This window comes from Roseibium sp. (assembly GCF_039982295.1).
Classification (GTDB): domain Bacteria; phylum Pseudomonadota; class Alphaproteobacteria; order Rhizobiales; family Stappiaceae; genus Roseibium.
Map to the genome: position 1 here is coordinate 56,783 of NZ_JBDWYP010000064.1, position 56,831 is coordinate 113,613.

A 56,831-nucleotide genomic window follows, 5' to 3' on the forward strand; every position below is an offset into this window, starting at 1 on the left:
AGCGGCCGCAGCCGCAGCCGGCGCCCGGGTCACCCTGGTTTCAGGTCCCGTCTCGATTCCCGATCCCGTGGGTGTCGCCGTTGTCCACGTTGAAACAGCTGAACAGATGCTTTCCGCCGTCACCAAGTCCCTGCCGGCAGATGTGGCCATCATGGCGGCTGCCGTTGCGGACTGGCGGGCCTCAAACGAGGGTACGCAGAAGATCAAGAAGGACGGCTCCGGTGAGCCCCCTGCGATGAACCTGGTCGAAAATCCGGATATCCTGGCAACCATCGGCCATCACGAGCGCCTTCGGCCGGGGTTACTCGTCGGCTTTGCTGCAGAAACCCAGAACCTCCTGGACAACGCCCGCGGAAAACTGGAACGCAAACGCGCCGACTGGATCGTGGCCAACGACGTCAGCCCGGAAACGGGCGTCATGGGCGGCGACGCGAATACGGTGCGGATCGTCAGTGCGGAAGGTATCGAGGACTGGCCGAGCCTGGAAAAGGCGGAAGTTGCCCGCCGTCTCATCGCCCGGATCGCAGATTATCTGAAGTTACAGGGCGCTTAAGCGGCTTCTCCCTACGGAAAGCGATAGTAAGTCATGCTGATCGTGCCGTGGGAGTAGCTGCGATGCAGCAGCTCCGGCGCTGCTTTTCGGCCCGAGGCACCCATGGCGAAGAAGAGCGGCAGGAGATGCTCTTCCGTTGGATGCGCGCGGCGAAACTCCGGCCCGGCGTTGAGATCAGAAAACCACTCGATTTTTCCGCGGTTCAGTCCCTCATCCAGCCACTGGTCAAAGCGAATGGCCCACGGAGCCGGATCCGTACCCTCAGGAAACAGCTCACGCAGATTGTGCGTCGTGCTGCCAGAGCCGATGATCAGGATTCCCTGCTCTGACAAGGGAGCAAGGCTTCGGCCGAGGGCGTGAACGCTCTCGGGTGTGCTGTCATAGGGCAGCGATAACTCAACGACAGGAACCGATGGATCCGGGTAGGCAAGGGTGAGCGGCACCCAGGCACCATGGTCGAGACCCCATGACCCGTCTTCTTCTGCCGGGATTTTGGCGGTCTGAAGAAGCTGAGCAACCTGGCTCACCAGATCTGCGCTGGCTTGCGCCGGATACTGAACGTCGAACAACGCCTGCGGGAATGCACCAAAGTCGTGAATGGTCTTCAAGACTCCAGGAGCGGAGATCTTCTGCCCCTCTGTCTCCCAGTGTGGTGACAGGATGACGATACCCTTTACTTCCGGCATGGTTCCAGCGAGTGAGCGGAGAAACCGGTTGGCCGGGATGTCGGTGATCGCCAGCATCGGCGAGCCATGCGCCAGAAACAGCGGCGCAATCGCGGCGGCGTGAGCGGTGTCCGGGAATGTCATGACCTTCTCCATGTGAAACCCAGCCGTCTTTGAACCGCATAGCGGTAGGACGGCCTTTCCAAAACCAAGATGGGTTTCAATCGCCGACCTGAGAAGCCGGGAATTCGTTACATGGTCGTTCACTCACAGCGAACAATGCACGCGTCAAAATCGCGATTGGTCAATAAATCGTGTAACCCTACCGGGGCGAGATCACGCCCCGGCAAGATCTTCGTTGCAACTGATCGTCAGAAGCCGACGTTGATCAGCTGGACGCGCCGGTTGATCTCGGCGTTCGGCTTGGAAGGGTCACGAAGCTGCTCTTCGCCCAGACCAACGGCTTCAAGCATGCCTGCGGGAACACGGAACGTCGTGACAAGCGCGTCGCGAATGGCGTCTGCACGGCGCTGGGAAAGCTTCAGATTGTATTCCCGGTCGCCCTTGGCATCCGTATGGCCGACGACGAAGAAGGTCTGACCCATCAGATACGGTGTGTGCAGCGCATCGGCGATGATACCCACCGTCTCGTAGGACTCGGGGCGAATACGATCCGAGTCGAAATCGAATGTGATCTCCAGGTTGAACTGTCGCAGTTGTGCCAGTTTGGCAGCCAGCGGCAACACTTCGGTCGAGTTATCGCCAGGGTATTTCTTGATCTGTTCGAGCGCCTGCTTGCGCAGATCGTCGGCGCTGATGTCCACCTTCGCCTGAGCACCCTGAAGAGAGTTGATGATCTCGTTGCGCGAAAGAGCGGTCTGAGCATTAACGGCGGAAAGGCCCAGTCCGAAGACAACGGCAAAGGTCGCCAATCCCGTGGGCAGAAGAGTATTGAATTTCATGATTTTACCTCAAAAACTGCTGGGATCGGGTCAGCGATAGCCGGCCAGGTCGATGGCGGTGTTGCACTTGTTGCTAACGCTCGGCTGTGCCTTCAGCAAACAGCGAAGGAGGTTGCCGTTGCCCGGCTTGACCAGTTTGCAATACTGCTGAGCATCCCGGTCGCAGAGCTTGGGCGCTACTGCCTGAGCGGCAAAGCGGGCCTCCAGAAGGGCCGTAACCGTAATGCTGTCCGCCGCGCACTGAGCCGAAATCTTGGATTCATTCTCGCTCAGACATTGACCGATCTCGTTGTTTCCAAGGTTGGCGGTCTTGCAATAAGTGTTGATGTCCTTGCCGCAACTGGCACCCAGGATCTTGATCGCATCCGCGAAGCCAACTGTTTGTGCAGCAGCGGGCAAAACCGGCGCCATAAGAAAACATGACATTATGAGCACTAGAAATTTATTCACGCGAAAGTCTCCCATTTTGATCTTTAAACTAGAGTCATGCGCACTTTTTCATCCCGCAGCATCTATCGCAAGGGAAGCTTCCAAAAATCGGGGAGGGTGTTTCGTGACAGTTGACAAATGCCTGACCAAATCCCTTGAGTAGCCGACCATTTTCACGTTCCGCAGGAGCCTTCATGACCGTCCGCCTCGAACTCAAGCGCCTGCCCCATGGTGTCGATTTGCCCCTCCCTGCCTACCAGAGCGACCTGGCGGCTGGTCTCGACCTTCTGGCAGCCGTTGATGGGCCTCTGATGCTCTCACCCGGCAAGCGCGCGCTCGTGCCGACCGGCCTTGCCATGGCGCTCCCTGCAGGCTTCGAAGGCCAGGTTCGCCCCCGTTCCGGACTGGCCGCGAAAAATGGCGTCACGGTCCTTAATACCCCGGGTACGATTGATGCGGACTATCGCGGCGAGGTGAAAGTCATCCTCATCAATCTCGGCGATGAGCCCTTCACGATCGAACGCGGCGCGCGGATCGCGCAGCTTGTTGTAGCTCCCGTCCTGCAAGCGGACCTGATCGAAGTCGAAACCCTGTCTGAGACACAGCGCGGCACCGGAGGCTTCGGCTCGACGGGCACCGGTTCATGAGCCTGCGCCGACGGCTGTTTTCACGATCAGCTGTCTGATTGGAATTTCTTCCCTCGCAATTCACTGCGAGTGCACCTAATTTTCATCCGTTAAAGGCGATCTTTCGACGCTAAATCTGGGGGACCACCATGAGCGACAAAAAACCGGGACGCGGCCGAATCTACTCTTCCATCACCGAAACCATTGGCGATACGCCAATCGTGCGGCTGGACCGTTTGGCGCACGCCCATGGTGTGAAAGCCAACCTTCTGGGCAAGCTCGAGTTTTTCAACCCGGTTGCAAGCGTCAAAGACCGTATTGGCGTTGCCATGATTGAAGCCATGGAACAGGCTGGAAAGATCACACCGGGCAAATCTGTGCTTGTCGAACCGACGTCGGGCAACACCGGCATCGCGCTCGCGTTCGTGGCTGCGGCAAAAGGATACCGGCTTGTCCTCGTGATGCCGGAGACCATGTCGGTCGAGCGGCGCAAGATGTTCAAGATCCTTGGCGCCGAACTGGAATTGACCGATGGCGCAAAGGGCATGAAAGGCGCAATCGCGCGCGCGCAAGAACTCGTCGACGAGATTCCTGATGCAGTGATGCCGCAACAGTTCGAAAATCCGGCAAACCCGGAGATCCACCGCACCACCACCGCAGAAGAGATCTGGAATGACACTGACGGCGCTGTCGATGTCTTCGTCTCCGGCATCGGCACCGGCGGAACGATCACCGGCGTGTCCCAGGTTCTGAAAGACCGCAAACCTGGCCTTCACGTGGTTGCCGTCGAGCCTATGGACAGCCCAATCCTGTCTGGCGGAAACCCGGGACCGCACAAGATCCAGGGTATTGGCGCCGGTTTTGTTCCGGGCATTTTGGACACATCCGTCTTCGATGAAGTTGCAACAGTCTCCAACGACGAGGCTTTCGCGATGGCCCGGGAAGTTGCCAAGACCGAAGGCGTTCCGGTCGGCATTTCGTCAGGTGCTGCGCTGAGCGCTGCCATCAAGGTCGGCCAGCGCGACGACATGGCTGGCAAGACCATCGTGGTGATCATCCCGTCTTTCGCGGAACGCTATCTGTCGACCGCCCTTTTCGACGGGCTTTGAGAGCCCACACTCTCCTAGACAAGAGCAACACATGAAAACGGCAGGAGACGGGTCCAGACCCGCTCCTGCCGTTCTGTTTCATCGACAAGTGGCTAGTCGAGAACGCCTTCGGTCGAGAATTCGCAAACCTCAGCCATTTTCAGGTATGCTGCCGAGAATCCGTTCAGGGAGGCGATGATCAAACTGCCCCCGGCAACGGAAACGGCCAGCTCGCCATTGCGGCGCATGGCCTGAAGAGCCAGGATATTATCCTCTTGCGCCACCCGCCCATTGGCGAAGGCAAAGCCGTCTTCATCAAAGCCGGCCTCTACCTTGCCCATGACGCTGTCGCCGTCGTCGAATGAGAAGAAAACCGGCTCACCATTTTTCATAAGTGTTGCATGGCCACGAAAAGCCCGTTCCAGAACAGAGACCTCCGGATAGCTGTAGGGAGGCCCCGCATCTCCGCTGAAAAACGTCGCAGAAATGGTCGGGAGGCCGTCACCCCCGGTGAAAATCATACACCGCTTGTGGTCGTCCTCATCCGATTCAACTTTTTCAATCGAAACGTTCCAGTCCTTATAGCTCCAGAAATCCTGTGCAGCGGCAGTCTGAACGAGACCCAGGCTCGCCAGCACACAAGACAGGCCAATTGCCAAAAAACGCATATATCATCCTTACCTTAAATGAGTACGGCATTTCTCTTGCCGGAAACTGATTACGATTCCTTGCGAAAATCGCATTGAAATCAACCTATTGCGAAGAAGATGCGCTGTCACCGATGATGCAGAATCCGACCCAGCGTGTTCATCAGGATCTGGGCGGCGAGTGTGCTGGTGGATCCCGTCGGGTCATAATCCGGTGCGACCTCGACAAGATCCAGACCCACAATGGAGCCTCGCTGCGCCAGTCCGTCGATGAATTCGAGGATCTCGTAGTAGAGAAAGCCACCGTGGCTCGGCGTTCCTGTTCCCGGGGCAATCGACGGGTCGAATGCATCGATGTCTATGGTCAGATAATAACGCGCGCCTTCGGGAATGCGGGTCAGCATTTGCTCCACACCAAGCTTGCGAAAGTGACGGACTGACTGGATGTCGGATCCCATGGCTCTCGCATCCTCGTAGCCGTCCCGGGCTGTCGAGGAAACGTTTCGGATGCCAATCTGACTAAGGCCTGTAACATAAGGCTTTTCGGCAGCCCTGCGCATTGGATTTCCGTGGCCATAGCGCACACCGTGGCGCTCGTCGACGAAATCCAGATGGGCATCGATCTGAACCACATGGATCGAACCTTCGGCATCAAAGGCGTTGATGCAGGGAATGTTGATCGAATGATCACCGCCCAGCACCACAGGCAGAGCACCGGCGGCCAGGATCTTGCGAACGCCGGCCTCGATGTTGGCGTGACTCTGGATGGTATCCGTGTGGATGATGTCCGCGTCGCCAAGGTCAACGATGCGGGTCGTTTCAGCCGGCAGATAGGTTATGTCGTCTTCGAAGTCATAAGCGCCTGCATGGCCGAAGGAAAACAGCGTGGAGGCTTCACGGATTCCGCGCGGGCCCATGCGCGCTCCTGATCGCCATTGAGTGCCCATGTCGAATGGGGCTCCAAGAACGGCAACGTCGGCGTCTATGGCGTCCCAATCCGCCTGATAAGGGTACTTTCCAAAAGTACAAATACCGACAAAGGGCAGGTTCAAACGCCCGGTTTCATAACCATGAGATGTCAAATCGGGATCTCCGCGACAATTGCCATAAGTCCTTTACTGTAGAGGACAGGCCTATCTGCGGCCAACAAAAAACCCCGCCCGAATGACGGGCGAGGTTGATGTTGCGGCTCCGGGAATCCGGTATCAGCGCACGTCGAGAAAACCTATGATCTTGCGAACATCCTTGAGGACCGGCTCGGCAATGGCCGAAGCTTTTTCGGCGCCGACCTTCAAGATCGCATCGATTTCCGAGGTATCGGCCATCAGGCGGCGCATTTCGTCCGTCATCGGCGAGAGTTTTTCGACCGCCAGATCCGACAAGGCCGGTTTGAAGGCCGAGAACTGTTGGCCGCCAAATTCTCCAAGGACTTCCTGCTTGGACTGACCTGAAAGCGCGGCGTAGATACCAACCAGATTGTCTGCCTCCGGACGATCCTTCAGACCATCGACTTCACTTGGCAGAGCTTCCGGGTCGGTCTTGGCTTTCTTGATCTTTCGGGAGATGGCCTCGGCGTCATCGGTCAGGTTGATCCGCGAGAGATCCGAAGGATCAGACTTGGACATTTTCTTGGTGCCGTCGCGCAGGCTCATGATGCGGGTTGCCGGACCTGCAATCATCGGTTCGGTCACCGGAAAGAACAGATCCTCCGGCAGTTCCGGCGAAGGCGTCGGGTTCGGCACGCCAACGTCCAGCTCCTTGATCCGGGCGGCAAAATCATTGTTGAATTTTTGCGCGATGTCGCGGGTCAGCTCCAGATGCTGTTTCTGGTCGTCACCGACGGGAACATGCGTTGCCTTGTAGGCAAGAATGTCGGCAGCCATCAGGCTCGGATAGGCCAGAAGACCCAGAGAGGCATTTTCCTTGTTCTTCCCGGCCTTGTCCTTGAACTGGGTCATCCGGTTCATCCAGCCGATACGGGCGACGCAATTGAAGATCCAGGCCAGTTCCGCATGCTCGCGCACCTGGGACTGGTTGAAGATGATCGACTTCTTGGGATCGATGCCGGCGGCAATATAGGCCGCGGTCACTTCACGGGTTGCCGATGTCAGCTTGCCTGGATCGGGGAAGCCAGCCGTGATTGCGTGAAGATCGACAACACAGAAGATCGATTCCATCTGATCCTGGATCGGAACCCAGCGGGATACCGCTCCAAGATAATTGCCAAGATGAAGATTGCCGGTCGGTTGAACGCCGGAAAAGACGCGGGGCTTGAACGCCGTCATTTTCTGTCCTTTTTCGCAAGATGCCGGTTGGAAGGGCTCCTGGGGTGATCGATGGCACGGTCTTAAGCCACCAGGCAAAGCTCTTGCAAGCGCCGAGCGCGCCAATGGTGAATTCGGCGGGTCAGGTGTTGCGCCGCTTCAACGACCGCACATGTGCGACAAGGTCGCTACCCCCGGACAGCTGGGCAAAGACCGCGAAAACAATCGCACCTGTCGCGACAAGAGCAGCAAGACCTGCAACGCGGACCAGGAGGTTTGAACCGGAGATCCAGGGCGCCAGTCCGATAGCAGCAAAATGGATCACAACTCCCATCAAACAGCTGGCAAGCAGGATCAGCGCGAGCTTTCTCAAAACAGTCAGGTCGGGCGTGAAATGGCCGCGCCGCCACAGCACGATCACCAGAAGTCCCGTGTTCACCCATCCGGCGACCGTCGTGGCCAGGGCTATGCCCACATGTTGCAAGAACGGAAAGAACGCGAGCGAAAGGGCGACGTTGACCGCCATCCCGATCCCGGCAAACCACATAGGCGTCTTTGTATCCTCGCGCGCGAAATAGCCCGGAGAAAAAACCTTGTTCAAGACAAACGCCGGAAGCCCGAAGGCAAAGGCCGCGAGCGCAGCCGCCGTTCCTTCGGTCGCAAGCGCATCGAACCGACCACGCTCAAAGAGCACTGAGACAATCTCATGGGGAACAACCGCCAGCGCCACCGCAGAGGGCAGGGTCAGCACCAACGAGAACTCGAGGGCATTGTTGAGGCTATGCTGATACTGATCTTCATGACCGGCACGCAGCTGACGGGTAAGGCTCGGCAGCAGGACAACGCCGATGGCGATGCCAATCACACCGAGCGGCAATTGATACAGACGGTCGGCGTAGTAGAGCAGGGCATTCGCGCCGTCCTGCAGCGACGCGATGACCTGCCCGACCGCGACATTGATCTGCGTGACACCACCGGCGATGACGCCCGGCACACCCAATGCCAGAAGGCGTTTGACCGATTTTGTGTAACGCGGGCGATATATGGGAATGCGGAAACCCAGGCGCTTCAGGTCCCAAAGAACAACCGCCAGCTGGAAGATGCCCGCGACGGTCACACCGACCGTGAGAATGACACCAAGCGTATAGGGGTCCTCAACACCGGAAAGGATCACCCCGCCAAGCACCAGACTCATGACCACATTGAGCATGACCGGTGCAAAAGCAGCGGCGGCGAACCGTTGGTAGGTGTTCAGGATGCCACCAATAAAGGCCAGCATGGACATGAAGACAAGGTAAGGAAAGGCGATCCGGGACATGAGGACCGTCAGGTCGTACTTCAGCGCGTCATCAACGAACCCTGGGGCCAGGGCCCAGACGACCGCCGGCATGAAAATCTGCGCCAGTGCCGTCAGCACGAGCAGACAGAACAAGAGGCCAGCTCCGATTTCACCGGCAAATTTGCGCGCGGCGTCATCGCCCTCTTCTTCGACGGCACGTCCGAAAAGAGGGATGAAGGCAGAGTTGAAGGCCCCTTCGGCAAACAGACGCCGAAACAGATTGGGAAGCCTGAATGCAACCACAAAGGCATCCGCTACGGGGCCCGTGCCCACCGCGGCAGCCAGCAGGGTATCGCGCACGAACCCAAGCAACCTGCTTGCCATAGTCGCACCGCCAACCGTAGCGAAGTTCTTCAAAAGGCTCATGTTTCAAATCTCATGGCCTCGGGAACAACCCGCGGCGGTCAAATCTTAGATCAGGATGCCCGCCGAGCAATCGGGGCGGATGCACTCATGTCGATTTCTCCACCGACCGCTGCGGCCAAACGCTCGCGAATAATCGCCTGACGGCCGATGTTGGCAATTTTTTGTCCGGTCAGATCGGTCACATAAAACACATCGACCACGCGCTCACCGAAGGTCGAAATATGGGCTGACCCAATATTGAGGTTCAAGGTCGCGATCGACCTGGTCAGGTCATACAAAAGACCGGATCGGTCCAGGCCAGAGATTTCCAGAACCGTATACTCGTCGGACCAAGAGTTGTTGACCAGAACGTCCGCCTCGATTTTGAATGCCTTCATGCGACCCTTGACCGACGCCTTCTTAATGGTCGTCTCCGGCAGAGGCGCCTCGCCGCGCAAGGTCTTGCCGATCAGCTTGGCAATTCTCTCACCGCGTCTGCTCTCATCCGCGTCGTCCGGCAGCTCGTGGCTGATGAAAATCGTATCAAGTGCAAACCCATCGGTCGTCGTATCAATCTGGGCATCCACAATGTTCGCACCGGTCGCAAAACACGCGCCCGCGATCACTGACAGCAGACGCGGGTGGTCAGGTGCCAGAACGGTGATTTCCGTCACTCCCTCGAAGGAATGCGGCGTGACGTCAAAGGCAAGCTTGTCGTCATTCTGATCGACCTTGCGGATCAATTCCGCATGAGCCAGAGCGCGTTGCGGGTCAATACGCAGCCAATAGGCCTTGTAGTGACGGTTCACGTAAGCGTTCCGCTCCTCCTCGCTCCAATGTCCCAGCTCGGAAACGAGTGTCTCCTTCGCCTGGTCCACAGCCTGGCGATGGGACACTTTCGTATGACCGCCGGTCAGATGTGGCTCGCACTCGTAAAAGAGGGTCCTCAGAAGCTGCCCCTTCCAACCGTTGAACACACCGGGACCGACCGCGCGAATGTCAGCAACGGTCAGGATCAAGAGAAGCTTCAGGCGCTCCAGCGACTGCACGACATTTGCAAAGTCCGTAATGGTCTTGCGGTCGGACAGATCCCGGGACTGGGCAATGGTGCTCATGTCCAGATGATGCTCGATCAGCCAGGCAACCGTGTCTGTCTCCGCGCTGGTAAGGCCAAAACGCGGGCAGAGCTTTCGGGCGACGCGGGCACCGGCAATGGAATGATCCTCCGGCCGACCCTTCGCAATGTCATGGAGGAACATGGCCACATAAAGCAGCTTCCTGCTTTGCAGCGTGCTGATCAGATCAGATGACAGTGGATGGTCTTCCCCTGAATCGCCCCGCTCAATCTGCGCCAGAACGCCGATAGAGCGGATCAGATGCTCATCAACCGTGTAGTGGTGATACATGTTGAACTGCATCATCGCCACGACCTTGCCGAAGTCGGGAACAAACCGGCCCAACACGCCAGCCTCGTTCATCTTCCGGAGGGTCTTTTCCGGATTGTTGCGGGACGTCAGGATCGAAACGAAAAGACGATTTGCTTCCGGATCATTGCGCAGGCTGCGATCAACCAGCTTCAGCGACCGACGGATCAGCTTGGTCAGTTCCGGGTTCAGATTGAAGTCGTTCTTGTCGGCGACCTGAAAGACGCGAATGAGGTTGATCGGATCGTCGGAAAAGACGGTGTCCGACTTTGCATTCAGCCGATTGTTTTCGACCTCGAAGCCTGCAAATCCGGCCACGGGCTTTGCCGCAACAGCAGGCCGACCGACGCGAAACCGGCGCATGAGACCTGTAATTCCCTGGCCGCGTGGTTCCTTGACGTGCTGGCTCTCAAGCGCAGCGCATAGAATGCGTGTCAGATCACCGACATCCTTTGCCACCAGAAAGTAGTGCTTCATGAAGCGTTCCACGTCCTTCTGGCCGGGATGCTGTGTATAGCCCAGCCGGATGGCGATCTCGCGCTGCACCTCAAAAGACAGGCGTTCTTCTGGGCGTCCGGTCAGAAAATGCAGGTGGCAACGCACCGCCCAGAGAAAGTCCTCTGACTTGACGAAGCGCTTGTACTCGGAACGAGATAGCACTCCCTTCTTCACCAGCTCGGACTGGCGGCGCACCTGGTAGTGGTATTTGGCGATCCAGAACAAGGTGTTGAGGTCACGCAGACCACCCTTGCCTTCCTTGATGTTCGGTTCGACCAGATAACGGGATGTGCCCTGCCGCCGGTGGCGCTCATCGCGTTCTTCCAGCTTAGCCGCAATGAATTCAGAGCTGGTGCCGGCAACGACCTCGTCATTGAACCGATTGATCAGCTCTTCGTAGAGCGCCTCATCACCCCAAATAAACCGCGCTTCCAGAACCGCCGTTCGGATGGTCATATCCTGTTTGGAAAGGCGGATGCATTCCTCGATGTTTCGGGTCGCATGACCGACCTTCAATCCGAGGTCCCAAAGCATGTAGAGGATATATTCGACGACCTGTTCGCCCCACGGGGTCTGCTTGTAGGGCAGTACAAACAGGAGGTCGACATCAGAACCTGGTGCAAGCGTGCCGCGACCATAGCCACCGACTGCCACAACCGACATGCGTTCGGCGGCAGACGCGTTGGTCACACGGTACACATGGTGAAGCGCGAAGTCATAGATCACGCGGATCAGCTCGTCCTGCAGGAAGGACAGCCGCTGAGCACACAAAAGGCCGCCACCATCTTCATTGAGGCGTTCTTCCGCAACGGCGCGGCCGGCTTTCATGACGCTCTTCAGCTCGCCAAGCACCTTTGACCGGATCTTCAGGTCCGAGCCGTCGCCATCCGTATCCCTCGTCAGGTCGGACAGGCGTTGCCGCAAGGAATTCGCATCGATCAGGCCAGCAAGGTCTTCAGCGGTGTTCTTCATCAATCAGGCCGTTTTCCAAAATGTAGATGTGCCGGTCGGTTGGACTCACAAAGCATCGGCGACAGAAGCAATATACGCAGCAAAGGCTTTACAATCGGAGAATGCCTTTAAACGTCGTCCTTTGCCGCGACAACCCTCAACTGGTGGAGGAGATGAGCGAGAGATTCCGACGACAGGCCACCAATGTTCCCGGCCAGACGATTCGCCAGCTCGGTCGCCTTTGGATCCATACCCGAGGTTTCTATTGTCACCTTCGGGTCGGACAATTCGGCAAGTCGCTGAATTTCCTCGGCTTCATCCCAAATAACATTGAAAAACGTGATGATCCTTTGCACAAGGAACCAGGTCGGCTTGCCGCGCTTTCCATGCTCAAGCGCCGAAAGATAGGCGCTCGACACGGAAAGCTCCGCTGCCATCTCCTTCAAGGAAATTCCGCGCTTTTGGCGCAATTCGCGGATCTTTGCTCCAAGAGGGGTCACTGTCTCACCTCCGTCTCCGGATACGCACGTAAAGCGCACCTGACCCACCATGGGTCACATGCGCCTCTTCATAGCCGATTACGAGGGACCTCATGTCCGGCATCGCCAGCCATTGTGGCACAACCCGGCGCAGAACGCCGCGCTCATCCATAAAGCCGCCGCTTTCGCCACGCCCGCCCTTGCCCGTGATCACCAGCACGACCTTGTAGCCCGAAGCCTGAGCTTCATACAAAAATCCACGCAGGCGGTCATGGGCCTGATGCTGGGTGAGGCCATGCAGATCAATGCGGCCATCGATAGATTTCACGCCTCGAACCAGTTTCTTGCGGTAGCGATGTTCGAGCTGATGAAGCGGAAGTGGTGCGGCCGGCTTGGGCGCTTTAGGTGGCGTCCGGATAGCCGTTTCAGTGCTCGGCTTGGGCTTTTCCGCCTGTTTCTTGCCGTCAAGCATCTCTGAAAAGTCTTCAGGCTCGACCGGTTGTGAGGCCTGGGGGTGCATGGGTGTCAGCGTTTTCGTAACCTTGGCCCAAAGCTCCCTGTCCTCGGCGGTTAGCTGCCCCTTTTTGCGCTTTTTCGTCGGTTTCATCTATCGCTGCGCTCTGATTTGGCAGACTTGGGCAGCAGCACCATCATGCGCCCTGCATGCCGGATGTCGCCGGCAATTCGACCCGCAGCCAGTCCGGAACCAACAAAAAGGTCACCCCGCGCCGCGCCCTTGATCGATGAACCAGTATCATCGGCAATCACCAGTCTGCGAAAATCAGCCTTTAGTCCCTCGACATCCGACAGGCCCTTGACGTCTGACAAGCTCGTTTCAAGAAAGATCGGCAGACCAAGCGATAGATGCGAGAGATCCACGGCCAAGCTGCGCCCGGCGACGAGAGGCAACCCGGCTGCGCCAATCGGACCATCTCTTGGATCTTCGATCTCGACTTCACGGAAGAAAATATAGGAACGGTTCTGGCCTAGAAGCTCGTCACGGCCATCGGGGTTTTCCGCGAACCACTTGCGCAGGCCAGTCATAGTAAGCTGCTCAGGGGTTCCTTCGCCGCGATTCACAAGGACACGCGCCACCGATGTGTAGGGGTGACCGGTCTTTCCGGCATAGCCGACGCGCATCGCTGTGCCATCGGTCAGCCGCAGTCGTGCGGAACCTTGAACATGGACGAAGAACGCCTCTACCGGATCTGAAAGATAGACAAGATCCAGACTTTCGTCCGCCAATGCGCCCGCCATGATCGCCGGGCGGTCGGGCAATGGAACGATCCCCTCGGCGCTTTGCCGACCATGGCTGAGCTCTTCCGGCCAATTCCTCGGGCGATTGCTGCGCGTGATCTGGACCAGACCCTCAGGTGCTTTCAAGAGCGGTGCGGGGAAGGCGTCGCTTTGTGTCCGGGATGCAGCCAGTTCCGGCTCATAGTAACCGGTCACAAAGCCTTTTGCGTCAATCACATGAGGGATGAACTCGGCTTCAAAGAACGCCCTTGCCGCGGCATGGCCCGCGCCTTCGGCCGCCAGAGCGCTCTTGCAAATTTCCCCTGCCCGCTCAGCAGACAGGTGAATCGGGCCCTTGGCAAAAAGCGTTCCCGAGGATCGGCAAAAGCGAAGAAACGCCGACAGGGCATCGGCGTGACTGTCGTCCGCCCAGCCCGGCAGAGCATCAAAGTTGGTCTCTACAAATCCGTCTGGAGTCTTGCCGACCGGAGCGGCTTCGGTTTCTTCCGTCACCATCAAGAGCGCCCCGACACCAAGACAAAAGCCAAGAAGTCCCGCGCGGACGCGCCGTCCGGAACCCTGCCGCATTACTCTGCGGATTCGGTAGCAACAAGTTTCCAGTTCGGGTCGCGCGAAGAGGTGTCGCGCGCAAACGTCCAGATGTCGATGACCTCGGTAACCTTGCTTGGGTCGCCGTCAACAATCTCACCGGACTTGTCGCGAGTGGCAGAAATCAACTGGCTCTGAACCTTCACGGTTACCTGCGCCTGGGTGCCCTTGAGAGCTGCTTCCACGATTTCGGCCTTGTCGATGCCGACGAAGGTCGATTCGATGGTTTCGCCGCGCTTCTCGCGGTCATCGATGGCAGAAACAAAACCCTCGTAGACGTCCTTGGAAAGAAGCGATTTCAGGGCTTTGCGGTCGCCATCGGCAAAAGCCATGACGATCATCTCGTAGGCTGCCTTGGCACCTTCAACAAACGGCCCCGGCTCGAAGCTACGGTCGGCAGAGAGAATCTGACGAAGCGCTTCATTGAGAGCGGAGCCAGCCGGCGCGACCTTTTCGATCACGACGTCATCGTTCTGGCCCTGGTCCAGACGCTCGGACTGTGGTGCGTTTTGACCTGGCAGCGGAATTACGTTGTCGTCGCTGTCTGCATCTCCAGCCGGTCCGGCATCCTGATCCTGCCTGTCGGACTTGGAATAGGGATCGAACGGCGGACGTTCGTTGCCGGTACGCTTGCCCAGCACCGACCGCAAGCGGAAGATGATGAACACAGCCAGCGCCAGGAAGATGATGTTGTAAACGTCGAAAATTTCGTTCATTTCGTGCTACCGGCTATCCTGTCGTAGCACTTCGGACGGCATCAGGCTCGAAAGCCGTGCCAACCCTGAAGTGCAGGCGTTATGTCCTATGTAGGTGCCCTTGAACCAGCATCCAGAGCCAAGGGCAAGACAGTAATTTGACAAAGGTTCATTTGCGAGGCGCAAACCCCTCGCAATCCCTAGCCTAGATGACTACCTTTAGCCAGAGTAACACAGAGACGACGGAAACTTCGTGGCCCTTTATATTCTTGCAATCATCATTCTGCTGCCGCTGATCGAAATCGCGGTGTTCATCCAGGTGGGCAGCGCCATTGGCGTTCTGCCAACAGTGATCCTGACTGTCCTGACGGCCGTGGCAGGCACGATCATGCTGCGGCAGCAGGGCTTGTCTCTGATCATGCGAATGCAGAGCGAGATGGATGCAGGCCGGGTGCCCGGGCGAGACATGATGCATGGCGCATTGATCGTTCTGGCCAGCCTCTTCCTTTTGATCCCCGGCTTCGTCACCGACGCGATCGGCCTTTTGCTGTTTGTTCCTCCGGTGCGCGATGCTGTCGCCCGTTTCATCATTGCCCGGGCCAATGTCACGATTGTCGAAGGTGGAGCCATGCGCCGGGGTGAAGAAGGCGTCGTGGATCTGGACGAAGGCGACTGGAGCCGAACGGAAGACGAGAAGTCGCAGACGGGTGCTCCCCGTATCAGCCCGTGGTCTGGTGACGACAAGCCCGGATCCTGAGAGTTTCCGCAAAGGCTCCTCACACCATTGTGACGTGGAACGCCGGTTTTGGCGCCCACTTAACCACTCCTCTTAACCCCTCTTCAGCGCGCGCCCTGTAAGATTTGCGAAGATTTGAACCAAGGGCGAGGCGGCGCGGATGTCTTCGACGCGCATTGACTGGGTCGATACGGCCAAGGGTATCTGCATCATTTTTGTGGTGATGATGCATTCCGTGCTGGGCGTCGAGGCCGCAGCAGGCGAAACCGGATGGATGCATGCCATCGTCGCCTTTGCCGCGCCTTTCCGCATGCCGGACTTCTTTCTGATTTCCGGACTGTTCCTGTCGAATGTCATCAAACGCGACTGGCGTCTCTATCTCGACCGGAAAGTCGTTCATTTCGCCTATTTCTATGTGCTCTGGATGACAATCCAATTCGCCGTCAAAGCGCCTGTCTTTTCCGCGGACCTCGGCTGGCTTGGCGCGGTTCAATACTACTTCGCCAGCTTCATTCAGCCGTTCGGCACGCTGTGGTTCATCTATATGCTGCCGGTCTTCTTCGTGGTTTGTAAGCTGGCGCACGACAAGGGTCTGCCGTGGCAGCTGATTTTAGGCATCGCCGCATTTCTGCAGACTGCGCCAATCCACACAGGCTGGCTTCTCGTCGATGAATTTGCCTCGCGCTTCGTCTATTTTTATGCGGGCTACATCTTCGCACCGAAGATTTTCCAGCTTGCCGATTGGGCCAGGGCGCGCATGCCGCTCAGTCTGACAGCGCTTGCCATCTGGGCTCTGATCAACGGTGGCCTGGTCGCTGCCGGCTGGTCCGGTCTCCCCATCATCTCACTGGCGCTTGGAGCAGCGGGCGCAGGTGCCATCGTTCTGACCAGTACATTGATCACCGAATCAGGTCGGTTCAGTTCTCTCTCCCATTTTGGCGCAAATTCCATCGTTATCTATCTGGCGTTCTTCTTCCCGATGGGTGTTATGCGCGTCGTGCTCCTAAAGCTTGGCTTTCTGGATATCGGCACCATGTCGCTCATTGTCACGGCAGTTTCCGTGATCAGTCCGATGATCCTGCTCTGGATGATCCAAAAGACCAATTTCGGCTGGTTCCTGTTCCGACGGCCGACGTGGGCTTATTTGCCGGGAACCTTGGCTCCAAAGACACGACTGCAACCGGCGGAATAAGCTCAATCGGCTGCGGACAGGTTGGATTAGGTCTTTTCTCACGGTCGCCTTGCAGGCATGATCCACGCCATGTCGACAGAGAACTCCCTTCCCGCGCTCACCGCTGATGACCACCTGATCCTGGTCGATGGCTCTACCTTCATTTTCCGCGCCTATCACGCGTTGCCGCCACTGACGCGCAAGCCGGACGGGCTGCCTGTGGGTGCCGTGTCGGGCTTCTGCAACATGCTGTGGAAGCTCCTGCAGGAAGGTCTCACGCCGGAGAAGGGCGATGAGCCGACACATTTCGCGGTGATTTTCGACCATTCCTCAAAGACATTCCGCTCGGACATCTATCCTGAGTACAAGGCGCAGCGGCCCGAACCGCCCGAGGACCTCATCCCTCAGTTCGGCCTCATCCGTCAGGCAACACGCGCTTTTTCGGTCCATTCCGTCGAGCAGGAAGGCTATGAGGCCGACGATCTGATCGCGACCTACGCCGTGCAGGCCGCAGAAATGGGCGCACGGGTGACGATCGTTTCCGGCGACAAGGATCTCATGCAGCTGATCGGCCCGAAGGTGGGCATGATCGACACCATGAAGAACAAGATCTTCGGCGAAGAAGAAGTCTTCGAGAAGTTCGGCGTTGGTCCGGACAAGGTGATCGAGGTCCAGTCGCTGGCAGGCGACAGCGTCGACAATGTCCCCGGCGTGCCGGGCATTGGCCTGAAGACCGCCGCACTGTTGATCAATGAATATGGTGACCTGGAAACACTTTTGTCCCGCGCCAGCGAGATCAAGCAGAACAAGCGGCGCGAAAACCTTATCGAATTCGCCGATCAGGCACGTGTTTCCAAACAGCTCGTCACCCTCAAACAGGATGTGCCGGTCGACGTGCCGGTGACGCATCTTTCGGTGACCGACCTGGACGGCCCCAAGGCAGTCGGCTTTCTAAAGACCATGGGCTTCACAACGCTGACCAAGCGCGTTGCCGAGACCACTGGCGCGGAAGTTGCCAACATCGAGCCGGCCGACTTCCAGGTGCCGGGCTGGGATGTGCCTGATCATAAGGGTCGCCTTGTCGAACATGCCGCGCCTGCTGCCAAACCCGCCTCTGCCGCCGGCGGGGGTGCCGTCGATCTGCCGAAAGGCATGATGGTTCCGCAGACCGTGGCCGAAGCACGGGCGGAAGCTGCGCGCGCAACTGTGATTGACGCCAGCGCCTATGAGACCGTCACAACGCTCGACAGGCTGAAGGAATGGATCGCGGAAGCCTATGAAACTGGCCATGTCGCCTTTGATACGGAAACGACATCCCTGGACGCAATGCAGGCAGACCTTGTCGGGCTGTCTCTCTGCTCCATTGCGGGCAAGGCCTGTTACGTGCCGCTGGGCCATGTCGACGGCGAAGGCGACCTTCTGGGCGGTGGCGGTCTCGTGGCCGGTCAGATCCCTATGGATGACGCGCTTGCTGCGTTGAAGCCCATGCTGGAAGACCCCAGCGTTCTGAAGATTGCGCAGAACCTCAAGTACGACTGGCTGGTGATGATCCGCCACGGCATCGACATCGGCCCTGCCGACGACACGATGCTGCTGTCCTACGCGCTGGATGCGGGAAAAGGCGGCAACGGCATGGACGAGCTGTCAGAACGCTGGCTCGGCCACAAGCCCATCCCGTTCAAGGAAATCTGCGGGTCCGGAAAGTCGATGATCACCTTCGACAAGGTGGTAATCGACAAGGCCACCGCCTATGCCGCAGAAGACGCCGATGTCACCCTGCGCCTTTGGCAGGTGCTGAAGCCAAGACTTGCCTCCGAGCACATGGCCACGGTCTATGAAACACTTGAACGGCCCATGGTGCCGGTTCTGGGCCGGATGGAAAAACGCGGCATCTCCGTCGACCGGCAGATGCTCTCTCGCCTGTCTGGCGACTTTGCCCAGGGCATGGCCGCTCTGGAAGACGAAATCCGGGATCTTGCGGGTGAGAGCTTCAACATTGGCTCTCCCAAGCAGCTGGGCGATATTCTGTTTGGCAAGATGGGGCTTCCGGGCGGCAAGAAGACCAAGACCGGTGCCTGGTCGACGTCTGCTTCCGTGCTCGAAGACCTGGCAGCCGAAGGCCACGAACTGCCATCACGCATCGTGTCCTGGCGGCAGCTGTCCAAACTGAAGTCCACCTATTCCGACGCGCTTCCGGGCTTCATCAATCCGGAGACAAACCGGGTTCACACCTCCTATTCCCTGGCCGCGACCACCACGGGGCGTCTCTCCTCTTCCGAGCCGAACCTTCAGAACATTCCGATTCGCACCGAAGAAGGCCGCAAGATCCGCAAGGCCTTCGTCGCCGAAAAGGGCCACAAGCTGATTTCGGCCGACTACAGCCAGATCGAACTGCGAGTGCTGGCCCATATGGCCGACATCCCGCAGCTGAAAAAAGCCTTCGAGGATGGTCTCGACATTCACGCCATGACCGCCAGCGAGATGTTCGGTGCGCCGATTGAAGGCATGGATCCGATGGTGCGCCGTCAGGCTAAGGCCATCAACTTCGGTATCATCTACGGTATTTCCGCGTTCGGCCTGGCCAATCAGCTTGGCATCGGCCGCGGCGAAGCCAGCGACTACATCAAGACCTACTTCGAGCGTTTCCCGGGCATCAAGGATTATATGGAGACGGTCAAGAAGGACGTCCATGCCAACGGCTATGTGACGACCATCTTCGGACGCAAAGCGCATTATCCCGAGGTCAACACGAAGAACCCGAACATGCGTTCTTTCTATGAGCGGGCCGCGATCAACGCGCCGATCCAGGGATCTGCCGCCGATATCTTGCGCCGCGCGATGGTTCGCATGGAAGACCGGCTGTCCAGATCAAAGCTCGACGCGCAAATGCTCCTGCAGGTGCATGACGAACTGATCTTCGAGGTTCCGGAAGATCAAGTGGACGCCACGATCCCGCTGGTCCGCGAAGTCATGGAAAAGGCCTGCGAGCCCGTGCTCCAGCTCTCGGTCCCGCTCCAGGTGGACGCCCGCGCCGCCGACAATTGGGACGAGGCGCATTAGGGGTTGAAATGCCTCTGGGCCTTACCGGATGATCGGATGTGGCGGTATGCCCTGCGAGCGCAACCATCATGGAGGCGCTGAAATCACTCAATTCGCGGATACGGCCTGGCGTTCATTCGTCTTGCCTTCAAGATCTGCGATCAGCGCCTTCATCTCTGCAATCTCCTTGACCTGGGCCTCAACAATCCGCTCAGCAAGGTCGCGGACGCGCGGATCGGAAAGTTCCGCGCGACGGCTGGTGAGGATCGCGATCGAGTGGTGTGGGATCATTGCCTTCATCCAGGCAGTGTCCTGAATGGTTTCCTGCGACCGGACCAAATAAAGCGCGCCGGAGAAAATCACCACAGCAGCAGCAAAGATCGCAATGTTGGCGGTGCGATTCCGGTACATGTGCAGCATGAAGGCGAGCATCACCACCATCATCGCTGCACCCATATACAGCGCCATGTAAACCCTCGTCTCACTGAAGAAGACGTGATCGAGCGCGTAGGTGTTCAGATACATCAGGGCGAGCATGACCGCTGTCGAAGTGGCGATCATTGCGAAAAAACGAGTATAGGAGCCGTGCATAGCTCATCTCCGGGAACATCGGGTTGGGGTCAGGCACTTCTGACAGCAACGCCGACACTCCGGATGTGTTCCCATATTTGCCTTGGCACGCCCTGTAAAACAGGAAGGGGTTTGCTTGGCTAACTCAGCCCGGCCGCCTTTCTAAGGGCCGCATTGATGCGGTCCTGCCAGCCGGGGCCGTCTTCCTGAAAATATGCCAGGACATCATTGTCGAGACGGACGGACACGGTCTCTTTGCCGACCGGAATGGCCGACGTCTGGGCCTTGGGCGCTTCGTCGACCGGCTTTGTCGTGGCTTTCTTAAACAGTGCCTCCGCCTTGTCGACGGCACTTGTGGAACGGCGGGGCGGATGGGCCATGATGTACTTCCAGTTTGAATGGATTTGTGCCCCAGCATAGCCAAAATAAAGCGATGCGGGGGTTTTCTTTCTCACCCATCAGTATTTTGCATCGCGCTCGCAAGATCGACGTATCTCGCTTTTTGTTCTTTTTTCGTTCTTGTTATTTTTGTAAAAGTGTCCTAGCGTCAAATGCAATCTTTGGTGGAGGCGCGTTATGGTAAGCCGTGTGACGACTGTTGCCTTTCAGGGCATCGATGCCCTGCCCGTCGACGTTCAGGTTCAGGTTGGGCCCGGCATGGTTGCCTTCACGATCGTTGGGCTGCCCGACAAGGCGGTCGGCGAAAGCCGGGAACGGGTGCGAGCCGCCCTCCATGCTTCGGGTCTGGCCCTTCCTGCGAAACGCGTGACCGTCAACCTTGCACCTGCCGATCTTCCCAAGGAGGGGTCCCACTATGACCTGCCGATTGCGCTCGGGGTTATGGCCGCCATTGGCGCAATTCCCGCAGACATGCTTGGCGCCTATGCGGTTCTGGGCGAATTGGGCCTGGATGGCCGTCTTGCACCGGTCGCGGGCGTTCTGCCAGCTGCCATGGGCGCCAATACCATCGGCAAGGGGCTGATTTGTCCAGCGGCCTGCGGCGCAGAAGCCGCTTGGGCAGATGCAGACATGGACATCCTGGCGCCTGTATCCCTGATCCAGCTCGCCAACCATTTCAAGGGCACACAGGTACTGTCACGACCCTCGCCAAAACTTCAGGGTACCCCAAACAACCTGCCCGATCTTGGCGAGGTCAGAGGCCAGGAGACCGCCAAGCGGGCACTGGAAATTGCCGCGGCTGGCGGCCACAATCTGCTCATGAGTGGCCCTCCGGGGGCCGGTAAATCCATGCTCGCCAGTCGCCTTCCCTCGATCTTGCCACCGCTCAGACCGCGTGAACTTCTTGAAGTCTCAATGATTTCGTCACTCGCCGGCGAGCTCGCAGACGGTCGACTGACCGATCGCAGGCCATTTCGCGCGCCACATCATTCTGCCTCCATGGCCGCATTGGTCGGCGGCGGCATCAAGGCTAAACCCGGCGAGGTGTCCCTAGCCCACAACGGCGTTCTTTTTCTAGACGAATTGCCCGAATTCAATCCCCAGGTGCTCGACAGCCTGCGCCAGCCGCTGGAAAGCGGCGAGGCCGTGATCGCCCGGGCCAATCATCGGGTGTCCTACCCCGCACGTATTCAGCTCATCGCCGCGATGAACCCCTGCCGATGCGGGTACGCAGGGGAACCCGGCCACCAATGCCGGCGCGGCGCCCGCTGCGCAAGCGAGTATCAGGCTCGTGTGTCGGGGCCGCTTCTCGACCGGATCGATCTCAGGATTGATGTGCCAGCCGTGACTGCCGCAGACTTGATCACACCAACGGCGTCCGAGACCTCCGCAGCTGTCGGCGCACGCGTGGCGGAGGCAAGGCGGATCCAGCGTGAACGCTTTCTGAGCCTTGGCGTTTCTGCCTCGACCAACGCGGAAGCCCCTGCATCCGTGATCGAAACGATTGCAGCACCAGATCCGGGCGGTCTGCAATTCCTGCATGATGCAGCAAAGAGCCTTGCCCTCAGCGCCCGTGGATACCACCGAGTCCTGAAGCTGGCTCGCACCCTTGCGGACCTTGATGGGCTCGACACGGTTGGGCGAATTCATCTGGCGGAAGCCTTGAGCTACCGTGGTCAGGATCTCGCAAGACAGGCAGCTTGAACAAGGAGAAAGGCCGAACCTGGAAAGAAACGGTTTCTCAAAGGTTGTCCGCGACACTGCTGGTTCTTAGTGACCAAGTAGAGAGTATCGGTCCTTGGCAAGCCAGAACACCAAACGCGCCAGCAGACGGCAGGATTTGATTGACCGCGCCGATTTGGCGCCCGAATCCGCTACAGGCGAGTTGAACCGCAATGATCCCAGGTCGGCTGAAAACCTGGAAGCCCGTCGAGGGCCGCGTGAACTGAGGGAAAAAGTCTGGCCCAGCGCCCGTCGCATCCAGGTCGGAGCGTCCACACTTTCTGATCACAGCGAGGAAGCGGATTCAGCAAAATCGGCGATTTCAGCCGTTAACACCCCTTCAAAGCGGCTTCTCATGCTCTCGGCAGTGGGTGCTGCCGGCGGAACGCTCGGTGCTTTCATGCTTGTCGGCTCGCCCTCGACGCGGTTGATCGCGGTTGCCTTGGCTTTTTTTGCCGGCGCCATGGCAGTCTGGCGGCTGCTGGCCGATGACCAACACCGCGCCGCAGAGGGACTTGCCGCGAAAGACACGCGAATCAAGATGCTTCAGGCCCGTTGTGAAGAGCTCGAAGACCGCACTTGGGAACTGGGGGAAAGCGACGAACGGCAGGCGAGCATTCTGTCGACCCTTGGCGACATCGTCATTCGGCGCGATACGGACAGCACGGTCGTCTACGCAAACACAGCCGCACTTGAAGCTTTCGGCAATAGGCAAGGTCCTATCATTGGCCTGCCACTGACCCTGCCAAGGGTAAAACAGGCAGGAATGGCAGGTGGCCATCCCCGTGAAGATTCCGAAGGCGGCTTCGGCGACGTCATGCTGGAAACCAATCACGGAACCCGTTGGTTTTCGCGAATTGACGTGAGCGTGCGCGACACCTCTACAGAACAGCCCCTCATCCAGACGGTTTTACGCGATGTTACCGACCGCCGCATGATCGAGGATGAATTGCTGGCCGCAAGGCATTCGGCAGAGAATTCGAACGAAGCCAAATCCCGTTTTCTGGCGACGGTGAGCCATGAGATCCGCACTCCGCTAAATGGCATTCTTGGCATGGCTGCGCTCCTGCGCGACACCCGTGTTACCAAGGAACAGACCGCCTATATCAGCGCCTTGGAGACCTCTGGTGAAACGCTTCTGCTGCTGATCGATGAGGTGCTCGATTTCTCGAAGGTGGAAGCAGGGAAACTTGAAATTCAAACGGGCCCGACCGCGCTCGCCGGCCTTGCAGAAAATGTCGTCGAATTGCTTGCCCCCAAGGCACATGCAAAAGGGCTCGAAATCGGCACCCGCATTGACCCAGCCCTGCCTGATCTGGTCACGCTGGACGCAACGCGCGTACGGCAAATCCTGTTCAACCTCGCTGGAAACGGAGTGAAGTTCACGGATGAAGGCGGTGTGTCCGTCGAGATCGACGGCCGCCACAATCCGGCCGGAGGCTCTTTTCTGGATATCTGCGTCCGCGACACCGGCATAGGCTTCAACAAGGATCAGGCTGATCGATTGTTTCAGGAGTTCGAGCAAGTCGATCATGGTCCTGCCCGCAAATTTGGCGGAACGGGTCTTGGACTTGCGATCGCCCAGCGGCTTGCCGGGCTGATGAACGGTCGAATCTACGCTGAACCTGACCCGCACAAGGGTGCCCGGTTCATAGTCTCCCTGCCGGTTCCCGAAACCCTGCGCAGCCCAGGACAGGTATCAACGTCGGGCAAATCCGTGGTGCTCGTCAGCACCGGACAGATCGAGGCGCATTTGCTCGCCGCCCGCCTTGGTGCGGAAGGGGCGCAGGTGAATCTGGTCGCGCCTGGAAGTTCAGACATGCAGGACCGGCTGGCGGACGCGGATCTGATCCTGATCGACAATTCTTCCGTCCCTGATGCGGGAGGATGGCTGGCAACCGCGCGCCTGGCCGGTTGTTCAGCACCTGCGGTGGTCCTCGTGGCCCCGCCTGAGCGCGATCGGCTGACACGTCTGCGCGAAGCTGGATATGCGGCCTACCTGATCCGGCCTGTGCGGATGGAAACCCTGTCCCAGGTCACCTCCGGCCTTCTTCAGGACGCCGATGCCGGCCATTGCTGGGATATCGAGGCCACTGCAACACCTGCGGGAAGCCTGAAACAATCATCCCTTGCTCCCGCCCGGCCCTTGCGGCTCCTCGTGGCGGAAGACAACGACATCAATCGCCTCCTCAGCGAAGCGCTTCTCAGGAAACTTGGCCACGAACCTGTGATGGTCATTGATGGCGAAAAAGCCGTGGAAGCGGCGGCTCGAACACAGTTTGATGCCATCCTGATGGACCTTCACATGCCTGGCCTCGACGGAATTGGCGCGATCAAGCAGATCCGCGCCCAGGAAATTGCCGCCGGTAGGCCCGCCGTGCCGGTTCTGATGGTGACCGCTGATGTCATGCAGGACGCACGGGACAAGGCCGCAGCGGCCGGCGCAGCTGGTTATCTGACGAAGCCGCTTTCTGCTGAAGCAATCAGCTCTGCGCTGACCTCACTGCCGCGCGCGGACGTCTAAGCAATCGCGTTTGCTTTCTTCTCAGGCGGCGCTTTTAGTTGAACTCCACGGTTCACGCGCCTGCTCCTGTTTCGGCAGGTGTCATTTATCTGTTGGAAAAATGTGGTCTACGACACGGTCAAAGCCTGCTACTTTGGTTCGCGAGATCCTGTCGTAGCAAAGGCAAAAGGCCTGTTGAAACAATTCGCTCTGCGTGAGATGTTAACGCGCTGCCGCGGCAGATAAAAAAGGACCGCACGTCCATGATGGGGTCGGGCATGTTTTCGCCGAGGAAACTCGTTCAAAAATTTTCACCGAACAGCCGGCCTTTGCCGCTTGCGCCACGCTGGATACCGGCAAGTGCGAGAAGCGTTGCGTCCAGCTTTCAGAGTGCGAACGCGAGCCTTGGCCGGATCGGCGCCCTTGAAGTGCGTCTGGCACGCAGCGCGAAGGAAGTGAAGAAAGCCCAGCGACTGCGCTATCAGGTTTTTTATGAAGAAATGTCGGCCATTGCCGATGCGCAGACCCAGGCAATGCGCCGGGATGCTGATCCCTTCGACGCCTTCTGCGACCATTTGCTGGTCATCGATCACGACTCACTGAAACGCAACAAGCTGGGTCGGCTGAAGCCCGAGATTGTAGGCACTTATCGCCTGCTCCGTCAGGATGTGGCGGATCGACATGGCGGTTTCTATACGTCTGGCGAATTCAACATCCAGGCGCTCGTCGACGCAAATCCTGACAAGCGTTTCCTTGAACTCGGCCGCTCCTGCGTGCTCAAACCTTACAGGAACAAGAAGACCGTCGAACTGCTCTGGCATGGCATCTGGTCCTACGTCCTGCAGCACAAGATAGACGTCATGCTCGGCTGCGCGTCAATCGAGGGCACCAATCCGGACATGATGGCCGATCAGCTCGCGTTTCTACATCACAACGCCCGCGCGCCCGAAGCATGGCGCGTGCGTGCCGTCGACGACCGTTATGTGGAAATGAACCGGCTTCAGGCGGATGCCCTGAACCCGAAACAGGCGCTTCGTGCACTCCCGCCGCTGGTGAAGGGGTACCTTCGCCTTGGCGCCTATATCGGGGATGGCGCTGTCGTGGATCATCAGTTCGGCACAACAGATGTGCTGATCATCATGCCGGTCTCTGATCTCAATGCCCGGTATGTGAATTACTACGGCGCCGACGCCAGCCGTTACTCGAGCTGACACCGGCAGCCAATTCATCAATTGGCTATTTATCCATCGCCTGGCTGTGGTCCGTCATAGCCCTCGACAATGATCAGGTCGCCATCTGACACGGGGTCGCGAAAGCTTTTCGCCCGCTCATACTCCGGCGACTTGTAACAGGCCATCGCCGTCGCATAGTCCGGAAATTCGATTACGACATTCCGCGTGCGCGAGCCGCCTTCCATGGTCTCGAACTGTCCTGCCCGCACAAGGAATTTCGCGCCATATTTGGCGAAAGGTTCCGCATTTGCGGCGACATACTGTTTGTAAGCCTCGAGATCTTTCACATCGATCCGGCCAACCCAATAGGCTTTAGGCACCTTTTGCTCCATTCGCTCTGCTTTCGAGGCGGAAAAAGCTCCGCTCTTGCAACAGATAAAGCAGAACTGGGCGCCATTCTCCAGCGCGCGCGACCGGCTCTTCTGAACCGGCTCGTGACCGGGAGCCTTAACACCCCCTTAAATCGCCGCATTTTAAAGTCATCCGGGGATTTTAAGGCAACTCGCCTGGGTTTGGACGGGACATCTTAAGGTATGGCACGCAAGGCAGCGCGCAAACAGCGGATCGAACCGCGGTTTGAAGACGGGTATGACCCGTCGGCGCTCGATTTGCGACCATCACAACGTGATCGCCCGTCCACACCGACCGTCAAAAAAGCCCGGAAGAAGCCGACAAAACCGGCGACCAAAGCGCCGGCGAGACGCAAGCCCGCCGCCAAGAACGCTGGCGGTGGATCGGGGCGTGGAACAGGTGGCGGAAAGTCGCGAAATCCCACGCGAAAGCGCAGCCGCAAGACAGCTGCAAGCAAAAGGTCCGGCTCCTGGATCACACGGTTCATGCGCCGCGGCCTCTACTGGGGCTGCGTTCTGGGCATCTGGGGCCTTGTTTTCGCCGTTGGCATCCTTGGCTACTATGCTGCCTATTTGCCGCCAACGTCCGAATGGCAGGTGCCGCAACGGCCGCCAAACGTAAAGATCGTTTCCGCAAGCGGTTCACTTCTCGCCAACCGCGGGGATACCGGCGGGGAAGCAGTGCGACTTGAGCAGCTTCCCTCCTATCTGCCCAATGCGGTGATTGCCATTGAAGACCGGCGGTTCCGTTCTCATCTGGGCGTCGACCCCATCGGGTTGGTGCGGGCCGTTTACATCAATCTGACCGCCGGAACCTTGAGGCAGGGTGGATCGACGCTGACACAGCAGTTGGCCAAGAACCTGTTTCTCGAACCAGACCGCACCATGAAGCGCAAGATGCAGGAATTGGTCCTGTCCTTGTGGCTGGAGGCAAAGTTCTCGAAGGACGAGATCCTGGAGATGTACCTCAACCGTGTGTATCTGGGTGCAGGCGCCTATGGCGTGGATGCTGCCGCGCGGCGCTATTTCGGCAAATCCGCGCGTCTCGTCACTGTGGCCGAAGCCGCGACACTCGCGGCACTCTTGAAGGCTCCGTCCCGTTATTCTCCTGCCAACAACCCTGATCTTGCTGAAGAACGCGCCCAATTGGTGCTCGCGGCCATGCATGAGGAAGGTTACATTACAGCCGACGAGGCCAAAAACGCTCTTGCAACACCGGCCAAAGTGGTCCGCCGACACACCACCGCCAGCGAAAACTACGTCGCCGACTGGGTCATGGATGTTCTGCCGCATTATGTCGGCTCCTTTGATACCGATATCATCGTCGACACCACCATTGATGTTTCCATGCAGCGGGCCGCCGAAGATGCGCTGCGGGACGCTCTTGCCGAAAACAGCGCGAAACTCGGCGTTAGCCAGGGCGCGATCGTCACACTGGACACCGCGGGTGCGGTCAAGGCACTGGTCGGCGGTGCGGACTACTCGAAGAGCCAGTTCAACCGGGCCGTCTACGCCAAGCGGCAACCCGGGTCCTCTTTCAAGCCCTTCGTCTATCTTGCCGCTCTGGAAAAGGGCATGACGCCGGAGACCGTTCGGCAGGATGCGCCGATTACCATCCGGGGGTGGTCGCCGCAGAACTATTCAAAAAAGCACTACGGCAACGTGACACTGACGCGGGCGCTCAGCCTGTCGCTCAACACAGTTGCCGCACGGCTTGCCTATGAAGTCGGACCGAAAGCCATCATCCAGACGGCCCGGAACATGGGCATTTCCTCGGACATGAAATCCAACCTGTCCATCGCCCTTGGCACGTCCGAGGTGACGCCGCTGGAAATTGCATCTGCCTATGTTCCCTTCTCCAATGGCGGCTACGGGGTCCTTCCCCATGTCGTACGCCGGATCAAGACGATGGACGGCAAGGTGCTTTACTCACGCCAGGGAGATGGCCGCGGGCGGGTGATCTCTCGCGAGCATGTTGGTGCAATGAACCGCATGATGAGCGAAACGCTGCTGACGGGAACAGGCAAGAAGGCCCTTCTGGAAGGCAACCGGCCAGCAGGCGGCAAGACGGGAACAAGTCAGGATTTCCGCGACGCCTGGTTTATCGGTTACACCGGAAATCTAACCACAGCGGTCTGGTTCGGCAACGACAACAATTCGCCGACCAAAAAGGCCACCGGCGGCTCTCTGCCGGCAACGGCCTGGAAAAAGACCATGGAAGGCGCTCATGAAGGGCTTCCGGTTGCTGATCTGCCCGGTGTTGCCAACTACCGTGTTCCGGTTGCAACGCCGTCGATCAAGGCGCCCAGACCGCCGTCAAACGTCGGTGCGGAAGGCGAGGTCATCAGACCACCTGCCGGAGAAAGCCGCGGCGGGCCACTCAATCTCTTGAAAAACCTGTTCGGTGGCGGTGACTAGGGCAGAAGGCTAGCCATAGCCGTGGAGCCTTGCTCCATTCTCCTTCAACCATTTGCGAGCCTCAGGCGTCTGCGGAGCCAATTCTTCGCAAAGCCGCCAGAAGCGGGCGGAATGGTTCATTTCCCTGAGATGAGCAACTTCGTGTGCCGCCACATAATCAAGAATTTCAGGCGGGGCGAGGATAAGCCGCCAGGAGAAGGACAATTTGCCATTTGAGGCGCAAGAACCCCAGCGGCTTTTGGTATCACGCACTGTCAAACCGGCTATGTCCTCGCCAATGCGCCCGGCATGATGATGCGTCACGCGCACAAGATCGGCTTTGGCTTCAACCTTGAGCCAGGTGGTCAGCTTGCGCGGAATGTGGTCTTCAGCGCCCGGCACAAGCAATTCGGGCATATCTGTTGTCCGGATTTGCACCAAGCCACGGAGTTTTCCGGTCGCCGCGATGCGATGGTCGCAGCCACGCAGAGGAACCAGGTCTCCAGGACGAAGGGCAACGTGCTCCGGCCGTTTTTCAAGCCGTTCCAGAAGCCAATCAACATGCTGGCGCGCAAAACGCTCCGCACGCGCAAGATTGCCTCCGCCTGGAACCGTCAGCACCGGGCCTGAGTAATCTGCGGGAAGACGCAAGAGATAACGGCGCGCGCGCGGGTCGGCTCTCAAGCGGATGCGCAGAGGCGCGCCATCTGCGTCGATTTCGATATGGTCGGGAAGCACCGTCTTGCGGCGCGAGCGCATTAGCATTGGGGTCGCGGGCCAGTTCGAATCAGGTCACGAGAGCTTACGCGGTGCCTACAAACGACGAAAGCGGCACTTTGGCAGCGCCGCTCTCCGTCACAACATCCCCTGTCTGCGCCAGACTTGATCACGCGGGATGAGCGCTATCAAGCAAGATCCGGTGCGCCACGTCCCTTTGCGGACATGAAGCGATCGAATTCTTCCTGATCCTTCGCCCGGCGAAGTTCGGTCAGAAAGTTGTCAAACTCGTCGCGCATCTGGTCGAGCTTGGCACGCTCTTCCTCGAGACGCTTCAGTTCTTTCTGGCGATATTCGTCGAAAGCGACGTTGCCGGTTCGGGCATAGGCGGTTCCGCTGGCCATCTGGTCTACTGCTCCTTTGAGGGGACTTGCGCGCCATTGGTCACGAGCATCGCGTGCCATCCCACTGAAGCGGTCACCCCAGAGGATATAGGCCAGCATTGCCAGACCGAGCGGCCAAAACGCCACGAAACCAAGGACCATCAAACCGATAGATACCGGTGTCCAGCCCGGCTTAATCGAACAACTTGTCGTCGTCATTGTTTCACCCATGATTGACATCCACGGCAAATTACGTGGGGTCGACAAGCAGCCAGTTCAAGAAAAAGAGAGACAGAGTAACCTTCACGAGAGCAGGTTCGAGACCTAAAAGAGAAAGGGAACCAAGGCGGTTAGCCCGGTTCCCACTATTCGATCAATTATCTTTTTGCGCCCTGAAAAGGTTGCCTAACTGACAACTTCAGACAGCTTGCGGGCCTGGTCGATCCAGTTGTCACGGGCGATGCGGCCACGGAAATCAAGCTTGTTATCCAGTGCCTCGATCTGCCGATCAGTCAGGCTCGAAATCTGCCAGAAGTGGAAGATCCCGGCTTCGTTCAAAGCCTGCTCAAGCTTCGGACCAACGCCATCGATAGCCTTCAGGTCGTCAGCTACCCCTCGCGGGCTCGCCAGCAGGATTTCGGCAAGTGGATCTGCCTTCACCGCCACCTTCTTCACCGAGGCTTTCCGGACCGGTTTTTCGGCGGCGGGCGCTTTCGCGGCGGTGGTTTTTTTCGCAGTCGGCTTTGCAGGTGCCGCAGCTTTGGTCGACGGCTTGGCGGTTGCGGGCTTTGCCGTCGCCGCAGCCTTCGGGGCAGCGCCCTTACGGTCCGGGCGGTTCGACAGAATGAAATCCATGACCCGCGGTGCGATCTCGGCCCGCCAGCGAGAGCCGTTAAAGACGCCATAATGACCGACATTCGGTTGCTCGTAGTGTGCCTTCATCTCCTCGGGGAGATTGCTGCAAAGCGCATGCGCCGCCCTTGTCTGCCCGCGACCGGTGATGTCGTCCTTCTCACCCTCAACGGTCAGAAGCGCCGTTCGGCGGATCTTTGAGCAATCAACCAGCGTATCGCCGTGCATCATCGTTCCCATCGGCAGGGAATGCTCAATGAAAACGTTTTCGACAGTCTGAAGGTAAAACTCTGCTGTCAGGTCCATGACGGCCAGATATTCATCATAGAAATCGCGGTGCTTTTCAGCGCTATCGCCATCACCTTCGACCAGATGCTGGAAAAAGTCCCGGTGAGCCGTCATATGGCGGTCCAGGTTCATGGACATGAAGCCCGTAAGCTGGAGGAAGCCCGGGTAGACATCGCGCATGAAGCCAGGGTGCGGGAAGGGCACCTTCATGACCACGTTGCGCTTGAACCAGTCGATGCCCTTGTCCATCGCAAGATCATTGACCGCGGTTGGCGCTACGCGCGTGTCGATCGGTCCACCCATCAAGGTCATGGAGGACGGAACATAGGGGTCGTCGCGCCCTTCCATGACAGCAACAGCAGCCAGAACCGGGACGGACGGCTGGCAGACGCCCAAAACATGCGTGTCCGGGCCAAGGAAGTGCAACATCGAAATGATGTAGTCGATGTAGTCGTCCAGATCGAACTTGCCGTCCTGGAGAGGCACCATGCGCGCATCGATCCAGTCGGTGATGTAGACGTCCGCCCGCGGCAGCAAGGCCTCGACGGTTCCGCGCAGAAGAGTGGCGTAATGGCCTGACATCGGAGCGACCACAAGGATCTTCGGATCGTCCTTCTTGCGCTCTGTTGCCCGTTCGAAATGCAACAGATCACAGAAAGGGCGCGACCAGACGACGTTCTCGTGTACCGGAACCTTCACGCCACCGACCGTCGTCTCGCCAAGCCCGAATTCCGGCTTGCCGTAACGGCGGGTCATGCGCTCCATCACTTCACAGCCAGCCGCGATCGACTTGCCATATTCGGTGTGGGTCATCGGATTGAGCGGATTCTGGAAGTACAGGCGTGTCATGTCAGCGGCAGCCCGCACGGGGCCCATGACGGCATGATTGAGCTCGTAGAGATGGTAGAACGGCACGCGCGCGTCTCCTTGCAAAATCTCCCCCGGCTTGGGAGCCGGTCGGCATCTTCGACGCCTTATTGCATTGCAACAGAATAGGCCGAACAGGGGATCCGTAGCAATACTGCTATTTTCCGAGGATTCTGAGACGTCTAAACGCTATTTCGATGAAGGCTCAGCGCCCTCGAGAGGTATCGAAGGTGCTGAGATTCAAGGGAATATGAATTTGAAGGTCGGCAGATCAGGCTGCGAGGTCGGCGACCACGGCATCCAGAACGGAAAAACCGTCACGCGTCGCGCGCAGGCGATTGCTTCCCAATTCCTCCACCATGCCATGCTCCAGAAGAGCGGCCAGACGGCGGGGATCAATCTTGCGGTGCGCGAGAGCTTCATATCGGGCAAGGTCGATGCCGTCGACAAGCCGCAAGCCCATCAGCAGGTACTCATCGCCCTGCTCTTCCTCGGTCAGGCCGACGTTCTCGACCATGCCGTGACCATGAGTTTCGACATTCTCGAGCCATGTTTCCGGGTGACGCTCGATGGCAGTCGCCAGCTTGTTTACGCCGACAGACAAGCGCCCATGGGCGCCAGGACCGACGCCGACATAGTCGCCATAGCGCCAATAAACCTGATTGTGGCGGCACTCCGCTCCAGCGCGGGCATGATTTGAGACTTCATAGGCTGGCAACCCATTGGCCTCCGTCACACTCTGTGTCAGCTCATAGAGTTCTGCGCCCAGTTCCGGATCGGGAATCTTCAGCTTTCCGGCATTGTAGAGCGTGAAAAACGGGGTGCCTTCCTCGATCGTCAACTGGTAGAGCGACAAATGATCGGCGGCGAGCGCAATTGCACGCTCAAGCTCGGCCTTCCAGGCCTCCGGGGTCTGGTCGGGCCTCGCATAAATCAGATCGAAGGACAGGCGCGGAAAAGTTTCACGGGCGGTTTCGATGGCTCTGATCGCCGTATCCACATCATGAAGACGCCCTAAAAGCTTGAGATCGCGATCATGAAGGGACTGGACCCCAAGGGAGACACGGTTCACGCCGGCAGACCGATACCCCCGGAAACGCTCGGCCTCGACGCTTGACGGATTGGCCTCCATCGATATCTCGGCAGCGGCATCCATGGTCCAGAGACCGGAAATGCAATCCAGGATCCGCTCAACGGTCTTTGGCGCCATGAGCGACGGTGTTCCGCCGCCCAAAAAGATCGACTGGACCGTCTGGCCTTTCGTGAGTTCGGCAAAATGTGTCAGTTCGCGCTCGAAGGCAGCGGCGAAACGGTCCTGGTCCACCGGCTGATGACGAACGTGGGAATTGAAATCGCAGTAAGGGCATTTGGCTGCGCAGAACGGCCAATGCACATAGATCCCGAAGCCACCATCAGGCGCCTTCACCGCAACGTCGGCCATCAATCCTCCAGGCAGGCATTTGAGAAGAGCTGAAAGGCCCTGGCACGATGGGACAATGCCGGCTCGGTCTTTGACCAGCCGTGCTTTTCGTCCGACGTCATCTCGCCAAATGTGCGCTCATGTCCATCCGGCTGAAAGACTGGATCGTAGCCGAAGCCTTTTTCGCCGCGCGGTGGCCAGACAATCTGGCCCTCCACTTCGCCGCGGAAGAACTCCTTGTGACCGTCGGGCCATGCCAGGCACAGAACGGCAACAAAGGATCCGCGCCGCTGATCGGGGTTCACTGCCCCTTTCTGCTGCATCTTCTCTTCGACATTACGCATCGCCATTGCAAAGTCCTTGTCCGGACCTGCCCAGCGCGCGGAATAAATCCCGGGATCGCCGTCCAGAATCTCGACACAGAAGCCGCTATCGTCCGCAAGCGAAGGCAAACCGGATGCTTCTGCCGAGGCAACTGCCTTCAATTCCGCATTCGCTTCGAATGTAGTACCGGTTTCCTCCGGCTCCGGAAGATCCAGGTCACCTGCAGAAACGACATCAAAGCCGTAAGGCGCGAGCAATTCGTTGATCTCGCGGATCTTGCCCTTGTTGTGGCTGGCGACGACCAGTCGGCCTGGTTCAAGCTTGCGGTGGCTCATGACGGTATCCTTAGAGAATCGACATCTTCTGGAGATCGACGAGACGTCCGATGCCTGTCTTGGCGAGGCCAAGCAACTGACCGAACTCCTCTTCGGAGAAAGGTGCTCCTTCCGCGGTTCCCTGAATCTCGACAATGCCGCCAGACCCGGTCATTACGAAATTGGCATCCGTCTCGGCCGTGCTGTCTTCAGCATAGTCCAGATCAAGAACCGGTGTGCCGCTATAGATCCCGCAGGAAATTGCGGCGATGTGGTCCTTCAGGACCTCCTGCTTCTTGACCATATCGCGGGCACGCATCCACTCAACGCAGTCGCGCAGGGCGACCCAAGCGCCAGTGATTGCAGCTGTCCGGGTTCCGCCATCGGCCTGGATCACATCGCAATCCACCGAGATCTGGTATTCGCCCAGCGCTTCCAGATCCACCACGGCGCGCAGGGAACGACCAATCAGGCGCTGAATTTCCTGAGTACGACCGGATTGCTTGCCGGCACTCGCCTCGCGGCGCATGCGGTCTCCAGTTGCGCGAGGCAACATGCCGTACTCGGCAGTGACCCAGCCGCGTTGCTGACCGCGAAGCCAGGGCGGGACGCGTTCTTCGAGACTGGCCGTACACAAGACATGTGTGTCACCGAATTTGACGAGACAGGAGCCTTCCGCGTGCTTTGACACCCCACGTTCAAGGGTCACGGGACGAAGTTCGTCGACGGCGCGTTTGGACGGACGCATGAATGGCTCCCAAGTCACTGCTAAAAAGCCGTCCATCATGACGGCAATTGTCCCGATTATCCGGGCTTCTCCCGCGCCTTGTAGACCTTGATCGCGGACAACGCAAAGGCCTGCTTGCAACGGAAGCCGATTTTGCGCCTATATCTAGGGTAATATTCTTGAGGTCCGATTGGGTCATTGATTAACAAGGAGCGGCCAGCGTGAGTCTGAGCGATCTCGACAAGCGTTCTCGTGAAATTTTCCGGTCTATCGTGGAATCCTATCTCGACACCGGTGAGCCCGTCGGTTCACGCAATGTATCGCGTGCCTTGGGCATGTCGCTGTCCCCGGCGTCCATTCGAAATGTGATGTCGGACCTTGAACACATGGGGCTCCTGCATTCACCCCACACCAGTGCGGGCCGGCTTCCGACAGAGATCGGGCTACGGTTTTTCATCGACGCACTGCTTGAAGTTGGTGATCTCAGCGCAGACGAGCGGCAACAGATAGAGGTGCAGGTGCGCGCTTCGCAGCGCTCCAATTCCGCCGAACAGGTGTTGACCGAGGCCAGCCAGATGCTCTCCGGCCTGTCGAGTGGCGCCGGCGTCGTGTTGACCCACAAGTCTGACATGCGGCTCAAACACATCGAATTCGTGCGCATCGAGCCTCTGAAAGCACTTGCGATCCTGGTCGGCGAGGACGGAGAAGTCGAAAACCGCGTCGTGGACCTTCCCGCCGGATTGCCGCCCTCGGCCCTGATCGAGGCGGGAAACTATCTCAACGCCCATTTGCAGGGCCGGACGATCGCAGAAGTCCAAAAGGAGCTGGAGCGGGTCAAAGATGTCGATCAAGCCGAACTCAACCAGTTGAGCCAAAAGGTGGTCGATGCAGGCCTCGCGGTGTGGAGCGGTGCTTCCGAGCAAGAGCCGGGAACACTGATTGTGCGTGGCCGGTCCAATCTACTCACCGACCTTGAGGCCGTTGGCGATCTTGAGCGCATCCGCCTGCTGTTCGATGACCTGGAAAACAAGCGCGATCTGATCCAGCTTCTGGGCCTTGCGGAAAAGGGCGACGGCGTCAGGATTTTCATTGGATCGGAGAACAACCTGTTTTCCCTGTCGGGGTCATCGATCGTCGTTTCGCCCTACCGCGATCGGGAACAGCGCATTGTCGGCGTCCTCGGCGTGATCGGCCCAACGCGTCTCAACTATGCGCGCGTCATCCCGATGGTCGATTACACAGCCAAGCTCGTCAGCCGCCTTTTGGGCTAGCGGCTGGCAACTCAATATGATGGCTCGACGCCAAACATCCCAGGCAACCGGAAAACTCCATGCTTACACCTGCAGAACTTGAACGTTACGCCCGCCATATCGTCATGCAGGAGATCGGCGGACCGGGGCAGCAAAAACTCAAGAACGCCCGGGTCTTGGTGATCGGGGCAGGGGGGCTTGGCGCGCCATTGCTGCAGTATCTGGCTGCAGCGGGCGTCGGGACACTGGGCATCGTCGATGACGACACCGTCAGCCTGTCCAATCTGCAACGGCAGGTCATTCATGACACGGACCAGCTCGGCGAGCCCAAGGTCGCCAGTGCTGCCGAGGCGATTATCCGGCTCAATCCCAACGTGAAAGTCGAGCCTCACCCGACCCGGATTGCCGGTCACAACGCCATGCAATTGATCTCGAACTACGATCTGGTGGCCGACGGCACAGATAACTTCGGCACCCGCTATCTGGTTTCGGACGCGTGTTTCTTTGCCAGGAAACCGCTGGTGACCGCAGCCGTCGGACAGTTTGATGGCTCTCTCACCACCCTGCGCCCTTTCGAGGAAAATGCCGACGGTGTGCCCCATCCGACCTATCGCTGCCTGTTTCCCGACCGTCCCCGCGATGGACTCCTGCCGACATGCGCAGAAGCGGGCATTCTTGGTGCGCTGACGGGAATTGTCGGGGCGATGCAGGCGATGGAAGTGATCAAGGAGATCACCGGCACAGGCGAGGGTCTCGTCGGCCGCCTGATGCTGTTTGACGCCCGCTCGTTTCGAATGGAAACGATCCGCTACAAGCGGTCAAAGAAAAATCCGCTTCATGGCGACGCCCCGAAGACATGGGCGGAAATGCTGGAAGAAACCTGACCGCCACGGCACGATCCCTGAAATGCAAAAGGCCGCGGCGGATGCCACGGCCTTTTTCAATTCAATCCGAAAGCCGGATCAGTTTGGCTTCGGCTGCTGATCGCCCATGTTCTGGCGATAAAGCTGGGCGAAATCGATCGGATCGAGCAGGAGTGGTGGAAACCCGCCATTGCGCGTTGCTTCGGCCAAAATGTTGCGTGCGAACGGAAAGATCATGCGCGGGCATTCGATCATCACGAAAGGATGCATGTGTTCATCCGGCACACCCGTGATGCGGAAGAGACCGGCATAGACCAGCTCGACGTTGAACATCACCATGTCCGGACGCTCGGCCTTCGCGTTCAGGGTCAGCACGACCTCGAACTGACCTTCACCAACCGGCTGTGCGCTGACATTGACATTGATGTCCAGCTTTGGCTGCTCGCCCTGCTGCAGAGAGCGCGGCGCATTCGGGTTTTCGAATGACAGGTCCTTGATGTACTGACCAAGGATGTTCATTCCCGGCGCGGCCGGGGCGTTTTCAGCCTGCGGCTGTGCGCCGGCGTCGTTGGTATCGCTCATCTTGTCTTTGTTCCGTTTCGCGGCGCTTTTCAGGACGGGCCTCCAAAACGAGGTAGACCGTCGGTTGGCGACCCGCTTCCGCCGCACAACCCGTTTTGCTGGTGGCTACCACTTAGGGCCGCGTCACACAAGAGCAACGGCCTTGCAAGCGGCCAGAAACCGCTTCAAAAAGAGGGCATGCTCGATCATCCGGAAACCCAATTCTCGCTGACTCACCGCCGTCTCAGACTTGACACGCTGGTGCGTCTTCGTTGGCTGGCAGTCGGCGGCCAGACGGCCGCACTGCTTGTGGTGCATATCGGTCTTGGCTATCCGCTGCCGATCGGGCTCGCCTTTTCGCTGGTTGCCTTCTCCGCCTGGCTGAATGTCTTTCTGAAGATCTATTCGCCGGCCTCTCTGCGGATTTCCGAAAGGGCGGCAACGCTGCAGCTTTCCTATGACATCCTGCAGATGAGCGGGTTGCTGTTTCTCACAGGCGGCCTCGGCAACCCTTTTGCGTTCCTGCTCATGGCACCGGTCATGGTGTCCGCCACTGCGCTATCGGCTCACAACACCCTTATTCTGGGCATTTTGGCAACGTTCTGCGCCAGCGTTCTTGCCGTGTTTCACCTGCCGCTGCCCTGGCCAGGCGGAAGTGGCTTCAATCTGCCGGCCGTTTATTCGATCGGTGTCTGGATCGCGTTGGTCTCGACGCTCGGCTTCATGGCGGTTTATGCCTTCCGCGTTGCAGAAGAAGCGCGACAACTGGCCGATGCTCTTGCCGCGACAGAGCTTGTCCTTGCGAAGGAACAGCATCTCAACGCCCTCGACGGATTGGCAACTGCGGCCGCACATGAACTGGGAACGCCGCTTGCCACAATCTTTCTGGCGGCCAAAGAGCTTTCGGACGAATTCGAGCCGGAGGACCCCCGCGCGGAAGACATTGCACTGATCCGGTCCCAGTCGGAAAGATGCCGGGATATCCTTCGAAAGCTGACCAGCCTCTCCAGCGATGAGGATGCGACCTATCAGACCATGAAGGTTTCTCAGCTGATTGAGGATGTCATCGATCCTCACCGGGGTTTCGGTATCAAGATTGCCGTCTCTGCCACTGGCCAGGGTCCGGAACCGGTTGGCAGCCGAAATGCAGCCATTCGCTATGGACTTGGAAATCTTCTCGAAAACGCCATCGACTTCGCTGAGACGACGGTCGACGTTTCAGCACTTTGGGACACCAAGACGGTCAGTATTTCCATCAGGGACGACGGACCGGGGTTCGCTTTGGATGTTCTTGCAAAGATTGGCGATCCCTATGTATCGGTTCGCAGCGGCAAAACCGCGCGCAAGGACGCAGGCGGAGGTCTGGGACTCGGCTTCTTCATCGCCAAGACCCTGCTGGAACGCACCGGAGCCAAGCTTTTCCTGGAGAACCGCGCGCCACCCGAACACGGCGCGCACATCCGCGTGACTTGGCCACGGGCGGCGATAGAATCTCTCGGGCATATGGACGGGCAGGACTTTTCCTTGCATAAGGGCTAGGGTTTGGAAAAGCCATCAAAGACCGCTGCCAGTAATCCAAATGAACTGTGCCAGCGTAAAGCAAGAAAAACCGGACAATGACCATGACCGAGCAAATACCGGATTTGGAAACATCTGCAGACAAGAGCCTTCTGATCGTCGATGACGACAAGGCCTTTCAGCAGCGTCTTGCCCGGGCCATGGAAAAACGTGGTTTTGAAACCGAGACGGCCGACGGCGTCCGTGAGGCGGTCACCAAGGTCGGTTCGCAGGCCCCTGCCTTTGCCATTGTCGACATGCGCCTGGAAGACGGCAATGGTCTTGATGTCATTGAGGCGATCCGACAGAGACGTGCGGATTGCAGGGCGATCATCCTGACCGGCTACGGCAACATCGCGACTGCCGTGACTGCAGTAAAACTTGGCGCTGTCGACTACCTGGCCAAGCCCGCCGACCCGGACGACATTCTCGCCGCGCTTTCCCGGCGCCCCGAGGAAAAGGCTCCCCCGCCCGAGAATCCAATGTCCGCAGACCGCGTCCGCTGGGAACACATCCAGCGGGTCTATGAGCTATGCGATCGGAATGTGTCCGAGACTGCCCGGCGGCTCAATATGCACCGCCGTACGCTGCAGCGGATCCTGGCAAAACGCGCTCCACGCTGATTTTTCGAAAAAGGGAACCGGCGAGGGCCGCGAGAGCTTGCTCTTTTCAGTGTGTTTTGAGTAACTTTCCGAAAAATTATTCGATATTCTTCTGGCAGCTTACGGAGTCCGTCCATGCCGCTTTCGGCGATAGGCCCTTCCCGTCCGTTCCTAACAGGGCTCGCGGGCACCCTACTCCTCGTTGCCACGTCCACAGTCTTCGCACAAACTGCGCCCGAGACCATCCGCATCAACGTCGAGCCGGCCAAGCCCGGTATCCGCTCCGTCACGATAGACCGCAAGTATCGGCCGATCATCAGCCGGGACGACGCAGGTGTCGTGATCGACACGCTGGGCAGTGCGGCAGAACTCCCCCCCTGCGACGTCGAGCTTGAGGTCACCCTCGAAAACAGCCGTGTGCTCCATCGCAGTGCTGACATCTGTTCGGGTGGAACCCTTGTGGTTGACGTGACCAATGACGGTAAACCTGGCAAGGCACGTGTTATCAGCGGAACATCAGGAACAGTCTCTGCGCCCGCTACCCCAACAGCACCGAACGCGACGACAATAACCGAGCAAGCGGCCCCTTCTTCTGGCGGATTGCAACCGGTCACGACCGAAAAACCTGCAATTGTAACGCCTGATACGGATCTGGTGACCTCAGAGCCAGAAAGTCTCCTGAAACCTCTGGAGCAGGTCGAGATCGACAGTGGGTCTGATCTGTCCGGCATTGGTGATGGAGCAACGCCGTCCTCCGACACGTTTGGTAGTCCACCCAGCAGCCAAAATGGCATCATCATCTCAGCATCTGACGCGCGGGTCTGGACCGCTCAGACCGGCAGCGGCGGGGGCACACGAACCGACCTCACTCATGGCGTGCCTGAAACCGACGATATCGACTTCCGTGCAGCCTGCCGTACGCAATCGGGTCAGGCAACCATCGTCTTTAGCCAGACATCTTCGGCCACGGCCGAGGGCGTCACGCAGCCTGTGCAAATCGTCGCTGGCGATTTTTCCGCCACCTATACGGCGATTGGTAGCAGCACAAGCAATCAGTACGGCCAATCTTTTCCGCAGATCGCCTTGCCGATGACGGACCCGCTTTGGCAGGCTCTCATTGCCCAATCCGAACTGACGGTGCAGGTTCAGGGGACCCCGCCCTATGCCGTCTCGCTCAAGGGCAGTGCTCAGCCGGTACGCCTTTTCGTCGCGACCTGTTCCGAGCCGCAGCGCATTCTTGGTGAAGGCGGTCTTCCAGGTCAGGGCGGCACACCTGTCGCGGCCGGTTCAGATGTTTCGTGCCGGGAGCTTGGCCGTGTCCGGTCTCTCGACGGCAATCGGCCGGGACAAATCGTTTTCCGCAACACAAGCCGCGACGCTGTCGACGTCCACTGGATTGATTACAACGGCGGCGAACGGGTCTACGCCCGCCTACAGCCCGGCCAGATTCTCGAGCAGCAGACTTATGTCTCACATGCCTGGATGGTGCGCAGCGCCAGCGGCCAGTGCCTTGGCATCTACGTCAGCAGGACGCCCTATCGAGAAGTTGTCATTTCCGGTGGCAACACCGCCCCGTCGGCGCCTTCTCAGCCCTTTGGTGCGCCTCAAGAACCATTCCTGCCTGCAGGACCCATCCCACCTGGAAGTGTCGGCGCAGGACCTGGGCCCGCTTTCGACAACCGCAACGCGGCGACTCTCTCCGCCAATGGCAGGGTTGCTGATTATCTCTGTACCGCAGGCGTCGATCTCCAGGTCCGTTTTTCAGCTGATGGAAGCACCGCAACAGTCGCGGAAATGGGACAAGGCGTCGTTACGCTGGCACGACAGGGTGGCCCCTCCAGCTTCAGCTACGCCGCTCAGGGCTATATCCTTCGCGGTCAGATTCAGAACGCAACCTGGTCTCGCCCAGGCCTCAGAGACGTTTTTTGTGCAATGCGGTAGAAAATACCGAGAGTTGCATTGTTGTTTTTATCAATGCTACAGGTATGAAAGTACACTTACGAGTATCCATCATTCCTGATAGTTTTTCCTAGCGACTGATACATTAATCACTTGCTTATCTTTTTAGGCGATATTTGACCCATATCGTTAATTCAAGGGTCTAGTCGTCATGTCCTTTTCGCGTTGGCCGCTTTTCTGGAAGATCAGCCTGCCAGTTATCATCGTTCTGGCGTTTACCGCTGCCTTGAGCGCAATCAGCCTGAGTTCGCTTCACACCGCCATGCTTGGCGAACGCATCAAGCAGATCCAAAGTCTTTCGGACAGCGCCAAGGCAATTGCCGCTGCCTTCCACGAAAAGGAAGCAGCCGGGGAAATGTCGCGCGAAGAAGCGCAGGCAGCTGCAGCTCAATCGATCGCCGCCATGCGGTTTGATGGCGGAAACTATATCTTCGTCTACGACAATGACGGCATCAACATCGTGCACCCAAAAGCTTCGCTTAATGGCACGAGTATGATCGACTTCAAGGATAAGACCGGCGTCAGGATCGTGGCAGAGCTGATCGATCTGGCAAAGGCCGGTGGCGGCTCGCTGCTTTACTACTGGCCTCGCGCCAACAGTGACGTCGCGATCGAAAAGTATGGTTGGGGCGTTGGCTTCCAGCCATGGAGCTGGATGATCGGAACGGGCGTTTACGTGGATGACCTGGATGCCGCATTCTGGGATCAAGCCATCATGGTGCTGCTGATCGCTGTAGCTGGAGCCGTTACTGCGCTTGGAATTGCTTTCCTAGCAATTCGCAGCACAACGGTGCCGCTCTCCGAACTCACCTCGAACATGAACAGCCTCGCAGAGGGGAACAGTGACATCCAGATCTCCGGTGCAGACCGGGGTGACGAGATCGGCCAGATGGCCTCCGCCATGGAAGTTTTCGTTTCGAACGAGCACAACCGCAAGTCTCTTGAGGTCAACCAGCAGGAAGCACAAGAAGCAGCGGCTCACCGTGGCGAGGAAATCCAGCAGCTGTCCAGCGACTTCGACAGTCGCATCATGGAAATGATGGATGTGATCGAGCAGTCGGTTCAGAACCTCCAGAGCGCTTCTGCCGAAATGACCAACGGTGCGGCCCGCACGACAGAGCAGAGCGGTCATGTGTCGACTGCCTCTTCGCAGGCCTCGCACAACGTGGAAACCGTGGCTGCAGCTGCAGAGGAACTCTCTGCATCTGTCAACGAGATCCGCCGCCAGGTTCAGTCCTCAAGCGAGATCGCCGCCAAGGCAGCTTCCGAGGCCAGCTCGACCAACGAGCGCATGAATGGCTTGTCCGACGCAGCCGGTCGTATCGGTGAAGTCGTGACACTCATTCAGGCCATTGCCGAACAGACCAACCTTCTGGCTCTGAACGCGACAATCGAGGCCGCTCGTGCCGGTGAAGCCGGCAAGGGCTTCGCCGTTGTTGCCGCCGAGGTTAAGGAACTTGCGACCCAAACCTCGAAGGCAACCGAAGAGATCTCCAGCCAGATTTCAGCCATTCAGGGCGAAACCGAGCAGGCTGCAGGCGCCATCTCTTCGGTCACAGAGATCATCAACCAGATGAACGAGATCGCCAGCTCGATTTCTTCCGCTGTGGAAGAGCAGGGCGTCGCGACCCAGGAAATCGCCGTCAATGCGACAGAGGCTTCCCGGAGCACGATCGAAGTGACCACCAATATCGAAAGCGTCTCCGAAGCTGCCGAAAACACCAAGTCGACCGCGGAAACCGTCGATGCTTCGGCGCGGCAGCTGGAAGACAATGCCAACTACTTGAAGCAGACCGTGTCCGGCTTCCTGGCTGAGGTACGCAAGCGGTCCGCCGCTTAGCGCTTTGAAATAGATCGATAAAAAACCCCGCCGGACAGACGTTCGGCGGGGTTTTCTTTTTGTGTCCAGGACACGGCTCAGATCTTGCGAAGGGCGACCTTTGCAATCTTGTGGCTGGCGTCCTTGGTCAGGATCAGATCCGCCCTTGGCCGCGTTGGCAGAATGTTGTCACGGAGGTTCACCAGGTTGATCTGGCTCCAGATCTGATGCGCCGTCGCCAGGGCTTCCTTGTCATTGATGCGCGAGTATTTGTGAAAATACGATCCCGGATCGCGGAAGGCGGTTTCGCGAAGACGCATGAAGCGCTCGACGTACCAATTCAGCAGCAGCTTTTCATCGGCATCGATATAGACCGAGAAATCAAAGAAGTCGGAAACAAACGGCACAGCCCGGCCATCCTTCGGCAACTCCCGAGTCTGCAGAACGTTCAACCCTTCAACGATGAGAATGTCCGGATTGTCCACGGTGACCGTGTGGCCGGGCATGACGTCGTAATAGAAGTGGGAGTAGATCGGCGCGCGCACATTCCGGCGGCCAGCCTTGATGTCGGAGAGGAATTTCAGAAGCCGTGGGCGGTCGAAACTCTCGGGAAAGCCCTTCTTCTGCATCAGGCCCTCGGCCTCCAGAACGGCGTTTGGATACAGAAAGCCGTCGGTGGTCACGAGGTCCACCTTCGGACTGGCGGGCCAACGCGCCAGAAGCTCGCGCAAGACACGGGAAGTCGTCGACTTGCCCACCGATACCGATCCGGCGACGCCAATGATGAACGGCGTCTTTCGATCGCGAATGCCAAGAAATTCCTGGGTCGCCTGATGCAAACCGACAGTCGCTTCAGCATAGAAGGCCAGAAGCCGCGACAAGGGCAGATAGATCTTCTCGACCTGCTCTATGGACATGGGGTCATTGAGACCCTGAAGCTGAGCGACCTCCGCGCCCGTCAGGGTCATTGGGGTATCGGCTCTCAACCGGGCCCATTCCCGCTCGGTAAAGACACGATACGGAGACAAATCCATGTCCCGCTTCAACTCGACTGTCTGATCCATGTTCAATAGCAGCCCCTGCTGCAAAACTCGGCCGACCAAGCCGGGAAAGTCAATCCCGAGGTCTGGCAGCCTTTTCCTCCAGACCGGTTTGCCCGGTCCGACGTGCCAGTTCTGCCATGACATCCTCCAGGCTGACATCGCAGACCTTGAGAACGACAAGCAGATGATAAAGGACGTCTGCAGCTTCCGCTGTAAGCTCGCCCCGATCATGCTGAACGGCCGCAATAGCCGCTTCGACCGCTTCTTCCCCCAGTTTTTGGGCGCATTTCGCCACGCCCTTACCCATCAATTTACGCGTGTAGGACATCTCATCATCACTGGCGGCCCGCGCCGCGATAATGGCGTCCAGATCGGCAAGAGTAAAATTCGTCATTGGTCTAGTCTTTCCGCCGAAGCCCCGGCATTGAGCCTGCTCATGTTAAAAGCGCGAGAGACCGCGCCTAGCCATTCATCCGCATGGCAACACCTGCGTCATTCATATGCGCCTTGGCTTCATGAATGGTGTATTCGCCGAAATGGAAAATGGAGGCTGCCAGCACGGCGGTGGCGTGGCCATCGCGAATGCCTTCAACCATGTGATCAAGTGTTCCCACGCCACCAGAGGCAATCACGGGAACAGGAACCGCATCGGCGATCGCACGGGTCAGGGCAATGTTATAGCCGGACTTGGTGCCGTCGCGATCCATGGAGGTCACCAGAAGTTCACCTGCGCCCAGTTCCACGGCCTTCCTTGCAAATTCCACCGCATCGATCCCCGTCGGGTTACGACCGCCGTGGGTGAAGATCTCGAACCGGTCGGTCTCACCTTCTGCATTCACCTGCTTGGCGTCGATGGAGACGACGATGCATTGCGCGCCGAACTTTTCTGCCGCCTCACGGATGAACTCGGGGTTCTTGACCGCAGCAGTGTTGATGGAGACCTTGTCGGCACCGGCAATCAGCAGCTTGCGAATGTCTTCGACCGTGCGAACACCGCCGCCGACAGTCACCGGCATGAAGCAGGCTTCAGCAGTTCTGCGCACCACGTCAAAGATAGTGTCCCGGCCTTCGTGGCTGGCGGTGATGTCCAGGAAGCAAAGCTCGTCCGCACCGGCCGCGTCATAAGCCTTTGCGGCCTCGACCGGGTCTCCGGCATCAACAAGATCGACAAAGTTGACGCCCTTGACGACACGGCCGTCCTTGACGTCGAGACAGGGAATGACACGGGCCTTGAGGGTCATGATGCTTCCTTGCGCGCTGCCTTGATCAAGGCCATCGCCTCCTGGGGGTCGAGACGCCCATCATAGAGTGCCCGGCCGGAAATAGCGCCTTCCAGAATGCCGCAGTCCGGCTCCAGGAGGCGTTTGACATCGTCAATGGAGGCGAGACCACCAGAGGCAATGACCGGAATTGAAACCGCATTGGCAAGTTCGAGGGTGGAAGGGATATTCAGCCCCTTCAGGATGCCGTCTCGGTCGATGTCGGTATAGATGATCGCCGAAACGCCAGCATCTTCAAAACGTTTTGCCAGGTCCACCGCCGTCAGCTCGGAGGTTTCTGCCCAACCTTCGACAGCCACATAGCCACCCTTTGCGTCGATCCCGACGGCAATCTTGCCCGGAAAACGCTTGCAGGCTTCCTTCACCAGCTCCGGATCCCGAACCGCGACAGTCCCCAGGATCACGCGCGTGATGCCTTTGTCGAGCCACGCCTCGATGTGCTCCAGTGTCCGAATGCCGCCGCCAAGCTGCACCGGGTTGTTTGTTGCGGCCAGAATGGCATCGACCGCTGCACCGTTGACGCTTTCGCCGGCGAAGGCGCCGTTCAGATCAACCACATGAAGCCATTCGAAGCCCTGATCTTCAAAAGACTTCGCCTGGGCGCCGGGATCATCATTGAAGACGGTCGCCTGATCCATGTCTCCGAGCTTCAGCCGAACGCACTGGCCGTCTTTCAGATCGATGGCGGGGAAAAGAATGGTCATGGGCTTTTCTAGGTTCCTTCGACCACGACGAGATCCGTCTCGGCGTAGCGTTTCCGGATTTCGGCCGCGGCCTGATACTCCGGTGAATTGTAGCAGTCGAGTGCCGTTTGATAGCTGTCGAACTCGATTACAACGTGGCGCTCGCGATCCTGTCCTTCGAAGGTCGTGTACTGCCCGCCAAGCACAAGCGAACGACCACCGAACCTGTCCAGAGAAGGCAGTCCGATATCCAGATAGGTCTTGAAGCCCTCCGGATCATTGATCTGGACGCGCGCGACGATGTAACCCTTTTTCATGTCAGCCTACTGGCCTTCGACGATGACGATTTCGCCGTCGGCAACCTTCTGGCGGATCTTTACAGCTTCCTGATACTCGGGAGAATTGTAGCAGTCGACAGCGTGCTGGAAGCTCGGGAACTCGATGACAACGTTCCGTGCGCGCCCCGGCCCCTCGATTGCGTTTGTCTGGCCACCCCGAGCGAGAAAGTTCGCACCGAAGCGTTCGAACGCAGGCTTCGCGGTTTCGACATATGCCGGATAACCATCTGCGTCACGCACGTCAACGCGTGCAATCCAATAGCCTTTGGCCATGAGTACCTCCTTGTTAGGGCGTCCAGTCCAGAAAATTCGCGATCAGTCCGAGACCGAGCCGCTGGCTCTTTTCCGGGTGGAACTGGGTTCCGACCATGTTGTCCTTGGCGACCATCGCCGTGAATGTCCCGGCATAATCAAAAGTCGCCAGACAGTCCTGCGCACGCGCCGTGGCGAAATGATAGGAATGGACAAAATAGGCATGCAGCCCATCCGGGCCAGTGTCGAGATCCTTGAGCACCGGATGTCCGGCACCGCGCACATCGATGGTGTTCCAGCCCATATGGGGGATCTTGAGGTCAGGGTCGGTGGGTTTCATTTCGGAAACATCACCTTCGATCCAGTTCAAGCCCTCGACCGTTTCGAACTCAAGCCCGCGGGAGGCCATCAGTTGCATGCCGACACAGATGCCGAGAAACGGCTTGCCCTGCTTGCGCACTGTTTCTTCCAGCGCCTCTGGCATGCCTTCGACCGCAAACAGACCGCGTTTGCAATCAGCAAATGCGCCGACACCAGGCAAAACAATACGATCTGCCTTGAGTACCCGCTCCGGGTCTGCCGTCACGATGACATCCGGGGTCCGGGCATGGTCCCGCGCGGCGCGTTCAAATGCCTTGGCCGCGGAGCGCAGGTTGCCCGATCCGTAGTCGATAATGGCGATGCTCATCGGCTCGCCTCCTGTCCCAAAGTCAGACCGACAACGGTTTCCGTCCCAATTTTCGGGATCACGCGGGACGGCCGCACAATCGGGGCAGGGGGCTGGCTTGCCGGCGAAGAGCCGGCGGATTTGGACTGAAGCGACTGGAAGAAACGCAACTCGGCCTCTGTCTGGTCCGCCCCACAGGCGAGACCGAGAAGCCTCCAGCCGGAGCGCTCCATCGTCCAGCGGCGAAGCCCATTGGCTTCAAAACCAAACAGCAAGGCAACAGCAAATGCCGCGACCGCCGGTGCTATGCCACCAGCAAATGCGGCGGTTACTTCCAACGCCAGCGTGACCGTCAGATATCCGAGAAGAACCAGCCACATGCGGTGCCAGACAATCCAGACAATCGAAATCACAAAGGCAGCCCAAGAGAACCCATCCGCGACAAAGACAAGCCGATCTGCCTCATGCGGACTGGCGACGGGATCCTTCAGATCCGGCGGCGCCATGACATAAAAAGTGCTCATAATGTGTGTCCGTCCTCAGCCGCCAAGCTGGCCCTTGGTGGTCGGAATCCGGTCCGCCTGGCGCGGATCGATCTCCACCGCCTTGCGCAGTGTCCGTGCCACCGCCTTGAAACAGGTCTCTGCGATATGATGGCAGTTGGACCCATAGAGGTTGGCGATATGAAGTGTGATCCCGGCGTTCATCGTGAAGGCCCGGAAAAACTCCTCAAACAGCTCGGTATCGAAGTCCCCGACCTTGTCCCGGTCGAAGGTCACGTCCCAGACCAGAAACGGACGGCCAGACACATCCAGCGCGCACCGGGTCAGCGCTTCGTCCATGGCAAGGTGCGTGTCGCCATAGCGGGTGATGCCGGCCATGTCGCCCAGCGCCTCACGGATCGCCTGACCGAGCGCAATGCCCGTGTCCTCGACCGTGTGGTGGAAGTCGATATGAGTGTCGCCCTCGGCGCGCACGGTGATGTCGATCAGCGAATGTCGCGCAAGTTGCTCCAGCATATGGTCGAAAAACCCGACGCCAGTCGCCACGTCATAGGCGCCTGTTCCATCCAGGTTGATTTCAACGGAAATGCGGGTTTCCTTGGTGTCACGCGAGATCGTCGCTGTGCGCATCTCTGATCCTTCCTTGGCAGCCGGGAAGTTTCCCGGCGAAACGGCGCCGTTTTAGCAGGCCAGCCCGCTTATTGAAACACTTATCAGGCCTTGAACGATTGCTGCCAAAGGCCGGATACTCAATCGACCGCGAGCCCGGCGACCCAGCGGCGGAACGATTAAAATTGTAGCTGGCGAAACAGTGCTGCCAATGCTAGTAAAATCCGCATATTCTTCCAGTCTGTTTCAACGCCCGCGCCCCTTTGGCGCAACCTGGGATGCTGACCATGTTGATGACGCCCACTCCAAGCCCCTTCAAGCCACAATCTGCTAGTGAACGGCTGATGTTGCCGGTCGACGTGCCAACCGTGGAGGAAGCCCGCACGCTTATAAAAGCCACCGAAGGTGTTGTTGGCGTCTACAAGATCGGAATGGAACTCCAGTTTGCCGGCGGGTTGGACCTGGCGCGGCAGCTGGCGGATGAAGGTCACAAGATCTTCCTGGATGTAAAACTCCACGACATCGACAACACAATCTTCTCGGCAGTGCGCAACGTCGCCAAGATGGGTGTGCGGTTCATGACGATTCATGCCTATCCAAAGACCATGCGGGCCGCCGTCAAGGCGTTGGAAGAAGACAGCATCGATCATCTGTGTCTTCTCGGCGTTACGGTTCTGACCTCGATGGATGATGATGACCTGCACGACGCCGGCTACCGCGGCCGGGTTGCTGAGCTTGTCGGAACACGTGCGGAAGATGCCAGAGCCGCTGGAATGGGGGGGATTGTCTGTTCGCCTCATGAGGCCGCGGCCATGCGGCCCATCCTTGGAAAAGGCATGGTCATGGTAACACCAGGTGTGCGCCCTGCCGGAAGCAGTGCAGACGACCAGAAACGGGTCATGACGCCGGGTGACGCCATTCGCGCGGGAAGTGACTATGTGGTCATCGGACGACCGATCTCGCGTGCCCGGGACCCCCGCGCCGCCGCCGAGGCTATTGTCGCCGAAATCGACGCAGCGCTTTAGATCCCTGACAACATGCGGGCGGTCTTCACCGCATAACGATCCGTCATTCCGGAAACATAGTCGGACAGGGAATGCAGAGCGGTATATGGGCTGTCGACATCGCGAATGTCGATACCGGCAGCCTTGATCAGCTGACGATGGTAGGAGTCCAGATGCTCTGACTGCCAATTGGCGGCGTGAAGCTTCACATAGACTTCCGAAACACCTTCCAGAACACGATGCACAACGTTGCGGCCTTGAACTTCCAGTTCAGTCTTGCGCGGCGACGTAAAAAGTCGTTCCCGTGCCAGTTTCTTGATGGCCTTGAACTCTTCGGCCTTATCGGACACATCGATCAAGGCATCAGAGAAAGTGCCGTTCATGATAGCCTGATAATTGTCCTTGAAGGCACTGACACAAGCCTTGATGGCGATGCCGATCCCGCGAGCCCGAGCGTAGGCAATGCGGTCGGAATCGGTCATATGAGACCGGTCCTTGCTGAATTTGCCCGTGATTGGCTCCAGATGCTCGACTACCGTTTCGGCCGAGAAATCGCCTGAGGTGAAGGCGTCTTCGAGATCCAGAATATTGTAGCAAATGTCGTCGGCGGCCTCGACGAGGAACACCAGAGGGTGACGGCGCCACCAGACCCCATCCGCATCAGTCTCCGCGGGCAACCCGACAGCAGTGGCGACCTCTTCGAACTGGTCAAACTCACTTTCAAAAACGCCGAATTTCTTCAGGCCACAGTAGGATGTGGGCAGACTGGCTCGGGTCCGAGCCGTAACCGGATATTTGGTGAAAGCGCCAAGCACCCCGCGCGACAGGCGCATACCGCCTGCATTTCGATAAAGCTCAAGCCGGGTCAAGATCCGGAAACCCTGTGCGTTGCCCTCGAATTCCTCGAACTCATGCCGCAAGCCCGGATCCAATTCGGCGAAAAGCGGTGCGTTGGTGGTGAACTTGGCCGCAAACCACTGGCCAATGGCCGCCTCACCGGAGTGTCCGAAGGGCGGGTTGCCGATATCATGCGCCAGGCAGGCTGCTGAAACGATCCCGGACACCACATGCCGTTCACCTTCAGGGATATGCCCTTCACTCTCGAGCCACTCGCCAACCTCAACACCTAGCGAGCGCCCAACACTGCTGGTCTCCAGACTGTGAATCAGCCGGTGGTGCAAGTGGTCGTTCTCATAGAGCGGATGAACCTGTGTCTTGTTGGCCAGACGCCGAAAAGGGGCCGAGAAGGTAATCCGATCCGCATCCTGAAGATACGAAGGCCGATTTGGGCGCTTTGTGAACTCCGGTTGGCTCAGAAGCCCTTCATCAAGCAATTTGGACCAGTCCACACCTGTCTCCCCGGCGTCTTACAAATAAAACCCGCCAATCTCGCGATCAGCGGGCCTATCCATACACGGGTCACAAAGACGGGTCGAGATGCTCTGCCGTCAGGCGGCAGCGCCATTCCCTTGAGACTGGGAGCGCAGGACCATGCCGTAAAGATCGCGCGGGTCATCCGGGTCTGCCAGCAGGTCCAGCTTGGTGAAATGGCCGGTCTTGGGCAGCAGGTCGTGAACGAACCTCAAGGCGGCAAAATCCTCGACTGCAAAGCCGACGCTGTCAAATAGGGTGATCTGGCGTTCGGACGTCCTGCCAGGCGCTTTACCGGAGTAAACCTGCCACAACTCGGTGACCTGATGGTCTTCCGGAAGTTGCTGAAGCTCGCCCTCGATGCGCGTCTGTTCTGGAAATTCGACAAAGATGTCCGAGCGCAGAAGAATATCCTTGTGCAGTTCCGTCTTGCCTGGACAATCTCCGCCCACGGCATTGATGTGCACGCCCGGCCCGACCATGTTGTCGGTCAGGATCGTCGCATTTTTCTTGTCGGCCGTGACGGTCGTGATGATGTCCGCACCTTCAATAGCGTCTTCCGGAGTTTTGCAGATCGTCACATTGAGACCGGAGCCAGCCAGATTGCGCGCGAGGCGCATGCTCGCTTCCGGATCAATATCATAAGCGCGGATCTCAGTGATCCCGACCTGCGCCTTGAAGCCCAGACACTGAAAGTCAGACTGCGCGCCATTGCCGATCACGGCCATGGTCGTCGAGCCCTTTGGCGCAAGGTGTTTTGCTGCAAGCGCTGACGTTGCTGCCGTGCGCAGGGCCGTGAGAATGGTCATTTCAGTGAAGAGCAGCGGATAGCCGGTCGCAAGATCCGACAGGACGCCGAAGCCGGTCACAGTCTGCAATCCATCCCGAGTGTTGCCTGGATGGCCATTGACGTATTTAAACCCGAAGGTCTTGCCGTCACTGGTCGGCATGAGCTCGATCACGCCCTCTGGCGCGTGTGCAGGGATGCGCGGCTTTTTGTCAAAGCTCTCCCAGCGTAAAAAATCTGCTTCGATATACTCGGCCAATCCCTTGATGAATTCCTCCACACCCACTGTGGCAACATTCTTCATCATGTCATCGACGCTGACGAAGGGAACATAAGCAAGCTCGGAAGGGGCCAGATTGGTGATCTTCATGCTCATGAGACAACAACTCCAGGTCAAAAACGGGATCAGAAACTACGTGTGGGACGATCGAAGACGCGGCGGCCGAACAAGGAACCGACAAGGTCCACCATCAGGCGGGCCGTTCTCCCCCGGTCATCAAGGAACGGATTGAGTTCGACGAGATCGAGCGATGTCACGAGATCGCTGTCGTGAAGCATCTCCATCACCAGATGGGCCTCACGGAAGGTCGCACCACCGGGAACGGTCGTTCCGACTGCAGGAGCAATATCCGGGTCCAGAAAATCGACGTCCAGACTGACATGGAGAAGGCCTCCCTCAGTTGCGACGCGCTCCAGGAACGGAGCCAGGATAGAACCGATTCCCTTTTCGTCGATCATGCGCATGTCGCGGACACCAACACCGGACTTCACCAGAAGCTTGCGCTCTTCCGGATCGATGGATCTGACACCCAGAATCTCGATGTTTCCCGGGTCGACTGGATGTTCAAGAGGTTCGCCGAGAAACCCGTCAAAACCGGGCAGACCCGCTGCGAACGCAAGCGGGGTCCCGTGCAGATTGCCGCTCTTGGTACTTTCAAGCGTGTTGAAATCGGAATGAGCATCCAGCCAAAGAACGAAAAGCGGCCGTTGCTGATCAGCAGCGGCGGCGGCATGCCCCGTCACGGTTCCAGCAGCCAAGGCATGATCGCCGCCGAGATAAATCGGAAAAACCGGATCATTGGCCAGTTTTTTCGCGCATGAATGCAAGGATCGCGTCCAGGCGACGACGTCATTGAAGTCCTTGAGGTGTGCAAGCGGCGCGCTGACATGCGCGACGGCCTCGGGTACAAGATTGCCCAAATCGCGCACCGGGTGACCCAGGTCAATCAGAGCTTCAGATATGCCAGCGGTGCGGAAGGCATCCGGACCCATGACGCACCCGCGTCGGCCTGCCCCTGCCTCGATTGGAGCTCCGACAAGAACGATGTCTTCGAACGTCACGGCTGCATACCCTCATTGCTCGATCAATAGTCATTGGGAAAGCGTGACAGGCAGGACTGGCGGAGTAAATCCAGACGATTGCTCAAATTCGTAGTTCGATTTATCATTTTGACATCTTCAATTGATCAAAATGAACTCAATGGACACTCTGGATCTACAACTCATCTCGGCGCTGAGATCCGACGGACGGCGATCCGTCTCCGATCTTGCCGACGATCTGAAAGTCTCCCGCGCCACCGTGCGCGCCCGCATGGACAAGCTGCAGGCCTCCGGAGAAATCCTCGGCTATACCGCCGTGCTGCGCGACGACTGGCGCGATCTCCCCATCCGTGCTGTCACATTGATCGAGATCGCCGGGCGCAACACGGAGCCTGTCGCCCGCGCGCTTACAGCCATGACGGAGGTGCGTGCCATCCACACGACCAACGGCAAGTGGGATCTTGTGCTGGAAATCGCGACGCGAGACCTGACCGCTTTCGATGAGGTGCTCCATCGCATCCGCCTGATCGAGGGCATATCCGGCTCGGAGACCAACCTGTTGCTTTCGACCCGCAAAGGACCCGTAGCATCCGCGTCGGGCTTCGGCACCTGACACAATGACCGCTGCTCTCGCAAATCGGGTGGCGAAGCGCCCCTGGCTCGCACTATGGTCCTTTTCAGACAGTTTTCGGAACCAAGCGCATGACCAAGACCCTTGATCCCAACAGCCTGACACCCAAGGCCACACCGATATCAGTCGGCCCCGACGCCGAGGCCGACTATCGCGTCGTCCGCCAGACGCTGGAACGCATTACGCTCAGCTGGCGCGAACAGCCGAGCCTGGAGCAACTGGCAAAGGAAGCCGGACTCCAGCCGATCCAGCTGCAACGTGTCTTTTCGAGATGGGCCGGCCTGACGCCAAAGCAATTTCTGCAAGCGATCACACTGGATTACGCAAAGGCCTTGCTACGCGATTCCGCCAGTGTTCTGGACGCGAGCTATGAAGTTGGCCTGTCGGGGTCGAGCCGTCTCCACGACCTCTTCGTAACCCATGAGGCCATGACACCCGGCGCCTACCGCGGCAGGGGCACCGGCCTGACCGTTTTCTACGGCTTTCACCCTTGCCCCTTTGGTCAGGTTCTCCTGATGGTCACCGACAAAGGCCTTGCAGGGCTTGCCTTTGCAGACCCTGGTGAAGAAACCTCTGCGCTCGAGGACATGTGCGAGCGTTGGCCGGCGGCCCGGTTCATCGAAGACAAAAGCGCGACAGCACCCTATGCGTCCCGCGTTTTCGACCCGGGCGAGTGGGATGGTGAAACGCCGCTGAATGTTGTTTTGATCGGCACCGACTTTGAAATCCGCGTCTGGCAAACGCTTCTCAAGATTCCGATGGGCCGCGCGACAACCTACTCGGATATCGCCAGGACACTGGGCAATCCCAAAGCCTCCCGCGCGGTCGGGACGGCCGTCGGCCGCAATCCGATTTCATTTGTCGTGCCCTGTCACAGGGTGCTTGGCAAAAACGGGACACTTTGCGGCTACCATTGGGGCCTGACCCGAAAAAAAGCCATCCTCGGCTGGGAATGCGGCCTCAACGGCCCGGTGCTGGAAGCTCTTTAGCCAGCCTTGGGATCCTAGTGGATCGGGCCGGCCGGCATCGGCATGTTCGCTGTGATCTGCCATCCGAACGATGCAATGCGCTCCGCCGCGAGGTCGGTGATATCTCCCGTCATCAGGAAATCAACGGCCGTTGGCGGAAACGGCAGATCTGAAAGACCTTCATTCATGGTCGCAAAGGTAGTCGCTGTTGCTTCCGTCCAGGCCACCATGTCCAGAGGCATGATCAAAGCGGCTGCACCGTCGCGTCTGATTGCAATCGGATAGCCAGCCACTTGCCGGATGCTGGTCAGCCCTGCGATGGTCTCGTGGTAGTGCAGCGTCAGAACCACCTTTCTCAGCTGGAAATAGGCCTCATCGCGCCCACTGGCGGCGGCGGCCTTCACCGCGAGGATATCGAGACCGTCAACCATCGAAAACTGCCGCAGATGATATGCAATCACAGCACGTTCAGCCGGCGTATAGAACGGGTTCTTGAGCAGCTGATCAATCACGTTGTCCGAAACACCGTCCTCGCGCAAAGTGTCTGCGGTTCGCTGTTCGAGTTCTGTGCGCGTGCTGTCGACCAGCAATGTCCGGAAGGACTCGGCGCGTCCCGCCACCTGAGAAATCATCCCGCCCGGAACAAGCGCCAGAAGAGCATTGACGGTCAGACTGCCAGCTGTCGAGACGCTTGCCGCCTGATCCAGCTTGTCAGACAGCGGCTTGTATTTTGTATAGGGATCCACACCAAGTTTCACGGCCAGTTCCCGGCGCGCGCGCGCTTGGCCGGTAATGGACTTGGCCAGCTCAGCGGGTGATCCGGCCTCACCTGACACTGCCTGTTCGACACCCTTGGAGAGCCGCCCGAACATCTTTCCAACGCCGGAAATCGTGTTCTTGGCGGTGCCGACAGGATCTGAGACCGTGCTTTCCACGAACTCCGCCGGGCGCATGGCCGCCTTCTTCAAACCATCTAGAAAGCTCGCGTCGGACTCAAGTTTTTCCATTGCGGACAAGACCTTGAGTTCATGCAAGCGCAATTCCAGCAGGCCGTCGCCCGATAGATGCTCGATGCCCAAATCCGTCTCGACATCATAGAGGCGCAAATAGCCGTCACTGCGCACCGGTGACAGGACCAGATAACCGGGACCAACCTCCTGGCCTTCCAGAACAACTCCAGGATCCTGTTCCGGTGCTGTCTCATACGTATCGGTAAAGGCGACGCTGGAAGGAACGGCGATCGCCGCAAAAGCAAACCCGGCAAGGAAGGCCGAGGTCAGGGCGGATTTGACACGTTTCATGGTCGCTCCTTCAGCATTTCCTACAGCACGCTTTTAGCGCGGCGGCATGTTGTTCGCGGCGAGAACTTCCCCTGTCAGATAGAGCGACCCGCAAATTAATATACGCGGTGCCTCTCCGTCTTTTTGCGCGCGGCTCACAATGTCGGCAATGGCATCTTCAAGTGACGAGAATGGAGAAGCTTCGAGGCCCGCCAGGCGCGCGAAATCTGCAAGTTCCAGCGGCTCGCGGGCCGTGGTGGTTGTCGAGATCGGAACCGTCGCCACGTGACGTGCGAGCCCTTCAAACGACCGGAAGAACCCGACAGGGTCCTTTGTCGTCAGCATACCGCAGATCATGTAAAGGGGCTTCGGGCTACGTTCTTCCTGCTCGCCCATGAAGGAGGCGATGGAAACGCCAGCCCCCGGATTGTGACCGCCATCGAGCCAGACTTCCGCTCCTTCGGGACATTTGTCCACCAGGGCGCCATTGACAAGCGGCTGCAAACGACCCGGCCAGTTGATGGATTTGAGGCCCTCTGATGCGGTTTTTTCGCCAGACCAAAGACCCGCAGCTTTCAGGGTTGCGATTGCCATCCCCGCGTTGATGACCTGATGTGCCCCGATGAGCGAAGGCATTGGCAGATCGTAAAGTCCTTCCTCGTC

General features: G+C 58.4%; 55 protein-coding genes (2 of these 55 running past the window's edge). 19 read left to right on the forward strand and 36 right to left on the reverse strand.

The genetic code is table 11. The features are described 5' to 3' along the window. Window positions 1–553, forward strand: partial view of a bifunctional phosphopantothenoylcysteine decarboxylase/phosphopantothenate--cysteine ligase CoaBC gene (gene coaBC, locus ABJZ52_RS13160; protein ID WP_348190212.1) — the 3' end only. It extends 683 nt beyond the left edge of the window; only the last 553 of its 1,236 coding nucleotides appear in the window; the start codon falls outside the window, past its left edge; it ends in the stop codon at window positions 551–553. 11 nt (window positions 554–564) lie between these two features. On the opposite strand, the gene ABJZ52_RS13165 is transcribed toward coaBC, so the two are convergent. The 3 genes from ABJZ52_RS13165 to ABJZ52_RS13175 all read right to left on the reverse strand — a co-directional run bounded on the left by ABJZ52_RS13165 (window position 565) and on the right by ABJZ52_RS13175 (window position 2,630). Continuing rightward, window positions 565–1,362, reverse strand: a complete 798-nt coding sequence (locus ABJZ52_RS13165; RefSeq protein ID WP_348190214.1) for a class III extradiol ring-cleavage dioxygenase — start codon at window positions 1,360–1,362, stop codon at window positions 565–567. A 227-nt stretch (window positions 1,363–1,589) separates the two neighbouring features. Continuing rightward, a complete protein-coding gene (locus tag ABJZ52_RS13170) occupies window positions 1,590–2,180 on the reverse strand; it encodes an OmpA family protein (protein WP_348190216.1) in 591 nt (196 codons plus the stop codon). Window positions 2,181–2,210: 30 nt separating this feature from the next. Further along, a complete protein-coding gene (locus ABJZ52_RS13175; protein ID WP_348190218.1) occupies window positions 2,211–2,630 on the reverse strand; it encodes a hypothetical protein in 420 nt (139 codons plus the stop codon). A 173-nt stretch (window positions 2,631–2,803) separates the two neighbouring features. On the opposite strand from ABJZ52_RS13175, the gene dut reads away from it, so the two are divergent. After that, window positions 2,804–3,256 carry a dUTP diphosphatase gene (dut, locus tag ABJZ52_RS13180; RefSeq protein ID WP_348190220.1) on the forward strand — a complete coding sequence of 151 codons (453 nt, stop codon included), beginning with the start codon at window positions 2,804–2,806 and terminating at the stop codon, window positions 3,254–3,256. A gap of 128 nt (window positions 3,257–3,384) precedes the next feature. Then, window positions 3,385–4,344, forward strand: a complete 960-nt coding sequence (gene cysK / locus ABJZ52_RS13185; protein ID WP_348190222.1) for a cysteine synthase A — start codon at window positions 3,385–3,387, stop codon at window positions 4,342–4,344. A gap of 92 nt (window positions 4,345–4,436) precedes the next feature. Here cysK and ABJZ52_RS13190 read toward each other — a convergent pair whose 3' ends face one another. The 9 genes from ABJZ52_RS13190 to ABJZ52_RS13230 form a co-directional block, all read right to left on the reverse strand. Further along, entirely contained in the window at window positions 4,437–4,991 is a 555-nt protein-coding gene (locus ABJZ52_RS13190; protein ID WP_348190224.1) for a hypothetical protein, read from the reverse strand. 107 nt (window positions 4,992–5,098) lie between these two features. Next, complete coding sequence (gene speB, locus ABJZ52_RS13195) at window positions 5,099–6,052, reverse strand: agmatinase (RefSeq protein WP_348190226.1); 954 nt, start codon at window positions 6,050–6,052, stop codon at window positions 5,099–5,101. Between the two features lie 123 nt (window positions 6,053–6,175). After that, a complete protein-coding gene (trpS, locus tag ABJZ52_RS13200; protein ID WP_348190228.1) occupies window positions 6,176–7,255 on the reverse strand; it encodes a tryptophan--tRNA ligase in 1,080 nt (359 codons plus the stop codon). Window positions 7,256–7,376: 121 nt separating this feature from the next. Next, window positions 7,377–8,939, reverse strand: coding sequence for a murein biosynthesis integral membrane protein MurJ (gene murJ / locus ABJZ52_RS13205; protein WP_348190230.1), 1,563 nt, complete (start codon window positions 8,937–8,939; stop codon window positions 7,377–7,379). A 50-nt stretch (window positions 8,940–8,989) separates the two neighbouring features. After that, the gene (locus ABJZ52_RS13210) at window positions 8,990–11,812 is read right to left on the reverse strand and encodes a [protein-PII] uridylyltransferase (protein WP_348190258.1); all 2,823 of its coding nucleotides are present in this window, start codon (window positions 11,810–11,812) and stop codon (window positions 8,990–8,992) included. A gap of 107 nt (window positions 11,813–11,919) precedes the next feature. Continuing rightward, a complete protein-coding gene (locus ABJZ52_RS13215; protein WP_348190232.1) occupies window positions 11,920–12,291 on the reverse strand; it encodes a helix-turn-helix transcriptional regulator in 372 nt (123 codons plus the stop codon). Between the two features lie 4 nt (window positions 12,292–12,295). Next, entirely contained in the window at window positions 12,296–12,877 is a 582-nt protein-coding gene (locus tag ABJZ52_RS13220; RefSeq protein ID WP_348190234.1) for a Smr/MutS family protein, read from the reverse strand. Beyond that, window positions 12,874–14,094, reverse strand: coding sequence for an MltA domain-containing protein (locus ABJZ52_RS13225; protein WP_348190236.1), 1,221 nt, complete (start codon window positions 14,092–14,094; stop codon window positions 12,874–12,876). Before ABJZ52_RS13225 ends, ABJZ52_RS13220 begins: the two co-directional genes overlap by 4 nt. Further along, window positions 14,094–14,831 (reverse strand): Tim44/TimA family putative adaptor protein, encoded by a 738-nt coding sequence (locus tag ABJZ52_RS13230; RefSeq protein WP_153771690.1) that lies wholly within the window; start codon window positions 14,829–14,831, stop codon window positions 14,094–14,096. Before ABJZ52_RS13230 ends, ABJZ52_RS13225 begins: the two co-directional genes overlap by 1 nt. Before the next feature lie 232 nt (window positions 14,832–15,063). On the opposite strand from ABJZ52_RS13230, the gene ABJZ52_RS13235 reads away from it, so the two are divergent. The 3 genes from ABJZ52_RS13235 to polA all read left to right on the forward strand — a co-directional run bounded on the left by ABJZ52_RS13235 (window position 15,064) and on the right by polA (window position 19,777). Next, entirely contained in the window at window positions 15,064–15,567 is a 504-nt protein-coding gene (locus tag ABJZ52_RS13235; RefSeq protein ID WP_348190238.1) for an FxsA family protein, read from the forward strand. 139 nt (window positions 15,568–15,706) lie between these two features. Then, the gene (locus ABJZ52_RS13240; protein ID WP_348190240.1) at window positions 15,707–16,738 is read left to right on the forward strand and encodes an acyltransferase family protein; all 1,032 of its coding nucleotides are present in this window, start codon (window positions 15,707–15,709) and stop codon (window positions 16,736–16,738) included. A 57-nt stretch (window positions 16,739–16,795) separates the two neighbouring features. After that, window positions 16,796–19,777, forward strand: a complete 2,982-nt coding sequence (gene polA / locus ABJZ52_RS13245; protein WP_348190242.1) for a DNA polymerase I — start codon at window positions 16,796–16,798, stop codon at window positions 19,775–19,777. An 87-nt stretch (window positions 19,778–19,864) separates the two neighbouring features. Here polA and ABJZ52_RS13250 read toward each other — a convergent pair whose 3' ends face one another. Both ABJZ52_RS13250 and ABJZ52_RS13255 read right to left on the reverse strand, forming a co-directional pair. Further along, a complete protein-coding gene (locus ABJZ52_RS13250) occupies window positions 19,865–20,347 on the reverse strand; it encodes a DUF305 domain-containing protein (protein WP_348190244.1) in 483 nt (160 codons plus the stop codon). Window positions 20,348–20,466: 119 nt separating this feature from the next. Beyond that, window positions 20,467–20,706 (reverse strand): BrnA antitoxin family protein, encoded by a 240-nt coding sequence (locus tag ABJZ52_RS13255; RefSeq protein WP_348190246.1) that lies wholly within the window; start codon window positions 20,704–20,706, stop codon window positions 20,467–20,469. Between the two features lie 196 nt (window positions 20,707–20,902). On the opposite strand from ABJZ52_RS13255, the gene ABJZ52_RS13260 reads away from it, so the two are divergent. The 3 genes from ABJZ52_RS13260 to ABJZ52_RS13270 all read left to right on the forward strand — a co-directional run bounded on the left by ABJZ52_RS13260 (window position 20,903) and on the right by ABJZ52_RS13270 (window position 26,161). After that, complete coding sequence (locus ABJZ52_RS13260; protein WP_348190248.1) at window positions 20,903–22,429, forward strand: YifB family Mg chelatase-like AAA ATPase; 1,527 nt, start codon at window positions 20,903–20,905, stop codon at window positions 22,427–22,429. Between the two features lie 94 nt (window positions 22,430–22,523). Further along, window positions 22,524–24,971 (forward strand): response regulator, encoded by a 2,448-nt coding sequence (locus tag ABJZ52_RS13265; RefSeq protein WP_348336738.1) that lies wholly within the window; start codon window positions 22,524–22,526, stop codon window positions 24,969–24,971. A gap of 257 nt (window positions 24,972–25,228) precedes the next feature. After that, window positions 25,229–26,161: a GNAT family N-acetyltransferase gene (locus ABJZ52_RS13270; RefSeq protein ID WP_348190251.1), complete on the forward strand. Its 933-nt coding sequence runs from the start codon at window positions 25,229–25,231 to the stop codon at window positions 26,159–26,161. 29 nt (window positions 26,162–26,190) lie between these two features. On the opposite strand, the gene ABJZ52_RS13275 is transcribed toward ABJZ52_RS13270, so the two are convergent. Beyond that, window positions 26,191–26,502 carry a DUF1330 domain-containing protein gene (locus ABJZ52_RS13275; RefSeq protein ID WP_348190253.1) on the reverse strand — a complete coding sequence of 104 codons (312 nt, stop codon included), beginning with the start codon at window positions 26,500–26,502 and terminating at the stop codon, window positions 26,191–26,193. Window positions 26,503–26,715: 213 nt separating this feature from the next. On the opposite strand from ABJZ52_RS13275, the gene ABJZ52_RS13280 reads away from it, so the two are divergent. Next, entirely contained in the window at window positions 26,716–28,950 is a 2,235-nt protein-coding gene (locus tag ABJZ52_RS13280) for a transglycosylase domain-containing protein (protein WP_348200102.1), read from the forward strand. Window positions 28,951–28,959: 9 nt separating this feature from the next. Here ABJZ52_RS13280 and ABJZ52_RS13285 read toward each other — a convergent pair whose 3' ends face one another. The 6 genes from ABJZ52_RS13285 to rph all read right to left on the reverse strand — a co-directional run bounded on the left by ABJZ52_RS13285 (window position 28,960) and on the right by rph (window position 34,842). After that, a complete protein-coding gene (locus ABJZ52_RS13285; RefSeq protein ID WP_348188696.1) occupies window positions 28,960–29,694 on the reverse strand; it encodes a SprT family zinc-dependent metalloprotease in 735 nt (244 codons plus the stop codon). Between the two features lie 140 nt (window positions 29,695–29,834). Beyond that, window positions 29,835–30,248 (reverse strand): DUF2852 domain-containing protein, encoded by a 414-nt coding sequence (locus ABJZ52_RS13290; RefSeq protein WP_348190040.1) that lies wholly within the window; start codon window positions 30,246–30,248, stop codon window positions 29,835–29,837. Between the two features lie 186 nt (window positions 30,249–30,434). Continuing rightward, entirely contained in the window at window positions 30,435–32,084 is a 1,650-nt protein-coding gene (gene phaZ / locus ABJZ52_RS13295; RefSeq protein ID WP_348188700.1) for a polyhydroxyalkanoate depolymerase, read from the reverse strand. Between the two features lie 223 nt (window positions 32,085–32,307). Then, a complete protein-coding gene (hemW, locus tag ABJZ52_RS13300) occupies window positions 32,308–33,477 on the reverse strand; it encodes a radical SAM family heme chaperone HemW (RefSeq protein WP_348189980.1) in 1,170 nt (389 codons plus the stop codon). Then, window positions 33,477–34,115: an RdgB/HAM1 family non-canonical purine NTP pyrophosphatase gene (gene rdgB / locus ABJZ52_RS13305; protein ID WP_348189982.1), complete on the reverse strand. Its 639-nt coding sequence runs from the start codon at window positions 34,113–34,115 to the stop codon at window positions 33,477–33,479. Before rdgB ends, hemW begins: the two co-directional genes overlap by 1 nt. A 10-nt stretch (window positions 34,116–34,125) precedes the next feature. Beyond that, entirely contained in the window at window positions 34,126–34,842 is a 717-nt protein-coding gene (gene rph, locus ABJZ52_RS13310) for a ribonuclease PH (RefSeq protein ID WP_348189984.1), read from the reverse strand. A 200-nt stretch (window positions 34,843–35,042) separates the two neighbouring features. Between rph and hrcA the strand changes: the two genes are divergently transcribed. Both hrcA and moeB read left to right on the forward strand, forming a co-directional pair. Next, window positions 35,043–36,092: a heat-inducible transcriptional repressor HrcA gene (hrcA, locus tag ABJZ52_RS13315; RefSeq protein ID WP_348189986.1), complete on the forward strand. Its 1,050-nt coding sequence runs from the start codon at window positions 35,043–35,045 to the stop codon at window positions 36,090–36,092. A 59-nt stretch (window positions 36,093–36,151) separates the two neighbouring features. Further along, window positions 36,152–36,955, forward strand: coding sequence for a molybdopterin-synthase adenylyltransferase MoeB (gene moeB, locus ABJZ52_RS13320; protein WP_348189988.1), 804 nt, complete (start codon window positions 36,152–36,154; stop codon window positions 36,953–36,955). A gap of 78 nt (window positions 36,956–37,033) precedes the next feature. On the opposite strand, the gene secB is transcribed toward moeB, so the two are convergent. Continuing rightward, on the reverse strand, window positions 37,034–37,516 hold the full coding sequence (gene secB, locus ABJZ52_RS13325) for a protein-export chaperone SecB (RefSeq protein ID WP_153771674.1): 483 nt from the start codon (window positions 37,514–37,516) through the stop codon (window positions 37,034–37,036). Between the two features lie 177 nt (window positions 37,517–37,693). Between secB and ABJZ52_RS13330 the strand changes: the two genes are divergently transcribed. The 4 genes from ABJZ52_RS13330 (at window position 37,694) to ABJZ52_RS13345 (ending at window position 43,453) form a co-directional block, all read left to right on the forward strand. Continuing rightward, window positions 37,694–39,034, forward strand: coding sequence for an ActS/PrrB/RegB family redox-sensitive histidine kinase (locus ABJZ52_RS13330; RefSeq protein ID WP_348189991.1), 1,341 nt, complete (start codon window positions 37,694–37,696; stop codon window positions 39,032–39,034). 77 nt (window positions 39,035–39,111) lie between these two features. Next, entirely contained in the window at window positions 39,112–39,675 is a 564-nt protein-coding gene (locus tag ABJZ52_RS13335; RefSeq protein WP_348189993.1) for an ActR/PrrA/RegA family redox response regulator transcription factor, read from the forward strand. A 114-nt stretch (window positions 39,676–39,789) separates the two neighbouring features. Next, a complete protein-coding gene (locus tag ABJZ52_RS13340; RefSeq protein ID WP_348189995.1) occupies window positions 39,790–41,595 on the forward strand; it encodes a hypothetical protein in 1,806 nt (601 codons plus the stop codon). Between the two features lie 169 nt (window positions 41,596–41,764). After that, window positions 41,765–43,453 (forward strand): cache domain-containing protein, encoded by a 1,689-nt coding sequence (locus ABJZ52_RS13345; RefSeq protein WP_348189997.1) that lies wholly within the window; start codon window positions 41,765–41,767, stop codon window positions 43,451–43,453. A gap of 77 nt (window positions 43,454–43,530) precedes the next feature. Here ABJZ52_RS13345 and coaA read toward each other — a convergent pair whose 3' ends face one another. The 9 genes from coaA to hisB all read right to left on the reverse strand — a co-directional run bounded on the left by coaA (window position 43,531) and on the right by hisB (window position 48,828). After that, a complete protein-coding gene (gene coaA / locus ABJZ52_RS13350) occupies window positions 43,531–44,496 on the reverse strand; it encodes a type I pantothenate kinase (protein ID WP_348189999.1) in 966 nt (321 codons plus the stop codon). Window positions 44,497–44,545: 49 nt separating this feature from the next. After that, on the reverse strand, window positions 44,546–44,869 hold the full coding sequence (locus ABJZ52_RS13355; protein WP_348190001.1) for a phosphoribosyl-ATP diphosphatase: 324 nt from the start codon (window positions 44,867–44,869) through the stop codon (window positions 44,546–44,548). Between the two features lie 67 nt (window positions 44,870–44,936). Beyond that, window positions 44,937–45,716, reverse strand: a complete 780-nt coding sequence (gene hisF, locus ABJZ52_RS13360; protein ID WP_348190003.1) for an imidazole glycerol phosphate synthase subunit HisF — start codon at window positions 45,714–45,716, stop codon at window positions 44,937–44,939. After that, window positions 45,713–46,459 carry a 1-(5-phosphoribosyl)-5-[(5-phosphoribosylamino)methylideneamino]imidazole-4-carboxamide isomerase gene (hisA, locus tag ABJZ52_RS13365; protein ID WP_348190005.1) on the reverse strand — a complete coding sequence of 249 codons (747 nt, stop codon included), beginning with the start codon at window positions 46,457–46,459 and terminating at the stop codon, window positions 45,713–45,715. The genes hisF and hisA overlap by 4 nt, the downstream gene beginning before the upstream one ends. An 8-nt stretch (window positions 46,460–46,467) precedes the next feature. After that, a complete protein-coding gene (locus ABJZ52_RS13370; RefSeq protein ID WP_348190007.1) occupies window positions 46,468–46,755 on the reverse strand; it encodes a DUF1330 domain-containing protein in 288 nt (95 codons plus the stop codon). Between the two features lie 6 nt (window positions 46,756–46,761). Continuing rightward, window positions 46,762–47,049: a DUF1330 domain-containing protein gene (locus ABJZ52_RS13375; protein WP_213217067.1), complete on the reverse strand. Its 288-nt coding sequence runs from the start codon at window positions 47,047–47,049 to the stop codon at window positions 46,762–46,764. Between the two features lie 13 nt (window positions 47,050–47,062). Continuing rightward, window positions 47,063–47,716, reverse strand: a complete 654-nt coding sequence (hisH, locus tag ABJZ52_RS13380) for an imidazole glycerol phosphate synthase subunit HisH (RefSeq protein WP_348190010.1) — start codon at window positions 47,714–47,716, stop codon at window positions 47,063–47,065. Beyond that, window positions 47,713–48,219, reverse strand: a complete 507-nt coding sequence (locus ABJZ52_RS13385; RefSeq protein ID WP_348190012.1) for a DUF2628 domain-containing protein — start codon at window positions 48,217–48,219, stop codon at window positions 47,713–47,715. Before ABJZ52_RS13385 ends, hisH begins: the two co-directional genes overlap by 4 nt. Before the next feature lie 15 nt (window positions 48,220–48,234). Next, the gene (gene hisB, locus ABJZ52_RS13390; protein WP_192110069.1) at window positions 48,235–48,828 is read right to left on the reverse strand and encodes an imidazoleglycerol-phosphate dehydratase HisB; all 594 of its coding nucleotides are present in this window, start codon (window positions 48,826–48,828) and stop codon (window positions 48,235–48,237) included. A gap of 266 nt (window positions 48,829–49,094) precedes the next feature. Here hisB and pyrF point away from each other — a divergent pair, with 266 nt between their 5' ends. Continuing rightward, entirely contained in the window at window positions 49,095–49,832 is a 738-nt protein-coding gene (gene pyrF, locus ABJZ52_RS13395) for an orotidine-5'-phosphate decarboxylase (RefSeq protein ID WP_348190014.1), read from the forward strand. Here pyrF and dgt read toward each other — a convergent pair. From dgt to rocF, 3 genes are all read right to left on the reverse strand, one after another. Next, window positions 49,829–51,160, reverse strand: coding sequence for a dGTP triphosphohydrolase (dgt, locus tag ABJZ52_RS13400; RefSeq protein ID WP_348190016.1), 1,332 nt, complete (start codon window positions 51,158–51,160; stop codon window positions 49,829–49,831). The two genes, pyrF and dgt, sit on opposite strands and share 4 nt — an antisense overlap. A gap of 99 nt (window positions 51,161–51,259) precedes the next feature. Continuing rightward, window positions 51,260–52,345, reverse strand: a complete 1,086-nt coding sequence (locus tag ABJZ52_RS13405; protein WP_348190018.1) for an ornithine cyclodeaminase — start codon at window positions 52,343–52,345, stop codon at window positions 51,260–51,262. Window positions 52,346–52,374: 29 nt separating this feature from the next. Then, the gene (rocF, locus tag ABJZ52_RS13410; RefSeq protein ID WP_348190020.1) at window positions 52,375–53,310 is read right to left on the reverse strand and encodes an arginase; all 936 of its coding nucleotides are present in this window, start codon (window positions 53,308–53,310) and stop codon (window positions 52,375–52,377) included. Window positions 53,311–53,449: 139 nt separating this feature from the next. Between rocF and ABJZ52_RS13415 the strand changes: the two genes are divergently transcribed. Next, entirely contained in the window at window positions 53,450–53,902 is a 453-nt protein-coding gene (locus ABJZ52_RS13415) for an Lrp/AsnC family transcriptional regulator (protein ID WP_348190022.1), read from the forward strand. An 89-nt stretch (window positions 53,903–53,991) separates the two neighbouring features. Further along, entirely contained in the window at window positions 53,992–54,909 is a 918-nt protein-coding gene (locus ABJZ52_RS13420) for a bifunctional helix-turn-helix domain-containing protein/methylated-DNA--[protein]-cysteine S-methyltransferase (RefSeq protein WP_348190024.1), read from the forward strand. A 14-nt stretch (window positions 54,910–54,923) separates the two neighbouring features. Here ABJZ52_RS13420 and ABJZ52_RS13425 read toward each other — a convergent pair whose 3' ends face one another. Together ABJZ52_RS13425 and ABJZ52_RS13430 are read right to left on the reverse strand one after the other, a co-directional pair. Further along, complete coding sequence (locus ABJZ52_RS13425; RefSeq protein WP_348190026.1) at window positions 54,924–56,189, reverse strand: hypothetical protein; 1,266 nt, start codon at window positions 56,187–56,189, stop codon at window positions 54,924–54,926. Between the two features lie 33 nt (window positions 56,190–56,222). Continuing rightward, window positions 56,223–56,831 carry the 3' end of a folylpolyglutamate synthase/dihydrofolate synthase family protein gene (locus ABJZ52_RS13430; RefSeq protein WP_348190028.1) on the reverse strand. The gene runs 708 nt beyond the window's last position, so the window shows 609 of its 1,317 coding nt (coding positions 709–1,317); its start codon lies beyond the right edge, outside the window; it ends in the stop codon at window positions 56,223–56,225.

Bases quoted from the DNA above. Each gene is read 5' to 3' on its own strand.
- ABJZ52_RS13165 (WP_348190214.1), bottom strand. From the start codon at position 1,362: ATGACATTCCCGGACACCGCTCACGCCGCCGCGATTGCGCCGCTGTTT.
- ABJZ52_RS13170 (WP_348190216.1), bottom strand. From the start codon at position 2,180: ATGAAATTCAATACTCTTCTGCCCACGGGATTGGCGACCTTTGCCGTT.
- dut (WP_348190220.1), top strand. From the start codon at position 2,804: ATGACCGTCCGCCTCGAACTCAAGCGCCTGCCCCATGGTGTCGATTTG.
- cysK (WP_348190222.1), top strand. From the start codon at position 3,385: ATGAGCGACAAAAAACCGGGACGCGGCCGAATCTACTCTTCCATCACC.
- ABJZ52_RS13190 (WP_348190224.1), bottom strand. From the start codon at position 4,991: ATGCGTTTTTTGGCAATTGGCCTGTCTTGTGTGCTGGCGAGCCTGGGT.
- trpS (WP_348190228.1), bottom strand. From the start codon at position 7,255: ATGACGGCGTTCAAGCCCCGCGTCTTTTCCGGCGTTCAACCGACCGGC.
- murJ (WP_348190230.1), bottom strand. From the start codon at position 8,939: ATGAGCCTTTTGAAGAACTTCGCTACGGTTGGCGGTGCGACTATGGCA.
- ABJZ52_RS13210 (WP_348190258.1), bottom strand. From the start codon at position 11,812: ATGAAGAACACCGCTGAAGACCTTGCTGGCCTGATCGATGCGAATTCC.
- ABJZ52_RS13220 (WP_348190234.1), bottom strand. From the start codon at position 12,877: ATGAAACCGACGAAAAAGCGCAAAAAGGGGCAGCTAACCGCCGAGGAC.
- ABJZ52_RS13225 (WP_348190236.1), bottom strand. From the start codon at position 14,094: ATGCGGCAGGGTTCCGGACGGCGCGTCCGCGCGGGACTTCTTGGCTTT.
- ABJZ52_RS13230 (WP_153771690.1), bottom strand. From the start codon at position 14,831: ATGAACGAAATTTTCGACGTTTACAACATCATCTTCCTGGCGCTGGCT.
- ABJZ52_RS13240 (WP_348190240.1), top strand. From the start codon at position 15,707: ATGTCTTCGACGCGCATTGACTGGGTCGATACGGCCAAGGGTATCTGC.
- polA (WP_348190242.1), top strand. From the start codon at position 16,796: ATGATCCACGCCATGTCGACAGAGAACTCCCTTCCCGCGCTCACCGCT.
- ABJZ52_RS13250 (WP_348190244.1), bottom strand. From the start codon at position 20,347: ATGCACGGCTCCTATACTCGTTTTTTCGCAATGATCGCCACTTCGACA.
- ABJZ52_RS13255 (WP_348190246.1), bottom strand. From the start codon at position 20,706: ATGGCCCATCCGCCCCGCCGTTCCACAAGTGCCGTCGACAAGGCGGAG.
- ABJZ52_RS13260 (WP_348190248.1), top strand. From the start codon at position 20,903: ATGGTAAGCCGTGTGACGACTGTTGCCTTTCAGGGCATCGATGCCCTG.
- ABJZ52_RS13270 (WP_348190251.1), top strand. From the start codon at position 25,229: ATGTTTTCGCCGAGGAAACTCGTTCAAAAATTTTCACCGAACAGCCGG.
- ABJZ52_RS13280 (WP_348200102.1), top strand. From the start codon at position 26,716: ATGGCACGCAAGGCAGCGCGCAAACAGCGGATCGAACCGCGGTTTGAA.
- ABJZ52_RS13285 (WP_348188696.1), bottom strand. From the start codon at position 29,694: ATGCTAATGCGCTCGCGCCGCAAGACGGTGCTTCCCGACCATATCGAA.
- ABJZ52_RS13290 (WP_348190040.1), bottom strand. From the start codon at position 30,248: ATGACGACGACAAGTTGTTCGATTAAGCCGGGCTGGACACCGGTATCT.
- hemW (WP_348189980.1), bottom strand. From the start codon at position 33,477: ATGGCCGACGTTGCGGTGAAGGCGCCTGATGGTGGCTTCGGGATCTAT.
- rdgB (WP_348189982.1), bottom strand. From the start codon at position 34,115: ATGAGCCACCGCAAGCTTGAACCAGGCCGACTGGTCGTCGCCAGCCAC.
- rph (WP_348189984.1), bottom strand. From the start codon at position 34,842: ATGCGTCCGTCCAAACGCGCCGTCGACGAACTTCGTCCCGTGACCCTT.
- moeB (WP_348189988.1), top strand. From the start codon at position 36,152: ATGCTTACACCTGCAGAACTTGAACGTTACGCCCGCCATATCGTCATG.
- secB (WP_153771674.1), bottom strand. From the start codon at position 37,516: ATGAGCGATACCAACGACGCCGGCGCACAGCCGCAGGCTGAAAACGCC.
- ABJZ52_RS13330 (WP_348189991.1), top strand. From the start codon at position 37,694: ATGCTCGATCATCCGGAAACCCAATTCTCGCTGACTCACCGCCGTCTC.
- ABJZ52_RS13335 (WP_348189993.1), top strand. From the start codon at position 39,112: ATGACCATGACCGAGCAAATACCGGATTTGGAAACATCTGCAGACAAG.
- ABJZ52_RS13340 (WP_348189995.1), top strand. From the start codon at position 39,790: ATGCCGCTTTCGGCGATAGGCCCTTCCCGTCCGTTCCTAACAGGGCTC.
- ABJZ52_RS13345 (WP_348189997.1), top strand. From the start codon at position 41,765: ATGTCCTTTTCGCGTTGGCCGCTTTTCTGGAAGATCAGCCTGCCAGTT.
- coaA (WP_348189999.1), bottom strand. From the start codon at position 44,496: ATGGATCAGACAGTCGAGTTGAAGCGGGACATGGATTTGTCTCCGTAT.
- ABJZ52_RS13355 (WP_348190001.1), bottom strand. From the start codon at position 44,869: ATGACGAATTTTACTCTTGCCGATCTGGACGCCATTATCGCGGCGCGG.
- hisF (WP_348190003.1), bottom strand. From the start codon at position 45,716: ATGACCCTCAAGGCCCGTGTCATTCCCTGTCTCGACGTCAAGGACGGC.
- hisA (WP_348190005.1), bottom strand. From the start codon at position 46,459: ATGACCATTCTTTTCCCCGCCATCGATCTGAAAGACGGCCAGTGCGTT.
- ABJZ52_RS13370 (WP_348190007.1), bottom strand. From the start codon at position 46,755: ATGAAAAAGGGTTACATCGTCGCGCGCGTCCAGATCAATGATCCGGAG.
- ABJZ52_RS13375 (WP_213217067.1), bottom strand. From the start codon at position 47,049: ATGGCCAAAGGCTATTGGATTGCACGCGTTGACGTGCGTGACGCAGAT.
- hisH (WP_348190010.1), bottom strand. From the start codon at position 47,716: ATGAGCATCGCCATTATCGACTACGGATCGGGCAACCTGCGCTCCGCG.
- ABJZ52_RS13385 (WP_348190012.1), bottom strand. From the start codon at position 48,219: ATGAGCACTTTTTATGTCATGGCGCCGCCGGATCTGAAGGATCCCGTC.
- hisB (WP_192110069.1), bottom strand. From the start codon at position 48,828: ATGCGCACAGCGACGATCTCGCGTGACACCAAGGAAACCCGCATTTCC.
- pyrF (WP_348190014.1), top strand. From the start codon at position 49,095: ATGTTGATGACGCCCACTCCAAGCCCCTTCAAGCCACAATCTGCTAGT.
- ABJZ52_RS13405 (WP_348190018.1), bottom strand. From the start codon at position 52,345: ATGAGCATGAAGATCACCAATCTGGCCCCTTCCGAGCTTGCTTATGTT.
- ABJZ52_RS13415 (WP_348190022.1), top strand. From the start codon at position 53,450: ATGGACACTCTGGATCTACAACTCATCTCGGCGCTGAGATCCGACGGA.
- ABJZ52_RS13420 (WP_348190024.1), top strand. From the start codon at position 53,992: ATGACCAAGACCCTTGATCCCAACAGCCTGACACCCAAGGCCACACCG.
- ABJZ52_RS13425 (WP_348190026.1), bottom strand. From the start codon at position 56,189: ATGAAACGTGTCAAATCCGCCCTGACCTCGGCCTTCCTTGCCGGGTTT.